Source organism: Pedobacter sp. KBW01 (assembly GCF_003852395.1).
Classification (GTDB): Bacteria; Bacteroidota; Bacteroidia; order Sphingobacteriales; family Sphingobacteriaceae; genus Pedobacter.
In genome coordinates, this window is the sequence record NZ_QAJQ01000036.1 from 1 (window position 1) to 57,671 (window position 57,671).

General features: G+C 38.5%; 51 protein-coding genes (1 of these 51 running past the window's edge). 25 read left to right on the forward strand and 26 right to left on the reverse strand.

Annotated elements, in window-relative coordinates; genetic code table 11:
* From DBR40_RS24780 to DBR40_RS24795, 4 genes are all read left to right on the forward strand, one after another.
* Positions 1-565: ComEC/Rec2 family competence protein (locus DBR40_RS24780; RefSeq protein ID WP_148090185.1), on the forward strand; the 565-nt coding region annotated here is incomplete at its 5' end.
* 548 nt (positions 566-1,113) lie between these two features.
* Positions 1,114-1,890, forward strand: coding sequence for an enoyl-CoA hydratase/isomerase family protein (locus DBR40_RS24785; protein WP_124562420.1), 777 nt, complete (start codon positions 1,114-1,116; stop codon positions 1,888-1,890).
* A 23-nt stretch (positions 1,891-1,913) separates the two neighbouring features.
* Positions 1,914-2,597: a hypothetical protein gene (locus DBR40_RS24790; RefSeq protein WP_124562421.1), complete on the forward strand. Its 684-nt coding sequence runs from the start codon at positions 1,914-1,916 to the stop codon at positions 2,595-2,597.
* A 96-nt stretch (positions 2,598-2,693) separates the two neighbouring features.
* Complete coding sequence (locus DBR40_RS24795; protein ID WP_124562422.1) at positions 2,694-4,862, forward strand: S9 family peptidase; 2,169 nt, start codon at positions 2,694-2,696, stop codon at positions 4,860-4,862.
* Positions 4,863-4,903: 41 nt separating this feature from the next.
* Here the strand turns inward: DBR40_RS24795 and DBR40_RS24800 are convergent, their stop codons facing one another.
* Positions 4,904-5,614 carry a DUF3307 domain-containing protein gene (locus tag DBR40_RS24800; RefSeq protein WP_124562423.1) on the reverse strand — a complete coding sequence of 237 codons (711 nt, stop codon included), beginning with the start codon at positions 5,612-5,614 and terminating at the stop codon, positions 4,904-4,906.
* Between the two features lie 4 nt (positions 5,615-5,618).
* The gene (locus DBR40_RS24805; protein WP_124562424.1) at positions 5,619-6,224 is read right to left on the reverse strand and encodes a transcriptional regulator; all 606 of its coding nucleotides are present in this window, start codon (positions 6,222-6,224) and stop codon (positions 5,619-5,621) included.
* 127 nt (positions 6,225-6,351) lie between these two features.
* On the opposite strand from DBR40_RS24805, the gene DBR40_RS24810 reads away from it, so the two are divergent.
* The 4 genes from DBR40_RS24810 to pdeM all read left to right on the forward strand — a co-directional run bounded on the left by DBR40_RS24810 (position 6,352) and on the right by pdeM (position 12,259).
* A complete protein-coding gene (locus DBR40_RS24810) occupies positions 6,352-7,386 on the forward strand; it encodes a ligase-associated DNA damage response exonuclease (RefSeq protein ID WP_124562425.1) in 1,035 nt (344 codons plus the stop codon).
* Positions 7,383-8,972, forward strand: a complete 1,590-nt coding sequence (locus DBR40_RS24815) for an ATP-dependent DNA ligase (protein WP_124562426.1) — start codon at positions 7,383-7,385, stop codon at positions 8,970-8,972. The genes DBR40_RS24810 and DBR40_RS24815 overlap by 4 nt, the downstream gene beginning before the upstream one ends.
* A gap of 61 nt (positions 8,973-9,033) precedes the next feature.
* Positions 9,034-11,511: a ligase-associated DNA damage response DEXH box helicase gene (locus DBR40_RS24820; protein ID WP_124562427.1), complete on the forward strand. Its 2,478-nt coding sequence runs from the start codon at positions 9,034-9,036 to the stop codon at positions 11,509-11,511.
* Positions 11,512-11,620: 109 nt separating this feature from the next.
* The gene (gene pdeM / locus DBR40_RS24825) at positions 11,621-12,259 is read left to right on the forward strand and encodes a ligase-associated DNA damage response endonuclease PdeM (protein WP_124562428.1); all 639 of its coding nucleotides are present in this window, start codon (positions 11,621-11,623) and stop codon (positions 12,257-12,259) included.
* On the opposite strand, the gene trxA is transcribed toward pdeM, so the two are convergent.
* From trxA to DBR40_RS24850, 5 genes are all read right to left on the reverse strand, one after another.
* Positions 12,260-12,556 carry a thioredoxin gene (gene trxA / locus DBR40_RS24830; protein WP_090763274.1) on the reverse strand — a complete coding sequence of 99 codons (297 nt, stop codon included), beginning with the start codon at positions 12,554-12,556 and terminating at the stop codon, positions 12,260-12,262. It lies immediately after the preceding gene.
* Between the two features lie 115 nt (positions 12,557-12,671).
* The gene (locus DBR40_RS24835; protein ID WP_124562429.1) at positions 12,672-13,286 is read right to left on the reverse strand and encodes a hypothetical protein; all 615 of its coding nucleotides are present in this window, start codon (positions 13,284-13,286) and stop codon (positions 12,672-12,674) included.
* Between the two features lie 75 nt (positions 13,287-13,361).
* Positions 13,362-14,723 carry a dihydrolipoamide acetyltransferase family protein gene (locus tag DBR40_RS24840; protein WP_124562430.1) on the reverse strand — a complete coding sequence of 454 codons (1,362 nt, stop codon included), beginning with the start codon at positions 14,721-14,723 and terminating at the stop codon, positions 13,362-13,364.
* 56 nt (positions 14,724-14,779) lie between these two features.
* Positions 14,780-16,024, reverse strand: a complete 1,245-nt coding sequence (locus tag DBR40_RS24845; protein WP_124562431.1) for a competence/damage-inducible protein A — start codon at positions 16,022-16,024, stop codon at positions 14,780-14,782.
* Between the two features lie 4 nt (positions 16,025-16,028).
* Positions 16,029-18,689 carry a putative LPS assembly protein LptD gene (locus DBR40_RS24850; RefSeq protein WP_124562432.1) on the reverse strand — a complete coding sequence of 887 codons (2,661 nt, stop codon included), beginning with the start codon at positions 18,687-18,689 and terminating at the stop codon, positions 16,029-16,031.
* 74 nt (positions 18,690-18,763) lie between these two features.
* On the opposite strand from DBR40_RS24850, the gene DBR40_RS24855 reads away from it, so the two are divergent.
* From DBR40_RS24855 to DBR40_RS24865, 3 genes are all read left to right on the forward strand, one after another.
* Entirely contained in the window at positions 18,764-19,627 is an 864-nt protein-coding gene (locus DBR40_RS24855) for an N-acetylmuramoyl-L-alanine amidase (protein ID WP_124562433.1), read from the forward strand.
* 14 nt (positions 19,628-19,641) lie between these two features.
* Positions 19,642-20,418, forward strand: coding sequence for an N-acetylmuramoyl-L-alanine amidase (locus tag DBR40_RS24860; RefSeq protein WP_124562434.1), 777 nt, complete (start codon positions 19,642-19,644; stop codon positions 20,416-20,418).
* 163 nt (positions 20,419-20,581) lie between these two features.
* Positions 20,582-21,535, forward strand: coding sequence for an MlaD family protein (locus tag DBR40_RS24865; RefSeq protein ID WP_124562435.1), 954 nt, complete (start codon positions 20,582-20,584; stop codon positions 21,533-21,535).
* 171 nt (positions 21,536-21,706) lie between these two features.
* Here the strand turns inward: DBR40_RS24865 and DBR40_RS24870 are convergent, their stop codons facing one another.
* From DBR40_RS24870 to DBR40_RS24890, 5 genes are all read right to left on the reverse strand, one after another.
* Entirely contained in the window at positions 21,707-22,612 is a 906-nt protein-coding gene (locus tag DBR40_RS24870) for a ribonuclease Z (RefSeq protein WP_124562436.1), read from the reverse strand.
* 71 nt (positions 22,613-22,683) lie between these two features.
* A complete protein-coding gene (locus tag DBR40_RS24875; protein WP_124562437.1) occupies positions 22,684-23,061 on the reverse strand; it encodes an STAS domain-containing protein in 378 nt (125 codons plus the stop codon).
* A 44-nt stretch (positions 23,062-23,105) separates the two neighbouring features.
* On the reverse strand, positions 23,106-24,050 hold the full coding sequence (locus tag DBR40_RS24880) for a phosphoribosylaminoimidazolesuccinocarboxamide synthase (RefSeq protein ID WP_124562438.1): 945 nt from the start codon (positions 24,048-24,050) through the stop codon (positions 23,106-23,108).
* Between the two features lie 106 nt (positions 24,051-24,156).
* Positions 24,157-24,435 (reverse strand): hypothetical protein, encoded by a 279-nt coding sequence (locus DBR40_RS24885; protein ID WP_124562439.1) that lies wholly within the window; start codon positions 24,433-24,435, stop codon positions 24,157-24,159.
* A gap of 100 nt (positions 24,436-24,535) precedes the next feature.
* Positions 24,536-25,495, reverse strand: a complete 960-nt coding sequence (locus tag DBR40_RS24890) for a PhoH family protein (RefSeq protein WP_124562440.1) — start codon at positions 25,493-25,495, stop codon at positions 24,536-24,538.
* Between the two features lie 103 nt (positions 25,496-25,598).
* On the opposite strand from DBR40_RS24890, the gene DBR40_RS24895 reads away from it, so the two are divergent.
* Both DBR40_RS24895 and DBR40_RS24900 read left to right on the forward strand, forming a co-directional pair.
* On the forward strand, positions 25,599-26,387 hold the full coding sequence (locus DBR40_RS24895; RefSeq protein WP_124562441.1) for an S-adenosyl-l-methionine hydroxide adenosyltransferase family protein: 789 nt from the start codon (positions 25,599-25,601) through the stop codon (positions 26,385-26,387).
* Positions 26,388-26,518: 131 nt separating this feature from the next.
* On the forward strand, positions 26,519-27,049 hold the full coding sequence (locus DBR40_RS24900) for a hypothetical protein (protein WP_124562442.1): 531 nt from the start codon (positions 26,519-26,521) through the stop codon (positions 27,047-27,049).
* Positions 27,050-27,222: 173 nt separating this feature from the next.
* Here the strand turns inward: DBR40_RS24900 and DBR40_RS24905 are convergent, their stop codons facing one another.
* From DBR40_RS24905 to rpsO, 7 genes are all read right to left on the reverse strand, one after another.
* A complete protein-coding gene (locus tag DBR40_RS24905; RefSeq protein WP_124562443.1) occupies positions 27,223-28,173 on the reverse strand; it encodes a D-2-hydroxyacid dehydrogenase in 951 nt (316 codons plus the stop codon).
* Between the two features lie 69 nt (positions 28,174-28,242).
* The gene (gene serC / locus DBR40_RS24910) at positions 28,243-29,316 is read right to left on the reverse strand and encodes a 3-phosphoserine/phosphohydroxythreonine transaminase (protein WP_124562444.1); all 1,074 of its coding nucleotides are present in this window, start codon (positions 29,314-29,316) and stop codon (positions 28,243-28,245) included.
* 259 nt (positions 29,317-29,575) lie between these two features.
* Positions 29,576-31,999 carry a TonB-dependent receptor gene (locus tag DBR40_RS24915; RefSeq protein ID WP_124562445.1) on the reverse strand — a complete coding sequence of 808 codons (2,424 nt, stop codon included), beginning with the start codon at positions 31,997-31,999 and terminating at the stop codon, positions 29,576-29,578.
* 99 nt (positions 32,000-32,098) lie between these two features.
* Positions 32,099-32,770 carry a ribulose-phosphate 3-epimerase gene (rpe, locus tag DBR40_RS24920; RefSeq protein ID WP_124562446.1) on the reverse strand — a complete coding sequence of 224 codons (672 nt, stop codon included), beginning with the start codon at positions 32,768-32,770 and terminating at the stop codon, positions 32,099-32,101.
* Between the two features lie 273 nt (positions 32,771-33,043).
* The gene (locus DBR40_RS24925; protein WP_124562447.1) at positions 33,044-34,123 is read right to left on the reverse strand and encodes a hypothetical protein; all 1,080 of its coding nucleotides are present in this window, start codon (positions 34,121-34,123) and stop codon (positions 33,044-33,046) included.
* Between the two features lie 130 nt (positions 34,124-34,253).
* Complete coding sequence (pnp, locus tag DBR40_RS24930) at positions 34,254-36,389, reverse strand: polyribonucleotide nucleotidyltransferase (protein ID WP_124562448.1); 2,136 nt, start codon at positions 36,387-36,389, stop codon at positions 34,254-34,256.
* Positions 36,390-36,564: 175 nt separating this feature from the next.
* The gene (gene rpsO / locus DBR40_RS24935) at positions 36,565-36,849 is read right to left on the reverse strand and encodes a 30S ribosomal protein S15 (protein ID WP_047797868.1); all 285 of its coding nucleotides are present in this window, start codon (positions 36,847-36,849) and stop codon (positions 36,565-36,567) included.
* A 355-nt stretch (positions 36,850-37,204) separates the two neighbouring features.
* Here rpsO and DBR40_RS24940 point away from each other — a divergent pair, with 355 nt between their 5' ends.
* From DBR40_RS24940 to DBR40_RS24960, 5 genes are all read left to right on the forward strand, one after another.
* Positions 37,205-37,603, forward strand: a complete 399-nt coding sequence (locus DBR40_RS24940) for a hypothetical protein (protein WP_124562449.1) — start codon at positions 37,205-37,207, stop codon at positions 37,601-37,603.
* 82 nt (positions 37,604-37,685) lie between these two features.
* Positions 37,686-38,105, forward strand: a complete 420-nt coding sequence (locus tag DBR40_RS24945; protein WP_124562450.1) for an acyl-CoA thioesterase — start codon at positions 37,686-37,688, stop codon at positions 38,103-38,105.
* Between the two features lie 268 nt (positions 38,106-38,373).
* Complete coding sequence (locus DBR40_RS24950; protein WP_124562451.1) at positions 38,374-39,798, forward strand: MATE family efflux transporter; 1,425 nt, start codon at positions 38,374-38,376, stop codon at positions 39,796-39,798.
* A gap of 214 nt (positions 39,799-40,012) precedes the next feature.
* The gene (gene lepA / locus DBR40_RS24955; protein WP_124562452.1) at positions 40,013-41,800 is read left to right on the forward strand and encodes a translation elongation factor 4; all 1,788 of its coding nucleotides are present in this window, start codon (positions 40,013-40,015) and stop codon (positions 41,798-41,800) included.
* Between the two features lie 80 nt (positions 41,801-41,880).
* Positions 41,881-42,762, forward strand: a complete 882-nt coding sequence (locus DBR40_RS24960; RefSeq protein WP_124562453.1) for a bifunctional 5,10-methylenetetrahydrofolate dehydrogenase/5,10-methenyltetrahydrofolate cyclohydrolase — start codon at positions 41,881-41,883, stop codon at positions 42,760-42,762.
* A 401-nt stretch (positions 42,763-43,163) separates the two neighbouring features.
* On the opposite strand, the gene DBR40_RS24965 is transcribed toward DBR40_RS24960, so the two are convergent.
* Entirely contained in the window at positions 43,164-43,499 is a 336-nt protein-coding gene (locus DBR40_RS24965) for a Rieske (2Fe-2S) protein (RefSeq protein ID WP_124562454.1), read from the reverse strand.
* Positions 43,500-43,606: 107 nt separating this feature from the next.
* Here DBR40_RS24965 and DBR40_RS24970 point away from each other — a divergent pair, with 107 nt between their 5' ends.
* Positions 43,607-44,230, forward strand: a complete 624-nt coding sequence (locus DBR40_RS24970) for a 7-carboxy-7-deazaguanine synthase QueE (RefSeq protein ID WP_124562455.1) — start codon at positions 43,607-43,609, stop codon at positions 44,228-44,230.
* A 36-nt stretch (positions 44,231-44,266) separates the two neighbouring features.
* A complete protein-coding gene (locus DBR40_RS24975; RefSeq protein ID WP_124562456.1) occupies positions 44,267-46,153 on the forward strand; it encodes an OmpA family protein in 1,887 nt (628 codons plus the stop codon).
* Positions 46,154-46,387: 234 nt separating this feature from the next.
* On the opposite strand, the gene DBR40_RS27330 is transcribed toward DBR40_RS24975, so the two are convergent.
* The 3 genes from DBR40_RS27330 to recQ form a co-directional block, all read right to left on the reverse strand.
* Positions 46,388-46,522, reverse strand: coding sequence for a DUF2071 domain-containing protein (locus DBR40_RS27330; RefSeq protein WP_199748423.1), 135 nt, complete (start codon positions 46,520-46,522; stop codon positions 46,388-46,390).
* A gap of 76 nt (positions 46,523-46,598) precedes the next feature.
* Entirely contained in the window at positions 46,599-47,411 is an 813-nt protein-coding gene (gene kdsA, locus DBR40_RS24985; RefSeq protein WP_124562457.1) for a 3-deoxy-8-phosphooctulonate synthase, read from the reverse strand.
* Between the two features lie 101 nt (positions 47,412-47,512).
* Positions 47,513-49,702 carry a DNA helicase RecQ gene (gene recQ, locus DBR40_RS24990; RefSeq protein WP_124562472.1) on the reverse strand — a complete coding sequence of 730 codons (2,190 nt, stop codon included), beginning with the start codon at positions 49,700-49,702 and terminating at the stop codon, positions 47,513-47,515.
* A gap of 91 nt (positions 49,703-49,793) precedes the next feature.
* Here recQ and DBR40_RS24995 point away from each other — a divergent pair, with 91 nt between their 5' ends.
* The gene (locus DBR40_RS24995; protein WP_124562458.1) at positions 49,794-50,762 is read left to right on the forward strand and encodes an SIS domain-containing protein; all 969 of its coding nucleotides are present in this window, start codon (positions 49,794-49,796) and stop codon (positions 50,760-50,762) included.
* Between the two features lie 14 nt (positions 50,763-50,776).
* Positions 50,777-51,868, forward strand: coding sequence for a mannose-1-phosphate guanylyltransferase (locus DBR40_RS25000; protein WP_124562459.1), 1,092 nt, complete (start codon positions 50,777-50,779; stop codon positions 51,866-51,868).
* A gap of 87 nt (positions 51,869-51,955) precedes the next feature.
* On the opposite strand, the gene rlmB is transcribed toward DBR40_RS25000, so the two are convergent.
* The gene (gene rlmB / locus DBR40_RS25005; protein WP_124562460.1) at positions 51,956-52,723 is read right to left on the reverse strand and encodes a 23S rRNA (guanosine(2251)-2'-O)-methyltransferase RlmB; all 768 of its coding nucleotides are present in this window, start codon (positions 52,721-52,723) and stop codon (positions 51,956-51,958) included.
* A 201-nt stretch (positions 52,724-52,924) separates the two neighbouring features.
* Between rlmB and dnaB the strand changes: the two genes are divergently transcribed.
* Positions 52,925-54,487 (forward strand): replicative DNA helicase, encoded by a 1,563-nt coding sequence (dnaB, locus tag DBR40_RS25010; RefSeq protein WP_124562461.1) that lies wholly within the window; start codon positions 52,925-52,927, stop codon positions 54,485-54,487.
* Positions 54,488-54,800: 313 nt separating this feature from the next.
* Here dnaB and chrA read toward each other — a convergent pair whose 3' ends face one another.
* Both chrA and DBR40_RS25020 read right to left on the reverse strand, forming a co-directional pair.
* A complete protein-coding gene (gene chrA / locus DBR40_RS25015; RefSeq protein ID WP_124562462.1) occupies positions 54,801-56,018 on the reverse strand; it encodes a chromate efflux transporter in 1,218 nt (405 codons plus the stop codon).
* A 37-nt stretch (positions 56,019-56,055) separates the two neighbouring features.
* A complete protein-coding gene (locus tag DBR40_RS25020) occupies positions 56,056-56,391 on the reverse strand; it encodes a tetratricopeptide repeat protein (RefSeq protein ID WP_124562463.1) in 336 nt (111 codons plus the stop codon).
* 62 nt (positions 56,392-56,453) lie between these two features.
* On the opposite strand from DBR40_RS25020, the gene DBR40_RS25025 reads away from it, so the two are divergent.
* Both DBR40_RS25025 and DBR40_RS25030 read left to right on the forward strand, forming a co-directional pair.
* Positions 56,454-57,191, forward strand: a complete 738-nt coding sequence (locus tag DBR40_RS25025) for an electron transfer flavoprotein subunit beta/FixA family protein (protein WP_124562464.1) — start codon at positions 56,454-56,456, stop codon at positions 57,189-57,191.
* 89 nt (positions 57,192-57,280) lie between these two features.
* Positions 57,281-57,671, forward strand: partial view of an electron transfer flavoprotein subunit alpha/FixB family protein gene (locus DBR40_RS25030; RefSeq protein WP_124562465.1) — the 5' portion only. It continues 578 nt past the right edge of the window; 391 of the gene's 969 nt are visible here — the first part of the coding sequence; its start codon is at positions 57,281-57,283; the stop codon falls past the right edge of the window.

The following is a 57,671-nucleotide window of genomic DNA, read 5'->3' on the forward strand; positions in this document are numbered from 1 at the left end:
TTTTGGGGGCAGTGCAAACCTGGGGCTTTTTTATAATTATACCTTCAAAAACATGTATTGGTATAATGAAGTCGGCAAAGCTTTAAATGGAGGTGTAGTGGCAATAAGTGGCGTACTAATCAGTTTATCGTCTTCGGTTTCTGCGGCGGTAACCTACCGTAACTACAGCAAAAATCAGGGAGTGCCCGAATCAACCGAGGCGGTAAATGAAAGAGTCTTTTTTTCGGCCTTTTGCCAGCTCATCTATAATCCTTTCTCCATTTGGGACGTTGGCTTTCAACTTTCTTATTTAGCTGTTTTCGGGCTATTCTATTTACAGCCAAAAATTTATAACCTGTTTTATATCGAAAATAAATGGCTAGATAAATTATGGAATTTTATAGCGATGTCGTTGGCGGCACAAATTGCTACTTTCTCTTTAAGCATCTATTACTTTCACCAGTTTCCACTCTATTTTCTCATTGGTAATCTTTTCATTACACTACCCCTGGTATTAATGATGTATTTAGAGGTTGCCGTATTAATTCCAGGGCTTAGTTTTTGGCTCCTGCTTTCGAATGGCTAATCAAGCTCACCAACACAGTTTTAAAATGGATAACCAATCTGCCTTTTGCAACCTTTTCTTCTATCTACATTACTTTAACCGAATTTATATTGTTGAGCTTTAGCCTGGGTTTATTTTTTTACGGTCTCGCCAGGCTCAATAAAAGGTTCATCTTTTCATCATTATCTCTTTTTGCCTGTTATCAGTTACTCATCGCTTACGGTAGCCTCAGGGCCTCATAACAACATAACATCGTCTTCTTTTCGTTAAGAAAAAACTATGCTGCTGCTTTTACGCGGGGAAAAAAAACCGTTCTGGTTACCGATTTTTATTGATAGACAATTCATTAAATTATAAGCAATTACAAGGATCAGGTTCCTTTTCTTCCATGTGGATTACTGCAAACAGTAGGTTCGATTTAAACAGCATTCCTCCAGATATCAGGTTTCAAACCTTATTAATCGATTCCACTAATAAAGATTATCGTATCAAACAATTACAGGAAAACACAAAAAGTGCTTACGTTTTAAAGAAAAATAAAGCATATTTGATACAACTAACCCAATAAGATGGAAAATCTGGTTTTGTACCATGTTGCAGAAAGAATTGCAACAATAACAATCAACAGGCCTGAAAAAAGGAATGCATTAGACCCTCAGCTCATTGCCAAACTTACAGCAGCATTTATAAAAGCATCGGAAGATGATTTGGTTAAAGTGGTAATTTTAAATGCAAACGGAAGTTCGTTCAGTGCAGGTGCGGATTTAGAATATCTGCAACAACTACAGCAGAATTCCTTTGAAGAGAATGTAGCCGATTCTAATAACCTGAAAAAGCTTTTCACCACCATTTATTATTTACCTAAAGTGGTTATAGCACAGGTTGAAGGGCACGCCATTGCCGGAGGCTGTGGTTTGGCTACCATCTGTGATATTGTTTTTGCAACTCCAGAAAGCAATTTTGGTTACACCGAAGTTAAAATTGGCTTTGTGCCGGCTATTGTTTCGTGCTTTTTAAAACAGAAGGTCAGTGAAACAGTTTCCAAAGAAATTCTGCTCACCGGAAATACCTTCTCTGCTGAGCAGGCACAGAAATATAATTTAATCAACTTTGTAACAAATTCGAATGAAATTCATCAAAAAGTACAAGATTTTGCATTAAGTTTGTGTAACGAAAGCTCTGGAAATTCATTAATGATTACCAAACAGCTTATTAACCAGACGAATAATCCATTACTGGAAAAAAGCCTGGAAACTGCTGTTCAAATCAATGCCCGGGTTAGAGAAAGTGAAGATTTTAAAAAAGGAATCGCTTCATTTCTGAAAAAAGAAAAAATTAATTGGTAAAAAAACTAAACTGAAATAAAAACATGTTCAAATCAATCAAAACAAGCGTTGTAGCTTTAATCTTAGTGGCTAGTGCAGTAATTGCTCATGCGCAAAAGAAAATGACCGAAGGTACTCTTACTTACGGTTTAGTATACAAATTAACGGAGGAGCAAAAAGCTGCTATGGGCGGACAAGAGCCACCTGCAGAACTGAAAGTTAAATTCAATAACGGTTTAACTAAAATTGAAATGGAGCAAGGTCCGGCTTTAATTGGCATTGTATCAGACAATAATGACAAAACAGGTTTACTTTTAATCGATGTGCCAATTGCCCAAAAACAATTCGCGGTTAAACAATCAAAAGAAGATATTGAAAAAGCAATGGGTGCATTGCCTAAGTTTTCTGATTTCAAAGCTACAGGCGAAAAACAAACTGTTGGTGGCTTTAACGCAGAAAAATATACTTTTAAAGATGACAAAGGTGGTACGCACGAACTTTGGGCAACTAAAGATGTGGAATTACCAAATGTAGGTGCTCAAAACTATTTCCCTGGTTTAGCAGCTTTCCCGGTAAAATACACTTTGGTACAGAGAGGTATCGAAACTACTACTACCTTAAAATCGATAGCAGAAGGTAAAGTTGGCCCAATTTCGAAAGAAGTTCCAACCGGATACGAAGTAGTTACGATGGAAGATTTAGCAAAAATGCAAGGTGGTGGTGAATAATTAACCATTTACAGCTAATTAATAGCTTTTTAACTGACGGCTTTTTATTTAAATTAGCCCAAAAGTTAAAAAGCTTTTTTTATGACCTAACTTTATATGATTAAAAAACTATTACTCAGATTATCAGTTACCTGCATTGCAATATGTGCTGTAATTGATGTAAATGCCCAAAACATTAACTGGGCAAAGGATGGTAACTCCTACTATCAAATTGCTGGCGGAGAAATTATTTCAATAACACTTCCTAAAAGCGACAGAAAAACAATTATTTCAAGAGCATTATTAACACCTGCAGGTAATAACGATGCTATTGCCGTAAGAAGCTTTCAGTTATCGAACGATGGCACAAAAGCATTAATTTATACCAATAGCAAAAAAGTTTGGCGCTACGATACACGTGGCGATTACTGGTTGGCCGATTTAACTGCAAACAAGATTGTACAGATTGGAAAGGACAGACCAGCATCTTCTTTAATGTTTGCCAAATTATCGCCCGATGGTAGTAAAGTAGCCTACGTTAGTAAACACAATTTGTATGTAGAAAACATTGATGGAACCGGTGCGAAAGCTTTAACTACAGATGGTACCGATCGCATGATTAACGGTACTTTTGATTGGGTTTACGAAGAAGAATTCGATTGTCGTGATGGTTTCAGGTGGAGTTCGGATGGGAAATCGATTGCTTACTGGCAGATCGATGCTACTAAAATCAAAAACTTTTTGATGATCAACAATACGGATTCGATTTATCCTTATACCATTCCGGTTGAATATCCTAAAGTTGGAGAAAATCCTTCAGCCTGTAAAGTTGGAGTAGTTGATATTAATACCGCCAAAACCAACTGGTTAAATGTACCGGGCGATAATGTTCAGCACTATATTCCACGTATGCAATGGGTGCCAAATAGCAATAACATCATTTTACAACAACTTAACCGCGAGCAGAACGAAAGTATAGTATTTATCTGTGAGGCCTCTTCTGGTGCTGCAAAAGCCGTTTATACCGAAAAAGCCAAAGCCTGGATTGATGCACAGGATGAATGGAAATGGTTAAACGACAATAAAGAGTTTACCATCGTATCTGATAAAGACGGTTGGAACCATCTGTACAGAATTAGTTTAGATGGCAAAAAAGAAACCCTGATTACCAAAGGAAATTATGATGTGATTGATGTTAAATTAATTGACGTTAAAAACAACATGGTTTATTTCCTGGCCTCTCCAACAAATGCCACGCAGAAATACCTTTTCAAAACCAAATTAGATGGAAAAGGAAAATTAGAGCAGGTTACCCCTTCAGTTTTACCTGGTACACACAATTACGATATTTCTCCAAATGCAGCATTTGCCCGTCATTCATACAACAGTGCTATTGTTAGGCCAATTACCGAGTGGATGAATTTTACAACTGGTAATCCGTTTACCATGGATGGCAGCATCACTACACAGCTTTCAAAACAAGAGGCAACAAAAAATAAAGTAGAGTTTTTTAAAGTAACTACCGAAGATGGTGTAGAAATGGATGGTTGGATGAAAAAACCTGATAATTTTAACCCATCTAAAAAATACCCTGTTGTGTTTTATGTGTATGGCGAACCCGCTTCGGCAACTGCACTTGATACCTACGGCGCAGGAAGAAACTTTTTGTATGCCGGCGATATGGCGAAAGATGGCTACATCTACATTTCAATGGATAACAGAGGGGCACCAGTACCAAAAGGGAGTACATGGCACAAAGGTATTTATAAAAATATTGGGGTAATAAATATCCGGGACCAAGCCATGGCAGCGAAGAAATTACTTTCCACCAATGCCTTTATGGATAAAGACCGTGTGGCTGTTTGGGGATGGAGCGGCGGTGGTTCGTCTACCCTGAACCTGATGTTCCAATATCCTGAAATTTACAAAACAGGTATTGCTATTGCAGCAGTGGGCAACCAGTTAACTTACGATAATATTTATCAGGAACGTTATATGGGAACGCCTTTTCCAAGCAAAGAAGCTTATGTTAAAGGATCGCCAGTTACACATGCAAAAAACCTGAAGGGTAACTTATTATATATTCATGGTACGGGCGATGATAACGTACACTACCAGAATGCTGAAATGCTGATCAATGAGTTAATTAAAAACAGAAAGGTTTTTCAATTAATGAGCTATCCAAACCGTACACACAGTATCTCTGAAGGCGATGGAACCAGCGAGCATTTATCGTTAACCTACACCAAGTTTTTAAAGGAAAACTGCCCTCCGGGAGCAAGATAATAGATAATCACACTTAAAAAGCAGCCCGAAAGCTGCTTTTTTTATATCACAAACATTTGGGTTAGCATAGCCGTTACAATGGCAATTCCAAAACTCAGCAGGGTTCCGATTAATACATATTCCGTTAATTTAAGGTCGTGGGCTTCTTTTAAGTCGCCAAACCTGAATATAGATTTTGCCGCAAGCAAAAAGCCAACTGCTTCAAAATGTTTGGTCAATATAAATACAAATATCAATACCCTTTCCAGTATACCAATGTATTTACCGGCATTCTGCAATGATTTTGGGCTGTCTGGCTGATTATCCGGAATCCAGCGGGCAATAATAACCCGCATGATAATGGAGGTAGGCATGGTTAAAAACAAAGCTCCCGAAATGATTATCCAGGTTTTGGTTTCGTTCAGGTAACTGATATCCAGACTTCCTTTATAAAACAGATGCCATACTGCTACAATAGATGTTAAATGCAATACCTGATCGATAAAAAACAGCAAGCGGGCATTTTTTTTCGTTTGAAACAATAATTTCAATGCATCAATTGTGAAATGGATTACTCCTACAAGTAAGGCCACTTTCCATACCGCAAAACTTAAAAATATCAGGAATATCAACGCAATATGTATGGCTACATGCAGGTAAAGTTTGGCTGATTTTAGTTTCTTTATCTCTTTTTCTTCAACCCAAGAGGCTGGTTGCAAAAAGAAATCCCCAATTAAATGGGCAATAATAAGTTTGATGAGGTAGATATCCATTATTTTAAAACATTTGGTTCAATTTTTTACGGTACAACCTATCCATATCCATTATTTCGGCAAAATGAGCACGCTTTAGGGCTTCACTAACCGATGATTGTGTTCTGCCCGAAATAGCAGCCAATTTGCTTTGCAATATATTTTCATACTCCAGCGCCAGTTTAACCATTTCGGCAGCTACAATGCCCCAACTATCCATTGCAATAAGCGCAAGCTTAATTAAGGTATTTATTTCTTCATCAAAATCAGCAGAACTGGTTTTAATGGCCAGGTTCAACTTGATTTGTTTTAAGCTATCAAAGGCAGCACCAGAGTACACAAAAGCATCGCCACTATCTTCTGTCAGTTTCTTTCTTTTGCCTCGCACTTCACCAATCCCCAATCCCATTCTCACATCTGCAGCCCTATTCAACCTAATACAAGCCTTTAAATATATAGCTGTTTTCAATGCTTCTGCTGCACTTACTTCTACCTGAAAACTATCGCCCCGAAAAATCTCCCACCTGTTATGCTTGCCCGAAACAACTTTTAGCGCCCCTTTTAAGCTTGCTAACCAGGTATCTTTTATTTTACGTGAGCCAATAATATCGCCTGTTATAATGCAAATCATAACACCAATATCGATAAAATAATTAGAAACAACAAATAATATCGGGTAATTACCCGATAAATAGAAATATCGGGTAATTACCCGATATTAAACTAAAACCAATTGAGATATTGATTGTTAAATAGTCATGGCATTAATCGAATTTACCAAAAGAGGCATTTATTGCAATCAGGGAGATTTTTACGTAGACCCCTGGTGGCCTGTAGATTATGCCGTAACCACGCATGGCCATAGCGACCATGTTCGGTTTGGCAACAAATATTACCTCTGCCATACGCTTACCAAGCCTATAATTCAACGCAGAATTAGTGAAGATTTAAACGTAGAAACGCTCGAATACGGCGAAAGTATTACCCGCAATGGCGTAAATATTTCATTCTTCCCGGCAGGGCATATCATTGGATCGGCACAGGTTAGATTGGCTTATAAAGGTGAAATATGTGTAATATCGGGCGATTATAAAATTGAAGATGATGGTATTACTACACCTTTCGAGCCCGTAAAATGCCACTCATTTGTTTCTGAAAGTACTTTTGGCTTACCGGTTTACAAGTGGCAAAAACAAGAAGTGGTTTTTAACGGCATTCAAAACTGGGTAAACGATAATATCAGTCAGCAACGTACAAGTGTATTAATTGCCTATAGTTTAGGCAAGGCACAGCGGCTGATTAAAAATCTGGCGGGCAACGTTGCGATATATGTGCATAGCAGTATTGCGAACCTGAACGAGGTAATTGTAAATGCAGGCGTAAATTTACCCGAAACCATCAGGATAGTACCCGAAACCACTAAAGAAGCCTTGCAAAAAGGAATTGTGATAGTTCCGCCTGCAATGCGTGATAGCCGCTGGATCAAAAATTTAGCCCATCCGGCTACAGGCATCTGTTCCGGATGGATGCAGGTTAGGGCACATCGTCGCTGGCAGAGTGCGGATGCAGGTTTTGCATTGAGCGACCACGCCGATTGGAACGGCCTTATGGAAGCCATTACCGCAACAGGAGCCGAAAAGGTTTATGTAACCCATGGTTTTACAGCTGCATTTAGCCGCTTTTTAAATGAGAAAGGTATTGAAGCCAGTGAAGTATTGACCAAATTCGGACAGGAAGATGATGAGGACAACAAAGTTGATTTAGCCGAGCAAAACGAAAGTAAATTACCATGAAACATTTCGCACAACTGATTCAGCAGCTCGAGCTCAGCAACAAAACCAATGATAAAATAGCGGCTTTGGTTCATTATTTCAACTCTGCTAATGATAAAGATAAAGTTTGGGTAATTGCTTTATTTACCGGAAAAAAGCCAAAAAGACCCATCAAATCAGCTCTGCTTAAATATTGGGCAATCGAAATTACCCAAACGCCAGAATGGTTATTTTCGGAAAGCTACGCCAATGTGGGCGATTTAAGCGAAACTATTGCTCTTCTTCTTCCACCTGCAGAAAACACTTCCGATTTGCAGCTTTACCAATGGATTGAAGACCTGCATTGCCTGGAAGGCAAGGATGATGATACCAAAAAGGCTTTTATTTTTAATGCCTGGAACCATTTGGAAACACAGGAGCGCTTTATTTTTAACAAACTGATTTCCGGAAATTTCAGAATAGGCGTTTCAAACAAAATGCTCGTTAATGCTTTGGCTAAACAAAGCAGTTTAGATAGTGCACAGATTATGCACAGTATTATGGGTAAATGGAATCCTTACGAAATTACTTTCCATGAGCTTGTTAATGGGATCCATGTAAATACCGATAATTCCTGGCCCTACCCTTTTTGCCTCGCTTATGCTTTGGAACAGGAGCCCGAAAACCTGGGAGATATTACGGAATGGCAGGCAGAATGGAAATGGGACGGCATACGTGGACAAATTATAAAACGAAATGGCGAACTTTTTATCTGGAGCCGTGGAGAAGAACTGGTAACCGAACAATTCCCTGAATTGCATTTCCTGGTTGATGCACTGCCTGATGGTATCGTTTTAGATGGAGAAATACTTGCCATACAAGATAAAAAAGTATTGTCATTCAACACATTGCAACAGCGTCTGAACCGCAAAACAATTAATAAAAAACAGTTAGAAGATGCCCCTATTGGGTTTTTCGTTTACGATCTACTGGAATACGAAGCACAGGATTATAGAACACAACCACTAAGCGAAAGAAGACAAATTTTAAACGGTATTATTGGCAATTTAGGCGAAAGCGTGGTAATCCTCTCCCTGGTTATAAATTGTAACAGCTGGGAAGAACTCACTGCGTTAAGACAAACTTCGCGAGCTATAAACAGCGAAGGCATTATGCTCAAAAAGCTTAATTCGTTATACCATAGCGGCCGTAAGCGAGGTGATTGGTGGAAATGGAAAATCAATCCATATACCGTTGATGCTGTAATGATTTATGCGCAGAAAGGAAGCGGCCGCAGGGCAAATTTCTTTACCGATTATACTTTTGCTGTTCGCGATGGCGAAAACCTGGTCACCATAGCCAAAGCATATTCGGGCTTAACCGATAAAGAAATTAAAGAAGTAAATAGTTTTGTAACCCGTAATGCCATCGAAAAATTTGGCCCTGTGCGCACCGTTAAACCCGAACTGGTTTTCGAAATTGCATTTGAAGGTATTGCCGAAAGCAAACGGCATAAAGCAGGACTAGCCTTGCGTTTTCCACGTATATTGAGGTGGAGAAAAGATAAAAAAGCAGCAGAAATTAATACATTGGAAGATTTAAGGCGGTTGCTACAGTCTACTTTGTAATACAATCGCTTAAACCTCACAGGTTTTAAAAACATGCAAAGTTTGTATAAAAAATTAAACAATGAACCAAACCAAAACCAAAGGTTATAAAAAGATAAAACAATGGCTTAAAACCCATAAGCGCAGGCCGTTTCAGTTTCAGGAAGAGGCCTGGCAGTATTATCTTAATGGTTATAGTGGTCTGGTAAATGCCCCTACTGGTTTCGGCAAAACCTTTTCTTTATTTCTGGCAGTTGTAATTGAGGCCATGAACGCCTCCGAAAGCAGCAATAAAAAAGCAAAAGACCGGTTGCAATTGATCTGGATTACGCCTTTACGCTCTCTGGCTAAAGATATTGCCCGGGCGATGCGCGAAACTTTACTGGAACTGGAACTCGACTGGCATGTAGGTGTAAGAAACGGCGATACTAGCCAGGCGGAAAAAGTTCAGCAAAAAAAATCGATGCCAGAAATCCTGCTGATTACCCCCGAAAGCCTGCATTTGCTTTTGGCTCAAAAAGGATCATCAACTTTATTTAAAAACCTGAAATGCATTGTGGCCGACGAATGGCATGAGCTATTAGGCAGTAAACGTGGCGTATTGGTTGAATTGGCTGTTTCTCGCATTAAAGGCTTGCAAAAGCAGGAAAAACAACAATTTTTAAGGGTTTGGGGGATATCTGCTACCATTGGAAATATCGATGAAGCACTGGATGTTTTAGAACCTGATATCAACACCAAACGCATTATTGTTAAAGCTGACCTGGAAAAGAAAATCCTGATTAAATCTATCCTGCCCGATGATATTGAAACACTCCCATGGGCAGGGCATTTAGGACTAAAGCTAGCTTACAAACTATTGCCGATTATAGAAAAAAGCAAAACAACCCTAATTTTCATTAATACCCGCGGCCAATCGGAAATGTGGTACCAGCATTTGCTCAATATTGAACCCGAACTGGCCGGGCGCATTGCCATACACCACGGTTCAATAGATTTCGAACTTCGCAACTGGATTGAGGATGCTTTGCATACGGGTCAGTTGAAAGCTGTTATTGCCACTTCATCTTTAGATTTAGGAGTAGATTTTAAACCTGTTGATACGGTAGTACAGGTAGGCTCGCCTAAAGGTGTAGCCCGTTTTTTACAGCGTGCCGGCCGGTCGGGCCACTCTCCTCACGAAACCTCTAAAATATATTTCCTCCCCACTCATGCTCTGGAACTCGTAGAGGCTGCCGCAATAAAAGAAGCAGCCATAACCAACAATATCGAAAGCAGAGAACCCTTTATTATGGTTTTCGATATGCTGGTACAATACCTGGTTACCCTGGCTATTGGCGATGGCTTTGACGACCGGGTGATTTATAACGAGATTAAAAACACCCATGCTTTTAAAATGATCGTCCCTGAGGAATGGAGTTGGGTGATGCAGTTTATTACCTCGGGCGGTGATAGTTTAAGTGCCTATAACGAATTTAAGAAAGTAACTAAAGATGAAGACGGACTTTGGAAAGTAAAGAGCCGCCAACTGGCCATGCGCCATCGCCTGCACATCGGAACCATTGTTAGTGATGCCATGCTGAAGGTAAAATTCCTCTCAGGAGGCTACATTGGCATGGTAGAAGAATATTTTGTAACCCGGCTAAAGGCAGGCGATAACTTCAGACTGGCTGGTCGCGTGCTCGAATTTATCCATGTAAAGGATATGACGGTAATTGTGCGCAACAGCAAACAAAAAAATGCGATATCGCCGAGCTGGAATGGCGGCAGGTTGCCCTTGTCGTCAAATTTAGGCTCGGTTTTGCGTAAGAAATACAATGAAGCGCTGGATAAAACCCATCAGGATGAAGAGTTGGATTCGGTTTACCCCCTGTTCTTATTGCAGGAAAAACGCTCGCATGTGCCGCGTAACGATGAATTATTAATCGAACTGATTAACAACAAAGAAGGTTTCCATTTATTTGCCTACCCCTTTGAAGGAAGGCTGGTACACGAAGTGCTTGCTGCGCTTGTAGCTTATCGCCTGAGCAAATTGCTGCCCATCAGTTTCTCTATTGCCATGAACGATTACGGATTTGAACTGCTTAGCGAAACAGAAATACCCATGGACGAATCAATTGCTTACGAAGTTTTTTCGCCCAAAAATTTAACGGAAGACATTACCCTGAGCATCAATTCAACAGAAATGGCGCGGAGGAAATTTCGTGATATTGCCTGCATTTCGGGTTTGGTTTTTCAGGGTTACCCCGGAAAATATGTGGCTAATAAACACCTACAGTCATCGGCAGGTTTATTTTTTAATGTTTTTAGTGATTATGACCAACATAATTTACTTTTACGGCAAGCATACGATGAAGTGTTTTATCAGCAACTGGAAGAACCGCGACTGGCCGCTGCATTGGAAAGAATTCAGTATGGTGCAATTGTAATTACTCACCCGAAAAGCTTTACCCCGCTTTCTTTTCCAATTAAGGTAGATAGTTTGCGGGAAAACATGAGCTCGGAAGAACTAGAGCAGCGAATTGCAAGGATGAAAGCAGAATCAGAAAAAATTAAGTAATACTTTTAACTATATAGGGCATTTGAGAAAATATAAGTTCTAAGTTTTGGGCGATATGCCTTATAAGTTATTATATTTCTTAAATGGTAACACTATCACATATTTATTAATGACCATTACAAGCCACGGAGAAGAACTGATTTTAGATAAAGAGCGGGCTTTATTTCTACCTAAACATCAACTTTTGGCCATAAGCGATCTGCATTTGGGTAAATCGGCTCATTTTCGTCAAGCCGGAGTGCAGGTGCCTGCTACCATTGCCCAGAGTGATTTGCAACGGTTAAGTGGCTTAATTGAAAAATATCAACCCCAAACCCTACTCATTACCGGCGACATGTTTCATCATGGTTTAAACACAGATATTGATGATTTTTCGACGTGGAGAGCACAATATGCTGATTTGAAATTACTGCTCGTAAAGGGGAATCACGATAAACTGGCCCATGCAGATTATGCGAAAATGGGAATTGAAATACACGATCTCAGTTATTGCTTAGGGCCTTTTTGTTTTATTCACGATGCACCCAAAAATGATGCAGCAGAACTTTACCCTATTAGCGGGCACATCCATCCGGGTGTAACCATTGTGGGCAAGGCCAAACAACGGCTCAAATTTCCTTGTTTTTACTTTGGCAGAAGTTATGCTGTTTTACCTGCTTTTAGTCTCTTTACGGGCTTGTATACCGTTTACCCTAAAAATAATGAAAGGATATTCGCTGTAACCCCCAAAACCGTTGTAGAGGTTTAATTAAGCGTGCTGATCTATAACCTGCTTCAACTGTGCAGCCTGTACCACACCGCTCTGGCGCCAAACAGGTTTCCCATTTTTAAACAAAATTAGCGTAGGCACACTCTGTACATTAAAGGCCGCTGCAGCAGGCTGGTTTTTATCGATATCTACTTTGATAATCGCTGCAGAATCTCCTACCTGTGACTTTAACTGATCCAAAACGGGTTTCATCATTTTGCAGGGTCCGCACCATTCGGCAAAAAAATCAACCAAAACAGGCTTTTCGCCATTGATTAAATCGGAGAATTTAGACATGCTACTTGTTTTTAGTTAGAAACAAAGGTAAATGGGATTGGTTTTAACGAGAGCAGTCAAGTTCTTTTAAAACTTGACTGCTCAGAATTATAATTTTGCAACAATGCAATATAAATTAAGCATTTACCGGCAGTTCTACATTTAAAGCAGTTACCCAGCTATCAAACAGGTCTTTCTCTATTTTAATTACTTCAGCGGCGTGATTTTCCCAGTCAGGTGAAAAGTTAACCAGCTGATTAATCATTTCTTCTAAATGGCCTTCTTCTTCTAAAATAATCGACTTAACGTTTACCTTACTTTTCGCCTCATCTAAAACCGCCTGGTAAATTGGATAAAGCTCATCGGCACGCACCTCTATTGCGTAAGTAACAAAAAGGTAAGCTGCAAACTTTAAATCGTAACCAGAAAGATTAAATACTGCTTTCAAGTAACGGCAAACCGCAATATCTAAAGCATGTAAATAATATTTGGTGTTATTTGGAGATAACAACTCTGCGTTGGTATAGGTCTTACAAGAGGTTTCATCAACCTTTGCAATCTGCTTTTTCAGGTAATAGGCATGGCGATGTTCTTCGGCAGCATGTTTAAGAATAATGAGATTAACATTTTCCTTATGTTCTGATGCCGAAATCTTTTTAGCACCTGCATTTTCCATGTAAGACAATGTATTTAACCATTTGGCATGCAACACATTATCGGAAACTATCTTTTTTAAAATTGAATCTAACATTCTTTAATGGTTAAACTGGTAAAAGGTTTAGATTGTTGGCATTATGCCAGCTGAAAACTTTTAACTGTAAACTTGTTATATCTCCCTGTTCAAATCCCAGGCCTCTAAATAATCGGCAACCCTGCGTACAAACATACCACCCAACGAACCATCAACTACCCTATGATCGTATGATAATGAAAGGAACATCATGTGGCGTATAGCAATTACATCACCGTGTTCGGTTTCTAATACCGCAGGCTTCTTTTTAATAGCACCTACAGCCAAAATAGCAACCTGAGGCTGGTTAATAATTGGTGTGCCCATTACATTACCAAAACTACCTACATTGGTTAAGGTAAAGGTTCCACCCTGGGTTTCGTCGGGTTTTAATTTAGAGTTTCTGGCACGCGTGGCCAAATCATTTACAGCTTTGGTTAAACCTACAATATTTAACTGATCGGCGTTTCTGATTACCGGAACAATTAGGTTTCCGCTTGGTAATGCTGCTGCCATACCAATATTTATATCCGCTTTTTTGATAATCTGTGTTCCGTTAACCGAAACATTAATCATCGGGAAGTCTTTAATTGCTTTTGCAACTGCTTCTACAAAGATCGGTGTAAAGGTAATTTTCTCGTTTTCGCGTTTTTCGAAGCTGTTTTTCACTTTATTACGCCATAAAACCATATTGGTTACATCGGCTTCAACAAATGAAGTAACATGTGGCGAAGTACTTTTGCTCATCACCATGTGATCGGCAATCAGCTTACGCATCCTGTCCATCTCAATAATCTCATCGCCACCGCTTACTGATGTGGTAGATGGCTTACTTGCGCCAGAAGGTTGTGCTACTGGCTGAATATTTGGCTTGCTCTCGCTTGCTTTTTCAACCGGAGGTGGTGGAGCCAAAATAACAGTTTGCGTTTTAATTACATTTCCGCCATTTCTGTTGGCGATATAGTTTAATAAATCGTCTTTATTTAAGCGGCCATCGGCACCAGAGCCTTTAATTGCATCAAGCTCTGCAAGCGAAATATTTTCCTGTGCGGCAATACTTTTAACTAAAGGTGAGTAAAAACGCTCAGCAGCACTAAAATCAGCTTGCTGGCTTGTATTTTGTTCCGGCAATTGTTCAATCCCCGGAATCGTTTCAGTTTTCTCTTCTGTTACCGGAGCAGCAACAGCAATTTCTTCTACCTGAGGGGCAGATCCACCTTCGGTTTCTATAATCGCAATTATATCACCAACCTGGGCAACTTCGTCTTCCTTAAATAATTGTTTAACCAATTTACCCGCAACCGGCGAAGGAACTTCTGAATCTACCTTATCGGTAGCGATTTCCAGAATGGTATCATCTAAATCAATAGTATCACCCGGTTGCTTTACCCATTTAATCACCGTTGCTTCTGCAACACTTTCACCCATTTTTGGTAACAATAGTTCGTATTGAGCCATATTAAATTACAGTATTTTATATTGGTAACGCCACAAAAATACAGTTTTTATTCCTTCTAAACTGTTTCTTTAAGTAGATTTAATAACATGGTTAATGCTGCAGTTGCCGAACGCTCGATGTTTTGAATACGTTTGTTACTGAAATTAAACAGTTTAGCTACAGTTTTATCTTTCGAAGAAATTGAAATCCATACGGTGCCAACTGGTTTGTCTGCTGTTCCGCCATCTGGTCCTGCTATTCCGCTTACTGCAATAGCATAATCGGTTTTAAAGTGTTTAATAGCGCCTTCTGCCATTTCTTTTACCGTTTCTTCACTAACTGCACCGAAGGTAGCCAATGTAGCTGCCTTTACGCCAAGCACCGATTCTTTAAGTTCGTAAGCATAGGTAACCGCTCCGCCCCAATATACTGAAGAACAGCCCGGGTGTTGGGTAATTAAATGGGCTATATATCCACCGGTACAACTTTCGGATGTAGATAGGGTAAGACCGCGGACATGCATGATGTTTAGAATCGCCTTTTCCAAAGGAATATCTTCATCAATCACCACAAATTTATCCACCTTTGCCATAATTTGCTTGGCAAAAACCTCCACCTCAGTTTTTAATTTGACTTCATCATCGCCTATGGCAGATAAACGCAAACGCACCTGCCCTAGTTTGGGCAAATAGGCAAGTTTAATATGTGCCGGTAATGCATCTTCAATTTCTTCTATTTCTTTGGCCAGAAATGATTCGCCGATGTTTGCTGTAAGAATGGTTTTATGTACAATGGCCGGAAGTTCAAACCTGCGTTTTAAGCGGGGAAGAATTTCATCCCCCATGAGGTACATCATTTCGAATGGAACACCAGGCATAGAAACAAAAATCTTATTGTTCCTTTCAAACCACATACAGGGCGCTGTACCGTTTTTATTTACAATTACCTCGCAGCCATCCGGTACATCGGCCTGCTGAATATTAACATCAATTAGAGGGCGTTTAAATTTTTCAAAAATCTGACGCACCATTTCTAAAGCACCTTCATCGCGCCTAAAGCCCATGTTAAAATACCTGGCCAGTGTTTTTTTGGTGATATCATCTTTAGTTGGTCCTAAACCGCCCGTAATAAGAATAATATCAGCTCTTTGTTCGGCCTGGGCTAAAGCATCCAGAATGTGTTGTTCGTCGTCAGATATCGAAGTGATTTGTTTTACAGAAATTCCGGTCAGGTTTAGCTGTTGGGCCATCCATGCAGAATTAGTATCTACAATTTGTCCGATTAGAATTTCATCACCAATGGTAATAATTTCGGCTAGCATAAATTTATTGGTATGTGCTGTAAAAACCTTGTCTTTTGCTCAATTTTAAATCCTGTAGTATCGATGCTTTTACTTTAATCGTTACAGAATAACTTTTGTAAGCACCGTAGGGTACCCAGTTTACACTCATATCCCAGCAATGTAAATCGCGATAAATGGCCAAGTTCATAGGTGTTAAGCCTCTGTTTTTAAAATCGTAACCAGAGTTAAAGGTAACTTTCCATTTAGGCGTTAAATTAACATCGCCATTAAAATTCAGTGTATTAGAAATGGTTGTACGATTTCCATCATTCGAATACTGAAAACTATAAGAGAACGAAAAATTCCAAGGAATATTGAAATCAACAAAAGCATTCGGATCACGGCTAATGGCGGCCAATTGTTCCGACTGAATATCGGTCAGGCCTTTTTTATTCGCAGCTTCTCCTAATTTATCGTTAGCCTCGTTCTTGCGTTTTAAAGCTTCAGGGTTTAAGCTGTAATCGAACGAGAAACCAAGGTTTGCCAAACGTGGCAATATTTTTCCGCTCTGCCAGAAATAACGGTCCTGCCTGATCAACAAGTTGGAGCCAGGAATGGTATCGGGTCTAAGTGAATAAGGGTCCAAGGTACCATTATAGTTGATTCCCAGCTTATCTGTAAACTGAGATCGACCACTAAAACCAATGGTAGATAATTTGTAAGACTTAGCTAAAAAGTTGTAGGAGCCACTAAAACTCAAGCCCTGTATAATGGGGATTTTTTTTGACCCTGTGCCTGTAGTATCGTTCTTATTCCTCACCTTCAACTCTACCGTATTATCAACCCCGAAACCAATTGATGCATTAGGCCCACCGAAAGATCCCTGCTGCGCCATACCATCAAAAATAGAATATTTTAAGGGCTGGCCTCCAGTTAAAATTTCCTTACCGTTTTGATCGATAGCAGGTCTGTAAGGCCCTGCTCCTGCTTTAGTAAAATCGGGCGAATAAGAGAAAGAAACGTTTGGAGTCATTACATGCCTTAAGGCCTGAATCTTTCCTTGTGGGTTAAAATCTCTTCTTCCATAAATCTTCGTCGACATACTGGTAGAAAGGCTATAGCTCCCTGCCCTTTTAAAACCGCTAAGAGTATCTTCTCTAAAGGTATAGGTGTTATCGGCAAACTGGGTGTAACGTCTGTTTACGCTCTGAAAATTCCAGACTTCATTATACGTTCCTCCTAAACTAAAGTTTAAATATTTTAAGGCTGTGAACGACATATTAACCGGAATGCTGTGTGCAATACCACTTCTTAAACGCTTTAAACCATCGTTATCAAAAAGTAAACTATCAAAAGTATCAATACTATTTGTTCCCTGAAGACTATAACCAACCGTTATTTTTTGATACCACTTCTGTTCTCCAACAGCATTTTTTTTACTGAAAGGGTTAAATGTAGGTACGTTAAATGTTACTTCTGGCAACCTAAGTGATATGGCCCTTGTACTTAAAGTCTGATCACTTCTAGCAGCCAAAGACAAGTTCATGTTGTTTGAAAATGTTTTGGCATAACTGACACTACTACTTGTAGAATTGGTAGAAATTGCATTAATATCGTACGAAGTACCTGCTGCCGTATTTCTATAATATCCCCTTTTACCACTCGACACCAACCTTACACTGGCACTGAAAGTCGTACCAGGCTTAGCATTGGCATTTTGGCTATGACTCCAGTTAATACTAAAGTTTTTGGTTGGGTTTCTAAAAGCCTCAGTTCCTTCCAAACCATCTTTAAAGCTGGAGTAAGACAGGTTAATGTTACCGTTAAATTTATACCGCTTGGTGTAATTACTTAATAAACTGGTTTCGTAAGAACCATTGGTATAAATAGAGCCCATTATTTTGGCATCCCAGTAATCGTTTAAGCCAAGATAGTAACCCCCATTCTGCAAGAAAAATCCACGGGTTGCATCCTCACCCGGTGTAGGTAATATTACACCAGATGTACGTTTATTCGGCTTTGGAAAAAATGCGAAAGGCAGACCAAAAAAGGTTGGAATATCTTCAATAACCATGTAAACCGGGCCGGTGATAATCTGCTTTTCGGTTACAACGCCTTTAGAAATCATTAAACCAAAGTGTGGATGCGGCAAATTACAGGTACTGTACATCACATTTTTGATATGCAGTTCATCATCTATCTGTTTTTTACTTTGTCCGCCAGAAAAGAACCCACCTTCCTGTTCAGAGAAAACGCCATAAACCTTGGCCCGTGTAGTTTCCGAATTATAAAAAATAGAATCGGCTATTGCTGTACCGTCAGCACCCGATTTAAAAATTGGCCTACCAGTATATCTTCCCGATTTCGGATCTTTTACTCCTGTGGCAAAAATCGTATTTTGCTTTTTGTCGTATTTGATATATCCCGCATCAAGTTCAAAATCGCCATAAACTACTCTGGCATTTCCGTACAGGTAAACAATGTTTTTATCGGCACTCATCTTCACAGAGTCATCGGCCTTGTATTCGACTTTCTGATCGATACTACTGTTATTTTTGCCCTTTTTAAGGGTTGTATCCTTTTTAGTTGTGTCTTGCTTAATGATTTGCTGCAATGAAAAATGAGAAAATGCGTTAGCTTTACTAACAGCAAGTGTTAATAAAATGACAGAAATTAGTAAAATAGAGCTCTTAAGAAGTTTCAAATTCGTATTTGAATGTTATTTTTGCACAAATGTTTAATCAAAAACGTTCAAAATTAGTGAAAAATATACCATTGATGTATCTTAAATCCATTTTAACATTTATTATTTGCTTTACGCTATCAAACTCATTTGATAATCAGGCTTTTGCGCAGGAATATAAAATTAAAACAATTGTAATTGATGCCGGCCATGGCGGTAAAGACGGCGCTACACATGGCGTTTATTCGAAGGAAAAAGACGTGGCCCTAAAAACAGCTTTAAACCTTGGCCGGGCGCTTCAGGATAGCCTGAAAGATATCAAAGTGATCTACACCAGAGAATCGGATGTGTTTATTCCGCTTTATGAGCGTATTAATATTGCAAACAACTCAAAAGCCGATCTTTTTATCTCCATTCACTTAAACGATATGCCGGTTCGCGTTTCGCGGGTTGTTGATTATTATAAAAAAGTTCGGGGCAGAAAAGTTCCGGTTTATAGAACCGTTACTTCCAAAAGCACTTCTACCCGTGGCACTGAAACATTTGTATCGGGAACAGGACGTTTGGGCGAACAGGACGAAGTAATTAAACGGGAGAACGCATCTATGTTTCTGGAGGATAACTACCAGAAAAACTACGAAGGCTTTATTGCCAATACCCCCGAAAACGATATTATGTTATCTTTAATGAAACAAACCAACAGAGACAGGAGTTTAAAGTTTGCTTCTATGCTTCAACAAGAGTATGTTAACGCAGGACGCATTAACCGTGGCGTACAGGAAAAGAGCTTAGCTGTACTTGCAAGGGCAGCAATGCCGGCGGTTTTAACCGAAATTGGTTTTGTTAGTAATCCAGATGAAGAAGATTATATGAACTCGCCAGAAGGGCAGAAAGAGATAGTTGATGGTATTATTAAGGCAATTAAAAATTACAGGCGTATAGCTGAAACATCATTTTAACAAACACATTTTAAATGAAGATTAAACTTCTGGTTAGCCTATTTTTTCTTTCGGTAATAGCTGTTACACATACATTTGCACAGGGATACAAAATTAAAACCATTGTGATCGACCCTGGTCATGGTGGCCGAAAGCCAGGTGCATCGGGCAGTTTCTCAAAAGAAAAGGATATTTCATTAAAAGTTGCGCTAAAATTAGGCGATATATTAAAGGAAGAACTGCCGGGTATTAAAATCATTTACACTCGAAAAACCGACATTGATGTTGACTTATACAGACGGGCAGAAATAGCCAACGAGGCCAACGCCGATTTGTTTATTTCGATTCATTGCAATTCTATGCCGCCAGGCAACAAACACATTAAAGGTGTAGAAACATTGGTTGCCGGCTCCCACCGCTTAAAGGAACAGGATGCTGCCATCCGCGAAAACGCCGATATCAAACTTGAAAAAAACTATAAAACCAAGTACGATGGCTATGACCCAAACAATCCGAGTAGCTTTATACTGCTATCTTTACTAAAAAACACATTTCGTGATAAAAGCATTAAATTTGCCAAACTAATCCAAAACAGCTACATCAGCAGGGATGAAAGATTAAGCCGTGGTGTTAAAGAACAAGGCGTGCTGGTATTACAACGTTGTGGTATGCCTGCTGTATTAACTGAGGTTGGTTTTATTTCAAATTCTGACGAAGAGAAGTATATTAATTCTGCAAAAGGTCAGAGTGAAATTGCCAATTCTATTTTAGATGCAATAAAAACATATAAAAAAAATATCGAAGTTAAATAAGTGGCATTATAAATGATAGTTATTTTAACTTTGCAGAAAATATAGAACATATACCAAACAATTAATGCTGGCTTTGTGTATTTATAAAGTTTAGCTTAAAAAATAAATTACGCTCTACAAGTTTAGATTGATAACAAAACTTGTAGCCATTAAAGAAACACTCATGAAGATTAAGAACGAAACCAAAGTAGGTATTTTAGCTGCATTTGCCATTGCTTTATTAATAATTGGATATAATTTTTTAAAAGGGAATTCTATCTTCTCAAACGAAACTACTTTATTTGCCAAATACACCAGAGTAGATGGTTTAACGGTATCTAAACCCATACTGATTAATGGTTACCAAATTGGCCGGGTGGCAAAACTCGAACTTCAAACCGATGGAACTATTATTGCCACTTTAAGTATAAACAGCAAATATGAAATTCCTGAAAACAGTATTGCACGTTTAGAAGGTACAGATTTATTGGGTAGCAAAGCAATTGTAATGTCGTTAGGTAATTCTAAAAAAATGGCCGAAGATGGTTACACTTTAAATGCAAATGTAGAAAAAGGACTAATGGAGCAGGTTCAGCCGGTACAAAAGAAAGCTGAATTGATTATTGGTAAAATGGATTCTATTTTAAGCAGTGTAAACTCAATCCTGAATCCTAACTTCCAAAAAAATGTTGACAAAAGCTTTAACAGTATTGCCGGTACTTTAGCTTCGTTAGAAACCACATCGAAAAAAGTAGATGGTTTAGTAGGATCTGAAAGTGCACGTATTGAAGCTATTTTTAAAAATGTTGAAGGTATTACAGCTAACCTGAACAACAATAACAAAAAGATTAGCGATATCTTAACTAACATTAACACCGTTACCGATAAATTTGCAGCAGCTAATTTTAAACAAACATTAGATAACGCCAACAATGCTATTGCCGATTTACAAAGTGTAATTTCAGGTATTAAAGATGGTAAAGGAAGTTTAGGTTTATTATTGAACGACAATAAAATGTACGAAAACTTAAACAACGCTTCTAAAAACCTGGATGCATTAATGATCGACTTAAAAGCCAATCCAAAGCGTTATGTTCACTTCTCTGTATTTGGAGGTGGTAACAAAAAAGACAAGTAATTATTTTTAATAAATTCGGAAGCCCTGGAGAAATTCAGGGCTTTTTTTGTGCTCAATTGGCGGAGAAATTTATGTTAACCATATAAGCATATAAGGCGATGTAAACTCAAATGTTTCTGACATGAATTATATGGTTAAATAATAGCAAATAGGTTAACACAGAATACCTTTTTAAAGCTGAAAAGTCCTCCCCTCTACTGCCAGCTCGGTATTATCAAAACCAGCCTGAGCCTCTTCGAAAAGCATTTGTAAAGTTTTGTAGCGTGATGAGAAATGGCCGATCAACAATTTCTTTGCGCCTATGGTTTTAGCAACCTCAGCAGCTTGTAGTGCAGTAGTATGATGTGTTTCTCTGGCCCTATCCAACAAATCGTGCATAAAGGTTGCCTCATGGTAAAGCGTATCGCAGCCCATTATTGTCGGAAAATAACTTTCATCAAATAAAGTATCCGAACAATAAGCGTATGCTCTGGGTGGATCGGCAGCTACAGTATAATCGGCACTGCGTAAAATTTCTCCGTTAGGCAGCTCAACATCCATTCCTTTCTTGAGGGAGGTATAATAAGCCATCGGAACGTTTTCTGCCTTATCCTTAATCAGTTTACGCTGCCTTTTCTTTTGCTGAAAAAGGAAACCTGTGGTAGGAATACGGTGATTTAAAACAATGGTTTTTACAATCAGATCGCTGTTTTCGAAAATCTGTTTCGGTTCATCTGCCTCAATCGGAAAAAACTCTATCGGATAGCGCAAAACCGTATCGGAATATTTAAACTGGATTTCGAGAATTTCGAGCAGTGGCTTTGGACCGAAAATTTGTATGGGCTTTATCCTGCCGTTTAAATGCAGACTGGAAAGCAAACCAATCAGCCCAAAGTAATGATCGCCATGTAAGTGGCTGATAAATATATAATCGATGCGGGCGGCTTTTAAATTAAATTTAGCCAGTTGTTGCTGGGTCCCTTCGCCACAATCAATTAAATAGCATTTTTCGTTACAATTTAAAAGCTGTGCCGATGGATTCCGGTTAAAAACAGGAGTTGCCGAACTGCTTCCTAAAATGGTAACTTCAAATTTCATAATGATGAGATATAAAAAGCCTCGTAGATTTTGAAAAACTACGAGGCTATAATATTATTGGATAATATAGATTATTTAGCGCCTCTGAATTCTTTTTCCAGTTCATCCATAAAGATGAAATCGGTTGCCTCTTCTAATGTATTAACAAACGTAACAGACTGAAATATGTTTGATAATTCTATAATTGTAGCAAGCTCATCGCTAATTCCAGTTACGATAAACAATCCTCCAGCTGCTTTGCAAAGCCTGTCGCCAACCAGTAAACAGCTCAAATCCTGTGCATCATTGCATTCAGTAACGTGGCTAAGATCAACAATTATATTTTTAAACCCTTCTGCATTAAGCAAATACAGTTCAGATTTTAAACCGGGGGCATTATCGTTTGTAAACCTGGTTTCTTCCAACCTTAAGCTTACATATTTATCGTGTTTATCTACTGAAAATTTCATCTCTCTAATCTTTATTGCACTAATGTATAAATTTCTTTCGGAAATTAAAGTGTTTCAAGTGCCTTTAAAACATTAGTTTCGATGCGGCTCGAAATGGCATCTGCATCTGCTTTCATAAAGGTCTCACCTACAATCTTTTCGTAAAGCTCGATATAACGCTCCGAAATGGAATTTACAATTTCCGGAGTCATTTCTGGTACCACCTGCCCATCTTTACCCTGAAAGCCGTTTTCGATTAACCATTTACGCACAAATTCTTTCGAAAGTTGCTTTTGTACTTCATTATTATCCTGACGTGCCTGGTATCCTTCTGCATAAAAATAACGTGATGAATCAGGTGTGTGGATTTCATCAATCAGATAAATTACGCCATCCGCCTTACCAAATTCATATTTCGTATCTACTAAAATTAATCCGCTTTTTGCAGCAATCTCAGTTCCACGCTTGTAAAGTGCATAAGTATATTGTTCTAATTTCTCGTAATCAGTTAAAGAAACAATTCCTTTGGCTAAAATATCTTCTTTCGAAATGTCTTCATCGTGACCAACAGCTGCTTTAGTAGTTGGGGTGATAATTGGTTGAGGCAATTTATCGTTCTCTTTTAAACCATCAGGTAAAGAAACACCACAAACTGAACGTTTACCTGCACTGTATTCGCGCCATGCGTGACCAGCTAAATAACCCCTGATTACCATTTCTACCTTAAAAGGCTCGCAAATACGACCAATGGTTACCATCGGATCTGGCACAGCTAAAACCCAGTTGGGCACAATATCCTGTGTGGCTGCTAAAAACTTAGCTGCGATCTGATTTAACACCTGTCCTTTGAATGGAATAGCCTCTGGCAAGACAACATCAAATGCAGAAATGCGATCTGACACCACCATTACCATAAACTGATCGGCTATAGTATACACATCGCGAACTTTACCTTTGTAAAAATTGCTCTGATTGGGGAAATTAAAATGGGTTTCTTTAAGTGCTTTCATGAGGCGGTAAAAATAGGAAAAAAGTCGGAAAGTCCGAAGACTGGGATCAGAAGTCCGAAGATATAATTTACTAAAAAAACAGCAGTTAATAAGCTACGGGTTTAGTTCATTTCAGCTTATTTAAAACCTCAATAAAGGTCTTTGTCAAAATGGTGCTGATATTTTCACTTTTCACTTGAAGCGTGATATGATTATTAATTTTAATCAACTGAAGCCTTCCTTTAAAAATGTGTGCCTCATCAATATTAACAAATTCGAACAGCTTTCTAAGCGTTTCCTTTTTACAAACCCATTCTTCATTGTTTTTCGAAATGATTAGACGAATGGTATGCGGCAGTTTCTCAAAAGAAAGTTTTAGGTTATTTTCTAAAAAGATACTTTCCATAATAATAATATTAGATGGATAATGTAAGACGGATAATGGTTTTTGAAGGCTTTAACATTTTCCATGCTACATTTTACATCATCCACCTTACATCACCCATTTACTGAATATCACCATAAGCTTTAAGAATATCTTTAACCAGTTTATGGCGAACTACATCTTCTCCGCTTAAATAAATAATATCAATACCTTTAATGTCTTCTAATATCCTTAAACCGTTAAACAAACCCGACATCTGTTTCTTTGGTAAATCTACCTGCGTAACATCACCGGTAACAATAAACTTAGCTGTTGGCCCCATACGGGTTAAAAACATTTTTAACTGCATATCGGTGGCGTTTTGAGCCTCATCCAATATTACAAAGCAATTATCTAAGGTACGGCCACGCATAAATGCTAAAGGAGCGATTTCTATCGTACGGTTTTCAATATAAAACTTCAGCTTTTCAGCAGGGATCATATCGTCCAACGCATCGTAAAGCGGACGTAAATACGGATCGATCTTTTCTTTTAAATCACCTGGAAGGAAGCCGAGGTTCTCTCCTGCTTCTACAGCCGGCCTGGTTAAAATGATACGCTTAATTTCTTTATTTTTCAGTGCCCTTACTGCTAAAGCAACTGCTGTATAGGTTTTTCCTGTTCCGGCAGGACCAATGGCAAATAAAATATCATTTTTAGCAATACTGCTCACCATTTTACGCTGATTAGCCGTTCTGGCTTTAACCAATAAGCCATTTGTACCGAAAACAATAACTTCTCCGCCTCCACCAGTTGGCTGTTCGACATCTTTTTTTGCCAGGTTTGTTGCTTTCGCTCCCAGTATCGATTCTACATCGTTATTGGTTAGCGAACTATATTTTTCGAGGTGAGCGACCAGCTGGTTAAACTTCTCCTCAAAAGACTTAAGTTCCTGTTCATCACCGAGAACCTTAATATCACTTCCCCTCGCCACAAGTTTCAACTTCGCGAAAGCACCTTTAATCATTTCGTAATTCTCATTATTCGGCCCCCAAAAGTGAGCAGGATTTACGGTATCCAGAGTTAATTTTAATTCGTTCAAACTGTAGTATTTTAAAAAGTTATCGGGGTATATTAATTAAAATTTGAATATTTGCAGACGCTTAGGCCTGTACACAAGAATAAGCAATAATAATGAATTTTTAATGGGGATAATTACTTTAACAACAGATTTAGGTTCAAAAGATTTTTACCAGAGTGCACTAAAAGGTAGTCTGCTGAGTCTTATGCCTAATGTTAATTTAATTGATATTACCCACGATGTTCCTTCGTTCAATATTTCGTACGCAGCTTTCGTTTTAAAGAACGCTTATCCCTATTTCCCAAAAAATACGGTACACTTAATCGGCATCGATTCTGTGTATAGCGAAAACACTAAATACATTGCAGTAAAGCACCGTGATCATTATTTTGTAGGCGCCGATAATGGTATTTTCTCCCTCCTTTTTGATGAGCATCCGGAAGATGTGGTAGAGCTGAATATCATGCAGGATTTGAAGTATCTGCACTTTCCATTGGTTGATATTTTTGTAAAAGCTGCTACACACCTGGCTAAAGGGGGTAAGCTAAAAGATATCGGTTTACCTGTAGCAGAGATTGAGCAAAAGATGCTTTTACATCCTGTTATTGAGAAAGATGTGATTCGCGGAAGTGTAGTTTACATCGACACTTTTTGCAACGTAATTACCAATATTACAAAAGATCTTTTTACCCGTATACAGCAAAACCGCGATTTTACCCTGCATTTTAGAAAGAGCGAAACCATTACCCAATTGAGCTGGCATTACAATGAAGTACAGGAAGGCGAAAAACTTTGCCTATTTGGTATTAGTAACCACCTCGAAATTGCCATTAATAAAGGTAAAGCCAGTGGTTTGTTAGGCTTACACCTGGGCGACATTGTTAGAGTGGAGTTTCATTCGAAGGCTGGTTAAAAGGAGAAAGACCAAAGCCGAAAGCTTGATTAAGAATAAATGACGATCGCTATTAGTTGCAGATTGTGACGTTATTCATCTTCTCTTTTAGGAAAATAAAACAAGTTCACTCTTTTTCACGTTTATAGCACATGAAGAAATATTTTTACCTACTCTTTGCCCTCTTATTTAATCTTCAGCTTTTCGCTCAACAAGATACCACAGCTTATGCTGCCCAGCGCGCCAAAATAAATTCACTATTGGTCGAACGAAGTGCCAAATTTGGTCAGTACGACGAAAGCCTGAACCAGCGTACCGGGATTTTTGGCTGGCAAACCAAGCGTGATATTAAAAATTCCAACGAAATCCTGCGTCAGGTTGTACTAACAGATAATAATATTTTTACCGAGCTTAAGATATTGATGGACTACAAAGATCTTCAGAATCAACAGAAAATAGCTGTTTCTGATCATTCGGAAGAACGCATACAACGCTATATGCAAACCATTAAAAAATTACAGGATCAGAATGAGCAATTAAAGGTAGCTGCCGACAAAAGGGATAAAAGTAAAAACCTGGTTAATTACCTCGTGGTGTTTTTAATTTTGGTAATGGCCGGTGGTTTTTATTTTTTCAACAAAAAACTACAGCAATATAAAAAGTATGAAAAAAGCGCTATTTAAAGTCCTGGTTAAAATTAACAAGGTCATTTTGCCTAGTTTGTATAAGAAAGATCCTAATAAGCTAAACACATGGCAAAAAGCGATTTTAGGTTATCGTTATTGGGTATTAAAGAAGGCGTTAGATTAGATATCAGACCTTACAGATTTTTTAAACCTGCAAGGTCTGGTATTATTTATTTTTTAAAATGCTCGATAATCAATGTAGCCAATTCCGAACCAATACGCTCCTGAGCTTCATTTGTTGATGCACCAATGTGTGGTGTTAACGAGATTTTAGGGTGTGTTAAAATTTCAGCCAATGGTGTAGGCTCATTATCGAAAACATCTAAACCTGCAAAAGATACTTTACCAGAGTTTAATGCTTCAATTAAAGCAGGCTCATCTATTGTTCCACCACGTGAGCAGTTTACAATACCAACGCCTTTTTTCACTTTAGCAAATTCTTCAGCACCTAAAATCGGCTTATCAGCAAATGGTGTATGCAAGCTTAAGAAATCACTTCCGGTAATTACTTCATCCAAAGAAACGGTTTTAATTGGAATACTTACCGATTGACCGCCCTGAAAATCTAAAGTAATTTCAGTTTCGGTTGGATATAAATCGTAAGCTAAAACATTCATACCTAAACCTAAAGCAACTTTAGCAGTAGCACGGCCAATACGACCAAAACCGATAATACCAATGGTTTTCCCACTTAGTTCAGTTCCTTTTGCATAAGCTTTTTTAAGGTTATTGAACTGACTTGAACCTTCAACAGGCATTTTACGGTTAGCATCCTGTAAAAACCTGATACCGGTAAATAAGTGAGAAAATACCAGTTCGGCTACCGATAAAGAAGAAGCTGCAGGAGTATTTACAACTGCAATACCCTGACTACGTGCATATTCCACATCTATATTATCCATACCTACACCACCTCTACCAATTAATTTAATATTTGGTACAGCATCAATCAGCTCTTTTCTAACTTTTGTAGCACTACGAACTGTAATCGCATCATACTTTTTTAAAGCTTCAGCCAGTTGATCTTGTGCAATAGTTTCGGTATCAACCTGGAAACCTGCTTTTTCTAATAATTCTTTTCCGATCGGATCAATTCCGTCGTTTGCTAATATTTTAAACATTGTTACTTATGATTGCACCGATTAATAGTTTACATTGATAAATCTATTAATCGGTGGTTATAATTTATATTAATTCACCTTTGCCTGTTGTTCCTCAAATGCCTGCATGGCATCAATTAAAGCGTGTACGCTTGTAATTGGCAAAGCATTGTACATCGAAGCACGGAAACCACCAACACTTCTGTGGCCTTTAATACCAACAATACCTTGTTCTTCTGCATATTTCAGAAATGGTTTTTCCAGTTCGGCATTTTCCATTACGAAACAAATATTCATTTTAGAACGATCTTCAAGTGCACAAGTACCTTTGAATAAAGGATTACGATCAATCTCTCTGTAAAGTGCTTCGGCTTTTTGCTTGTTTTCTCTCTCGATTTCAGCAACACCGCCTTTTGATTTTAACCAACGCAGGTTTAATAAAGCAACGTAGATAGAGAAAACCGGTGGAGTATTGTACATCGAACCATTATCGATATGCGACTGATAGTTCAGCATTGATGGAATTTTACGGTCGATCTTGTTTAGAATCTCGTCCTTAACAATCACAATGGTTAATCCGGCCGGGCCCACATTTTTTTGTGCACCTGCATAAATTAAATCGAACTGAGAAACATCAATCACACGGCTCATGATATCAGACGACATGTCGCATACTACCGGAACAGTGGTTTTAGGTGTTTCGAAAAGCTCAGTACCGTAAATAGTATTGTTCGAAGTGTAGTGGAAATAAGCACTATCAGCCGGAATCTCGAAATCTTTCGGAATAAAGGTATAATTAGCATCTTTAGAAGAAGCCACTACATTTACATTGCCTACCAGTTTAGCTTCCTTTAAAGCCTTACTAGCCCAAACGCCAGAATCTAAATAGCTTGCAGTTTGTCCATCGCCCAACAAATTCATCGGCACCATTGCGAACTGTAAACTTGCACCACCCTGTAAAAATAAAACGGAATATCCCGATGGCACATTTAATAATTCCTTTACCAATTTATCAGCTTCTGCAACAACTGCCTCAAACTCGGTTGTTCTGTGCGAAATCTCTAAAATTGATAATCCATCGTTAAAATCTAAAACAGCCTGAGCTGCTTGTTTAAACACTTCTTGAGGTAAAATACAAGGGCCTGCGCCAAAATTATGCTTCATCTTATTATATAATGTTTTATGGGCGTAAATGTAAAATTTTTATAGCAGTTATGCCTATAAAATCGTACCATAAAAAATTAAATTTTGTTAAAAAAAAGACTAAAAATGATGTTTTTCTTGCAGTTTTTGCAATGAGGCTTCCAAGTAGTCAAATATGTTGAATTGATATGGGATGAAAGCTGTTTTTCTGATAGAAATGGCTCCACTTTTTAATCGGAAATACTTCTACTGCAACTTTTAGGGCAATGTAACCGACTGCTTAATTATTTTTCAATTTAACAATCAGTTTTAAATTAAATTGCCTCCCGGTTAAATAATTTGGAATGGCGTACTGAACATTATCTACATCCTTTAACCATAAATAAGAAACTGTATTATCGATATTGAGCAGGTTAAAAACTTCAAAAAACAGAATCACGGAACTGAAATTACGGTCTAAGAATTTTGGTTTATGCAAAGCAGTATCGTCCAGGAAATCTTTAGAAAAACCGATATCTACCCTTTTATAAGATGGAACAAAAAACTGATCCAAATATCTAGGTGTTTGTGTAGGGCCAATGGGCAGGCGTGAGCCATAGAGCGCATTTAAATGCACCTTATATGTAGGACTGTTCAACAACCGATCCTGAAAGAAAATAGAGAAATTTAACCGCTGATCTGTTGGCCGTTTTAGATAACCCGGATAAATGGTGGTTCCGTTTTGCACATAACTATCACCGATAATATCTTCATTGGCATGCATCACCGACATCCTGAAATACGAAACCAGGTCTTTCACAAACTCCCCTCCTATACTAAAATCGGCACCATAGGCATAGCCTTTTGATATTTCATTTGCGAGGTATTTTATCCTTAAATTATCAATTTTGTAAGGAATTAACCGGTCGGAATATTTAAAATAAGCTTCAGAAGTAAATTTTAAGCGTGTGCCGAAGGCATCAAAAGCGTATTCATAACCCAAAGAGGTATTGTAAGAACTTTGTGCTTTCTGATCGACATTTAAAACGCCCGAGAAATTGCGGATGGTACGGTATGATGGCGGTTGTTTGTAAACGCCAGCCGTAAACCTTAAAATTTTATTGTTAGAGTTAGGCCGGTAAGCAATCAGCATCCTCGGACTGATTAACAGTTGTTTACTTAAAGAACCGTAGGTCGCGCGTGCCCCCAACTGTAGCTCGGCCGAGCTGGAAAGCGAATAACTATCCTGAATATAGGCGCTGTAGTTTTTGATATCGAGGTTATTCTTAACGTTAATTACATTCTGCATTACAACATTTTTACCATTATTGGGCAAAATAAAACCTGCAGAATCGGTATAGTTATATTCATTCAATTTATCGTTATATGTAGATTGATCGAATTTAAATCCCCATGAAAAAACATGACTGTTAAAATTCTGATCAACCTTTATTTCTGATGCAAAAACCTGGGTATTTAAACTGTTTCGCCCATAATTATAATAACTTCCTATTCCTTTATTTTTACTAACAGGGCCAAAATTTTCGCCCGAAAAGTTATTGTCTACTTCCGCAAAAACGTAGCTTCCGTTAATATCGAAACGCTCACGCTCAATCGTATTAAAATAACTGTTTATAAATTTAACCACTAAATTTGGTCTCGGCGAATAAGCAGCAGTAACAGCACTACCAAAAGTCTGATAATCGTCTATCTCCTGCCCAGTATAATCTACATTTAACTTAAGTGTAGTGCTTAATGTTCCAAACTGCGTTTCGCGGTTGGTAGGTACCAGTTTAAATTGACCAATATTAAAATTACTCAAAAAACTGATGTTAAATTTAGGCGAAAAATCATACTGGTACAGCACTTGTGCATCAGCGTAATTGGGACTGTAACTCCCTTTTTCGTCCTGCTTAATTAGCACACTCGTATTATTCTTGTAACGTAAGCCAGCCAGTAAAAAACTGTGCTTAAATACTTGCTTTGTGCTTAAAGAAGTATTTAACAAACTGGTACTCAATATGGTCTGGTTACTATCGGGTTTATCGTATCTGATATCCAGAATAGATGAAAGCTTATCGCCATATTTGGCTTCAAAGCCACCAGCCGAGAACTTTGCTTTGCTGACCAGATCGGAATTGATAAAACTAAGTCCCTCCTGCTGCCCGTTGCGGATAAGTACAGGCCGGTTAATTTCTACATCATTGATGTAGATTAAATTTTCGTCAAAATTACCCCCACGAACGCTGTACTGTGCACTTAATTCATTATTGGTAGATACCCCAGGCAAGGTTTTGAGCATTGTTTCAAAATTACCCGAAACCAAAGGCATAGCGCCAATATCGGTAACATTTATGGTGGTGGCATTACTGAGCTGGTTTTGCTTATTGGTAATATTTACCTGCTCCAGTTCATTAATATTGGCTATTAAATTAACTTTTTGCAATATTCGCGCACCAGAACGTTCGTTAAATTTGATGGTTTGAGGCTGATAGCCCAAGAGGGAATATTTAATACTAAAGGATTTGGATTTTGAATAAATGGTATACACACCAAATTCATCGGTTACAGTTGATTGTGCCTGACCTAATACAATAACGGTAACTTGTGCCAGCGGCAGCTTTTCTTCATTTTGCACAATCCCCGAAACCCTAACCAGAGGTTGGGCGACAGCTAAACCGCAACCGGCAATTAAAAGAAGAAAGAGGAGCCGTAATTTGAGCATTTTTAGTATCAACAGGTATTTGCCAGGCAATAAAAAGTATTAGCATTTAAGTGCTAAAAAATTACTTATTATCATCAGAACAATTTAGCAATAAAACAATTAAATACTCACACTATTATGGGTTAATTGTTTCATCTCAGAAATAGTTACTGTAGGGCTTTCAGTCGCAAAAATTGCATTACCCGCTACAAAAGCATTCGCACCCGCCGATATCAGTGTAGCTATATTCTGCAAACCTACACCACCATCTACCTCAATAATTAAATCGTCGTTAATTCCTTTAATCAACGCTTTCAGATCCTGTATTTTTTTATAGGTATTGTGAATAAAAGCCTGACCGCCAAAACCGGGGTTAACAGACATAATCAGCACCAGATCCAGATCTTCAATTACATCCTGCAATAAAGTAACAGGTGTATGTGGGTTTAAGGCCACCCCGGCTTTACAGCCTGATGCCTTTATTAATTGAATACTACGGTGCAAGTGTGTACAGGCTTCGTAATGAACGGTAATGCGGTCTGCCCCTGCCTGAGCAAAATCCTGAATGTATTTATCAGGTTCCACAATCATTAAATGAACATCCAAAGGTTTTGTTGCATGTTTTTTAACAGCACCCATAACCGGAAAGCCAAAAGATATATTGGGTACAAAAACGCCATCCATCACATCAACATGGAACCAATCGGCTTCACTGTTGTTAATCATTTCAATATCACGCTGCAAATTGCCAAAATCGGCAGAAAGTATGGATGGGGCTATAATGTATTTCATATTTTGGTATTAATCCTTTCAATAATGCGAATAAATCGCTTTTATATTGTATCTGCAAAGTCTAAAAGCAATCGTCACCCTGAATTTATTTCAGGGTCTTAATAACAGGTAAGATGCTGAAATAAATTCAGCATGACGAATTGGTAAGAATTTCCTTTTTCATAGCAATACTGCAAGTTACAAAAGAACCATGAAAGTTTTTAGTGAGAAACATTCAAGTTCTCATTTCATATGAAAGAAAAATTTCTATTTGTCAGCTTAAAAATATATTATTTACTTAGAATCCCTGTCCCTTTCGTGTTTTTTAACTGTATTTAAATAAGTTAGAATTAATTTTCTTTTTTCATTATCTCTCATCTTGTTCTTTAACAGATCATAAAAAACGTTTATGTATAGCAGTTCATTATCCTCAACATAATAAGTTAAAATTTGTGGTTTTGTAATCTTTGAATTTTCGTAAGCTCCTTTTAGTGTTTTACTCTTTTCATCCCAGCTATACTTTACAATGGTAGAATCGTTTAACAAATAATTTAAGTCCGGGTAATCATTGTTCTTCCATTCATTAAAGCCATGGGAGTAAACCATTTTTAACATCAAAGGATTGGTCTTCAGCTTGATTGACTCCAGCCATTTTTGACGCGATCCCAAAGCACCTGTGGTATTCCCATTAGACAATTCATTCAATACAGGGATGAAACGGTTATTATAATATTTGTAGAAATACAAATTATTCCACCAAATCCCCGAGCCGGTGATATAATCTTCCCTGTAATAAATTATGGTTTTGCCATCTGCATCTTTATAATGATTAAGCTCAAGGCCATAATAATTATATATCGCTTTTTTTGCTAATAACGAATCGCCATTAAAGAAATAAAGATTAGTTCTTCCCCGGACCCGATCTTCATTAAAAGAAATTGCAAACTCCTTTTTATTTCTACTCCCTTTACCAAAAGCATAAAATTTAACCGGAATATTTTTTTCACCCAGATAAATACTGTCGAGTTCTATTTTACCAAAGATTTTTTCAGCTTGATCAATCTTTATTGATCTCTGTTTAATAGCTGTTTTTAATGTACTATATTCTAATTTATTTAACTTCCGGTTAATTTGTTGAATAGCTAAAAACACAGAATCGGCATAAAAAGAAGTTTTTTTTACCAATGAATCAGTTGAAAGCCTTCCAACACTATCCATAAAGGCAATCAAGCTTTTTTCGCTGAAATTAGCTGATTTGTTTTCTAAGGTTCTCGATGTATTTTTTTTATTGGTGTTGCCTTTTGATTTATGCTCTTGTTGGTTGCAAGCCATAATCAAAACTGAAAATAACAAAAGTAGTGCGGTATTCTTCATAATAGAGAAGCGATTTAGAACTCAATAAATCTAAGAAAAACGTTTCACATAAAACAAAAAACCCTTTCAGCTAACTGAAAGGGTTTTCGTTATTGAGATGCTGAAACAAGTTCAGCATTACGTTCACCTATTAAGCTTTTGGTGCAGCTGGTTTTTCAGGTCTTGGTAATAAAACCTTACGGGAAAGTTTCATTTTACCTTGTTTATCGATGTCTAACAATTTAACCTCGATTTTATCACCTTCTTTTAACACACCATCCATGGTTTCTAAACGTTCCCACGAAATTTCAGAGATGTGTAATAAACCATCTTTACCTGGCATTACTTCAACAAATGCTCCGAAAGGCATAATTGATTTTACTTTACCTTGGTAAATTTCGCCAATTTCTGGTTTAGCTACAATGTTACGGATACGGGTAACTGCTGCATCAATTGATGCTTTATTATCAGCAAATACCTCAACAATACCTTTTCCATCAACTTCTTCGATAGAGATTGATGCACCGGTTTCGCGTTGCATTTCCTGAATAATTTTACCTCCAGGGCCGATAATTGCACCAATAAATTCTTTATCGATAGTTAAAGAAACAATACGTGGAGCATGTGGTTTGTAATCCTCATTCGGCTGGCTGATGGTTTTCTTCATCTCGTTTAAGATGTGTAAACGACCATCTTTAGCCTGCAATAAAGCTTTTGTTAAAACCTCGTACGATAAACCATTGATTTTTAAGTCCATTTGACAAGCAACGATACCATTTTCAGTACCAGTTACTTTAAAGTCCATATCACCTAAATGATCTTCGTCACCTAAAATATCAGAAAGGATTGCATATTTACCAGTTTTCTCATCGGTAATTAAACCCATTGCAATACCCGAAACCGGAGATTTGATTTTAATACCAGCATCCATTAGCGCTAATGTACCAGCACACACAGTTGCCATTGATGATGAACCGTTTGATTCTAAAATATCAGATACAACACGGATGGTATAAGGATTTGCCTCACCTTGTGGCAATACTTTTTTCAAAGAGCGTTGTGCTAATGCACCGTGACCAATTTCGCGGCGACCTGCACCTCTGTTTGGTCTTACCTCACCAGTTGAAAAACCAGGGAAGTTATAGTGCAATAAGAATTTTTGGTAACCATTAAAGAAAGCACCATCAATCATTTGCTCATCATCTTTGCTACCTAAAGTAACTGAAGTTAAAGATTGAGTCTCGCCACGTGTAAATACAGCCGAACCGTGAGCAGCAGGTAAATAACCAACTTCACTCCAGATAGGACGAATTTCAGTAGTTTTACGACCGTCTAAACGAATACCTTCATCTAACAATAAATTTCTAATCGCATCGTACTGTACATCATGATAGTAATGTTTTGCCATTGCTTTAGTTAAATCAGCAGTATCTTCTGGCATTGCTTCGAAGAATTCGTTAATAATTGCTGTGAAACCAACTTTACGCTCATCTTTGTTCGAGCCAGATTTAGCTAATGCATAAACTTTATCGTAAGTATCGGCGTAAACTTTTGCTTTTAAATCAGCATCGTGATCTTCGTGGCTATATTCGCGTTTTACAGTTTTACCTGTAGCCTCTGTTAATTCAACCTGGATAGCACATTGTTTTTTAATTGCATCGTGTGCAAATTTCAATGCTTCAACCATTTCATCTTCCTGAATTTCATCGCACTCACCCTCAACCATACCGATATCGTTAGCCGAACCAGCAACCATAAACTCTAAAGTTGCACGCTCTAAATCACTGGCATATGGATTGATTACCAATTTACCATCGATTTTAGCAACACGTACTTCAGAAATCGGACCATTGAAAGGAATATCTGAAACTGATAATGCAGCCGATGCAGCTAAACCAGCTAAGCAATCAGGCATAATATTTTTATCAGCAGAAATTAATGAAATCATCACTTGAGTATCAGAGTGATAATCTGAAGGGAACATTGGACGCAAAGCCCTGTCAACCAAACGAGAGATTAAAACCTCGTAATCAGATAATCTTGCCTCACGACGTAAAAAGCCTCCTGGGATACGGCCTGTTGCTGCATATTTCTCCTGATAATCAACCGATAAAGGTAAAAAATCAGTACCTGGTTTAGCGCCCACTGTTGATACTACTGTTGCTAACAACATGGTATCGCCCATTTTTACTACAACCGAACCGTCAGCCTGTTTAGCCAGTTTACCAGTTTCAATTTCTACAATTCTGCCATCGCCCAAGTCGAACGATTTTTTTATTACATTCATTTAAATAGAATTATGGTGTGTTTTCCTCTTTCTACACACCGTTGTTTATATATGTTTTTGTTTTTGCAAACGAAGATAGAATTAAAAAATCTATCTATGATAATCCCCGTCATTTTTTTTTGAGGTAAAGTAAAAAGCCATTCCCTAAAGAATGGCTTTTCTGATAAACTTGCGCTTATTTTTGTTTAATGATATCACGCAACTGAAGAGTTTTGATGATAGCACGATAGCGCTCAATATCTTTTTTGTATAGGTAAGCCAAAATACCGCGGCGTTTACCTACCAATTTTTGAAGTGACAACTGTGTAGAGAAATCTTTACGATTTTTCTTTAAGTGTTCTGTTAAGTGCGCAATACGGTATGTGAATAACGCTACCTGACCTTCTGCAGAACCAGTGTTGGTTTCTACTTCGCCGTGTTGTTTAAAGATTTCGGCTTTCTTTTCTGGACTTAAATACATTTCTTGAATAATATTAAAGCAATAAAAATTAATTAATTGTGGCGCAAAGATAAAGTTATTTTTGGTTAAAAGCAAATGACAGTATGGATACTTTTTCAGCCCTTAATACCTTGATTATTAGCTTAAATATTTAATAGTTAATAAGAATGAATCCTAGAGTTTTTCTATTTTAGAACTTAGATACCATTAATACCAAGAGATGCGGAAACCGAAAGTTAGCAAAGAACCCAAATTATCATTAAACACCATTGTTGGAGTGTGCGCAGTTGTAACAAGTATTTGCGCAATAATTATAACACTATACCAAACCAGATTACAACGAATTCAGCAATATGCATCAGTAAAACCGCTGTTAATGAGCTATTCCAATAGCTTTTCTGATAAAATAAACACTAACGATCAATCTTATCATTACGAACTTCTGATTGCAAATCAAGGTTTAGGGCCGGCAATTGTATCTGATTATGCATTTTATTATAAGTCAAAACCCTATCAAAACATAGCCGATATTCTTAAACAAATAAAAACCGACCACAAACTGGATTCAACAAAAGCTGTACTGCTTACTAATTTATGGAAAAATGAAGTGCTACCAGTTGGAGAAAAATTAAGTTTAATCAAAATAGATGATGAACGTCTGGGGCCATTGGTCGAAAAGTCTGATATTAAAATAATGGTTCAATATGAATCGCTTTATGGGCAACAGTGGAGGTTTATGAGTAATGATAAATCCGGGCCGAAAGAAGTTGAATAACTTTTTCTTTTGAAAAGCTGTAACAAAAACTTTAAAAACGGCTTTAAAGTAAATACCTTACTTTTGCAGAAAACATTTACCCTTGGAAAAGAATCAATACAGCATCTTCGAAAGCGAATTACGTGTCCGTCCGGATGATATAGACATGTTCAACCACGTGCACAACAGTAAATATTTAGATTATGTGCTGGCTGCCCGTTACGAACAGATGGAAAGGTTTTACGGAATGCCTTGGGAACATTTTACCAAACTAGGGTTAGGCTGGGTGGTAAGCCGTGTTGATATCAATTTTAAACGCCCTCTATTGATGAACGACTTGATGCTGATCCGTACCGGAATTTTAACCATGCACGAAAAAGGTTGCTCGGTGCAGTTCGAAATCATCAATAAAAAAACTGGCAAGGTAGCTTCGGATGGCATTTTTGACTACGTATTGATTGACCTGAATACCAACAGAGGCTCTAAGGTTACTGAAGAGATGATCAAAGCTTACAGTATTTAAGGGCGATTACACAGATAAGAGTACTGAAAAAATAATCCGTGAGTTCCGTGCCTCCGTGGCAAATTAACCATCAACTAAAATAATCGTCCTCAAAATTTGACGTTTAGAATTTTTATTTATCTTTGATCTATCAAAAAGACCAGAGCCATGATAGTATCTGCAATCCGTTTGAGGTTCTAAACACCGAGGATTCCCTCCGATTTTAATTTTAGGTATATACGCGTAATGCGTATCATTTGGTTTATTCATTACATTTTAACTTTATTATATGTCACAGTCCATAAAGACAAAGGGCAAACTATCTTCTTTTTTCGAGCTGCTCGTGCAAGCTATAAAAGGTCACGAGGTCGATTTAACAGCTATCAGTATAAAAAGGGCCATTATTTTACTGGCCATCCCTATGATGCTGGAAATGGCTATGGAATCTGTTTTCGCGCTGGTTGATTTATATTTTGTTGGCCATTTGGAAAATAGTAGTAACGCTATACAAACCGTTGGCTTAACAGAATCTGTTTTAACTATTATTTATTCGCTCGCTATTGGTTTAAGTATGGCTGCCACAGCAGTTGTAGCCCGCAGAATAGGTGAGAAAAATCCTGAAGCTGCTTCAAAAGCAGGTATGCAAACTATTTTAATTGCCGTAAGCGTTAATCTCATTATCAGTATTTTAGGCTTAATTTATGCCCGCGATATTTTATTACTGATGGGCGCAAGTACGGTAACCGCCGATCATGGTACTCCTTTCGTACGCATTATGATGGGTGGTAGTCTTATTATTGTATTGCTGTTCTTAATTAATGGTATTTTCAGAGGTGCCGGAAATGCCGCCATTGCCATGCGAAGTTTATGGATCGCAAACATTGCAAATATTATCCTCTGCCCTATTTTCATCAACGGTTTTGGCCCGATACCTGCATTTGGTTTAACCGGCGCAGCCATTGCAACAACCATTGGCCGAGGTTTGGGTGTAACTTACCAGGTTTACAATCTTTTTAATGGTAAGAATGCATTAAAAATTATCATTAGTAATTTTATTCCCGATTGGGAGCAGATTAAGGCTATTGTAAAAATTGCCGTTCCTGGTATTTTGCAGTTTAGTATAGGTTCATGCAGTTATATTTTTCTTACAAGATTAGTTGCAACAACCGGAGGGCCAGATGGTTCGGCAGGATTTCAAACAGCTTTGAGATTAATGATGTTTTCTATATTGCCTGCATGGGGGCTTAGCAATGCTTCTGCGGCTCTTGTTGGGCAGAATCTAGGTGCTGGTCATTTAGATAGAGCTGAGAAATCAGTCTTTATAACAATGAAGTATATGGTCGGTTTTATGGCAATAATAAGTATACTTTCTCTGACATGCGGAAATTTATTTGCAGCGTTTTTTACATCAGATAAAAAGGTAATTGAAATCGCAAGTTATGCATTAAAAACACTAAGTATTGGCTTCATCATTTATGGATTGGGAATGGTACTTACTAGTGCATTTAATGGTGCCGGCGATACCTGGACACCTACAAAAATAAACGTTTTTGCCTTTTGGCTGTTTCAGATTCCCTTCGCTTACTTTTTGACCAGGTTTTTAGAGCTGGGCCCAACCGGAGTATTTATAGCTATACCAACCGCCGAAGCAGGAATTGCTGTAGCCGCTTACATCCTGTTTAAAAAAGGTAAATGGAAGAAAACGGTTGTTTAAACACTATAAGAAATTAAGAAGAGGCTATATCATAAATTAAATATAAATTATCAATCCAGAGTCTGTCGGAAAACCATGAATAAATGCCTTCCATAGTATTTTGATGTGTTTAACCAGATAAAATTGAAGTAATTTTATAACTAATGATACAGCCTCTCCTATCTTCCATTTTCCCCCTTACAATTTCCATTAAAAAGCATATCTTTGCGCAAAGATGAAGCATATACGTAATTTTTGCATTATTGCACATATCGACCATGGTAAAAGTACCCTGGCTGATAGGTTATTAGAATATACAGCGACGATTTCGCAGCGTGAAGCGCAGGCGCAATTGCTCGATAATATGGATTTAGAGCGTGAGAGAGGCATCACCATTAAAAGTCATGCCATACAAATGAACTATAAAGTTGGTGATATTGAATATAATTTCAACCTAATCGATACACCCGGACACGTAGATTTTTCATACGAAGTTTCGCGTTCTATTGCTGCCTGCGAAGGTGCGCTACTTATTGTAGATGCATCGCAAGGTATACAGGCCCAAACCATTTCTAACTTATATCTTGCTTTAGAGCACGATCTGGAAATTATTCCGATTTTAAATAAAATGGATTTACCGGGCGCAATGCCAGAAGAGGTAAAAGACCAGATTATTGATCTGATTGGCTGTAAACGTGAAGATATTATTCCTGCATCGGGTAAAACCGGAATGGGGATTCCTGATATTATCCAGGCAATTGTTGATCGTGTTCCAGCACCAGTTGGCGATCCGGAAGCACCTTTGCAAGCTTTAATCTTCGACTCCGTTTTCAACTCATTCAGGGGAATTATTGCTTACTACAAAGTAGTAAACGGAGAAATTAAAAAAGGTGATAAAGTAAAGTTCATCAATACTGGCAAAGAATACTTAGCTGACGAAGTTGGTATTTTAAAGTTAGATATGGCGCCACGTAATGTGGTTAAAACCGGAGATGTAGGCTACATTATTTCAGGAATTAAAGAAGCAAGAGAAGTAAAAGTTGGGGATACGATTACGACTACTGCAAGACCATCATTAGATGCCATTCAAGGATTTGAAGAGGTAAAACCAATGGTTTTTGCCGGTATTTATCCTGTTGATACCGATGAATTTGAAGAACTTCGTGAGGCCATGCACAAATTGCAGCTTAACGATGCCTCAATCGTTTTCGAACCTGAAAGCTCTGCAGCTTTGGGCTTTGGTTTCCGTTGCGGTTTCTTAGGCATGCTGCATATGGAGATTATCCAGGAACGTTTGGAGCGTGAATTCGATATGACGGTAATAACAACCGTTCCCAACGTATCTTACGTTGCGCACACTACCAAAGGCGACGAAATTTTTGTAAATAATCCATCTGATCTACCTGACCCAAGTAAATTGGATTCGGTTGAAGAACCTTATATCAAAGCCAATATCATTACTAAAGCTGATTTTGTTGGCCCTGTGATGTCACTTTGTATTCAGAAAAGAGGAACAATTGTAAATCAATCATACTTAACATCGGATCGTGTAGAATTGGTTTTCGAAATGCCAATGGGCGAAATTGTATTCGATTTTTATGATAAACTGAAAACAATTTCTAAAGGTTATGCATCCTTCGATTATCATCAGGTTGGTTACCGCAAATCTGATTTGGTTCGTTTAGATATGTTAATTAATGATGAACCTGTTGATGCTTTATCATCATTGATCCACCGTAGCAATGCTTACGATTTCGGAAAAAAAATCTGCGAGAAATTAAAGGAACTGATCCCACGTCAGCAGTTTGAAATTAAAATTCAGGCTTCTATCGGTGCCAAAGTTATTGCCCGTGAAACATTAAGTGCTTTGCGTAAAGATGTAACCGCCAAGTGTTATGGTGGTGATATTTCCCGTAAACGTAAGTTATTGGAGAAACAGAAAAAAGGTAAAAAACGTATGCGTCAGGTGGGTAACGTAGAGATTCCGCAAACGGCATTTATGGCAGTTTTGAAATTAGACTAAAAATAGAATCAAGTGTAAAGTATCAAGTTGCAAGCAACTGAAATCTTGATACTTTATACTTGCTACCCCGATATTTAAACATGAAACTATTAGACGGTAAATACGTATCAGAAAAAGTTAAAGTTCAGATTGCCGAAGAAGCAGCTGAGTTTTTGAATAAAACAGGGCGCAAGCCACATTTAGTTGCTATTTTAGTAGGTAACGATGGTGGCAGCGAAACTTATGTAGCGAGCAAGATGAAAAATTGTGAGAAGGTAGGTTTTAAATCTTCACTTCACCGTTATGATAACTCGGTTACAGAAGCAGAATTGCTGGCTAAAATTGAGGAAATTAACCAGGATGAAGATGTAGATGGCTTAATTGTACAATTGCCATTGCCAAAACACATCGACCCTGAAAAAGTTACTGAAAAGATCGATCACCGCAAAGATGTAGATGGTTTCCATCCGGTAAACCTGGGCAGAATGATGCGTAATTTACCATGCTTTATTCCGGCAACGCCTTACGGTATTTTGCTAATGTTACAGGAATACAATATCGATACAACCGGTAAACATTGTGTTGTGGTTGGCCGCAGTAATATTGTGGGCAGTCCTATGAGTATTTTAATGGCCCGAAATGCAAATCCTGGAAACTGTACTGTAACACTTACCCACTCGCGCACCAAAGATCTAAAAGAACAGGTTTTACAGGCCGATATCGTAATAGCTGCTATTGGTAAAAAGAACTTTGTTACAGCCGATATGGTTAAGCCGGGCGCCATTATTATCGATGTGGGCATTAACCGAGAAAATTCTTCGGAAACTAAATCAGGCTTTAAACTATATGGTGATGTTGACTTTGATAATGTTGCACCAATATCATCGTACATTACCCCGGTACCAGGCGGCGTAGGCTTAATGACCATTGTGGGTTTATTGAAAAATACTCTGGCATCAGCAAGGAAAGAGATTTATTCTTAAAGGTAGAAGGTTATAAGGTGGAGGACTCAACGTCCAAAAAATATAGAAAAGCGGTTCATTGTTGGATCGCTTTTTTTGTTTAGCGATATGCGATTGGTGATTAGCGTTTGATGATTACTTCCCCATTTGTACTGTACTCTAATAGAAAGGCGACCTGATTAAAATGTTATTCTCACATAAAAGATCCTGAAACAAGTTCAGAATGACGTATCTCACTGGTTCGTTATTGCGATAATGAATGAACTTATGGTTAGTAAACTATTGATAAATTGAGCATAAGCGGCCGCTAGGAACAATTAACCCATAAAACAGGGAGTTGGGTGTTGTGAGTTTGGAGTTTGGAGTCAGTTAACCTATTTAAACAATTAACCAGTTAACCTACTAATGAACAAGTGAACCAATTAACCCCACAACTTGCTCCACCAGCTTTCTTCAAAGCCAATGTACAAGCCATCCTCCCGCAATTCGGTTGGATAGATGCGAATGTAATCTCCCTGCCCTTCTGCTCCTCTTCCGGTTTCGAGGCTGTACTCATAACGGTGAATGGGACAAATTAAATGCCCGTTTTTACACCAGCCCCCGCTAAAATGTCCGCCTGCATGTGGACAATGTGATTGGGTAGCGATAAGCTTGTCTTCATTATTGATTACACAGATCTGTTTGCCACCAATCGAAATGGTTTTAATGTCGTCGGCTGGTGGAATCTGATTGTTATTTAAGGCTTTAAACCACTTCATACAGCTAAAATACGGCAAATAAATATCAGTATTATTTCATCTTTCTATTAAATTTCGAAATAGGAACTGCTTCCCCATATTTTTTTAAGATATTTGCATCCTCAAAAATGAAACAAGACATTCCAGAAGACGGCACATTACTTCCTTTAATGGAAGAATTTTACACCATACAGGGCGAAGGATTTAACACTGGCAAAGCGGCATATTTTATCCGTTTGGGCGGTTGCGATGTGGGTTGCCACTGGTGCGATGTTAAAGAAAGCTGGGATGCCGAAATGCACCCGCTAACCGCTTCGGATGTTATTGTAGAAAATGCCGACCGCTTTCCGGGTAAAGCCGTTGTAATTACCGGTGGTGAGCCTTTAATTTACAACCTCGATTACCTGACCAATAAGCTGAAAGAAAGAGGCATACTAACCTTTATTGAAACCTCTGGTGCCTACCCGCTATCTGGCAACTGGGACTGGATCTGTTTATCGCCCAAAAAATTTAAAGCACCAAGGCCAGACATTACCCCTTTTGCCAACGAGCTGAAAGTAATCGTTTTCAATAAAAGCGATTTTAAATGGGCAGAAGAATATGCCGCAATGGTATCGCCGGGCTGTAAGCTTTATCTCCAGCCCGAATGGTCAAAATCCAAGGAAATTACACCAATGATTATCGACTATGTGATGGCCAATCCGAAGTGGGAAATTTCTTTACAAACACACAAATTTTTAAATATTCCTTAAAAACGATACATTAGCTTTATAACCAAATGTTAATGTATGAGGTTTTGTCTGTTCCTATGTTTTAGTTTTTTGAGCTTTTGTGCATTTGCGCAAGGCTCGGGCAATAAAAAAGCACAAAATTCTTTTGAGAACGCAGGTGCCGCAATCCAAAAGCAGGATTTCGCAGGTGCTGAACAGTTACTGAAAAATGCCGTTGAAAGCGATCCGCTATTCCAGAATGCCTATATTGTTCTGGCTGGGGTTTACAAAATCCAACGGAAATATCTCGAAGCTAAAGGCGCTTATCAAAAAGCCATACTTGTTAATAAAAGCGTAAAACCTGAGGTTATTTTTGGCCTGGCAGAAACTGAGTTTGCTACACAGGATTATACTAAGGCAAAACAAGATTTCGACACCTTTTTGGCTCTCGATGCTTCATCTGAACGTGCTAAAAAAGCAAAGAAATACTTACTGGATTGCGATTTCGCTATTTCAGCAGTTAAAAAACCGGTAAAATATATACCAACCAATCTCGGTGAAGGGGTGAATACAACAGATGCCGAGTATTTCCCTGCGTTGACTGCAGATGGCGAAACCTTAATATTTACCCGACAGGTTAATGGCAACGAAGATTTCTGGACTTCACAATTCAAAAATAATACCTGGACTAAAGCTACGCCCTTATCGGCCAAAATAAATACCGAACGCTATAACGAAGGTGCACAAACCATTTCACCTGATGGCAAATACCTTTTTTTTACGGGCTGTAACCGCCCTGACGGATTGGGCAGATGCGACATTTATGTTTCGCACCGTGAAGGCAAAGACTGGGGCGAGCCTTACAATGTAGGTAAGCCTGTAAACTCCGAATATTGGGAGTCGCAACCTGCCATTAGCCCTGATGGTAGAACCTTGTATTTCATCAGCAACCGACCTGGTGGTTCTGGTGGTTACGATATATGGAAAAGCACCATTACTGATGACGCTAAGTGGGGGCCTGCAGTGAACCTTGGTCCGGATATTAATACCGCATATGATGAAAATACACCTTTCTTACATGTAGATGGAAAAACCCTCTATTTTTCATCAGACGGATGGCCGGGTTTTGGCAACAAGGATATTTACTACAGCCGCATGGATGACAGCGGAAAATGGCAGAAACCATTTAATATTGGCTACCCCATTAATTCGTTCGATGATGAGAGTGGTTTAGTTGTAAGTGCCGACGGAAACTTTGGTTTGTTTTCGTCGAATTTAAAGAACGGCTTTGGTGCGCAAGACATTTACAGTTTTGGGATTCCGGAGCAAGCCAGGCCGGCAAAAATTACCTATGTTAAAGGCGTAGTAAGAGATAAGGACACTAAAAAAACCATTGAAAGTAACGTTCAGGTAATCGATCTTAAAACCAATAAGACCGTTTTTGATGACTACACCGATCCTGAAACGGGCGAATTTCTCGCGGTAATGCCCATAGGGAGCGACTATTTGTTTAACGTAAACGCTGAAGGTTACCTGTTTTATTCAGAAAATTTCGAACTAAAAGCAGCTGATATTAGCAAACCCTACCAGATAGCGGTAGAGATTGAAAAAATAAAACAGGGCGGTAACGTAACCCTTCGCAATATATTTTTCGACACCAATAAATTTAACCTGCTGCCTGCTTCTATCCGCGAGCTCGATTTATTAATTGAGTTCCTGCATCAAAATGAATCGGTTAACATCGAAATTCAAGGACATACTGATAATGTTGGCGATGATAAGCTGAATGAGAAATTATCGTTTAATCGGGCAAATGCAGTGTACGATTACCTGATTAAAAACCAGATTGATACCAAAAGGCTTACTTTTAAAGGCTTGGGTGCAAGCAAGCCAATTGCTGATAATAAAACTGAACTGGGCAGAAAAAATAACAGGAGAACCTCTTTCGTGATTACGAAGGTTTAATATTTTAAGTTGTGATTCTGAATGTAGTGAAGAATCTCCCTCAAATGAAAACACATCCACAAAAGATGCTTCATTGCATTCAGCATATAAAAATCGCGAAATCACATCGCTATAGCTTTAAGACCCCACCTGCACGGGAATGACTGTCTAAATTCGCTAGAGGTGGGTGTCTCTTTAATAAATACCACGCCACGTTTCCAGTCATCTCCCGCTTTAAACCTCAGGTTTACTTCTTCAAAAAGTACTATGAAAAAGTACATTGAAGCCAAGCAGCTTTACGTCGACAAACATAAATCCAACCAGGCTTACATAATATTTCCCCTCCCAACTATCAAATTCAGTATTAGGCGGTAAATACTTTAAAAGAATTTCCTTATCTACAGCATACTGTGCAAGTGCAAGCTTACTCCCTCTGCAGTTAAGAAAACTCCTTTGTTTGAAACCATTACAAAACCGCTTGTCTGATACGGATCAGTTTGGTTAAAGTTTCTTCAAGCAAATCTAAATGCAGCATATTGGCTCCATCAGATTTGGCATTAGCCGGATCGGGATGTGTTTCGATGAACAGGCCATCGGCACCAACGGCAATGGCTGCTTTAGCAATGGTCGAAATTAATTCGGGTTTACCACCAGTAACACCGCTGCTTTGGTTGGGTTGCTGCAAGCTATGGGTACAATCCATCACCACGGGTACGCCAAAACTTTGCATTTCGGGTAAACCGCGATAATCAACTATTAAATCCTGATAACCAAAGGTATTTCCTCTGTCGGTTAAAATCACTCTATCATTACCGGCTTCTTTAATTTTCTCCACTGCAAATTTCATCGAACCAGCTGATAAAAACTGGCCTTTTTTTACGTTAACTACTTTGCCAGTTTGGGCTGCTGCAATTAACAAATCGGTTTGGCGACATAAAAATGCCGGAATCTGCAATACATCTACATAAGCTGCTGCCATAGCCGCTTCATCACTTTCGTGAATATCGGTTACTGTAGGCACACCAAATTCGCGGCCAACCCTTTCCAAAATCCTTAAAGCCTTTTCATCGCCAATGCCTGTAAATGAACTGCCTTTGCTCCTGTTAGCTTTGCGGTAAGAACCTTTAAAAATATAAGGAATTTTAAGTTTATCGGTTATGGTAATAATCTTCTCTGCAATGCGCATGGCAATTTCTTCGCCTTCAATAGCACATGGACCAGCCATTAAAAAGAAATTCCCTGAATCTGTATTTTTTATTTTATCTAAATAGTTAAGCATGTAAAATGGATGATGTGTGATGGAAGATGTAAAATGGATAATAGACAAGAAGATGGGAAAAATAACTGGATACATGATCCATATTACCTTTCCCATCTTCATTAATTCCCTAGTTCTGACATGAATTTAATGCGCATCAATTGAATTTCTTCGCGCGTGTAGTCTGTTTCGCCTAGCTCGTTTAAGGCTTCATCAATAGAATCGCTTTCTGCAGCCCTGAAATAATCAAAAACTTCATCCTGTCTGTCGTCATCAATTACTTCATCAATGAAATAATTCAGGTTGAGCTTTGTTCCGGAGTTTACAATCGATTCTACTTCTTTAAGGATTTCCTCGTAGGTAATACCTTTTGAATCGGCAATATCTTCGAGGCCAATCTGCCGATCTATATTCTGGATGATGGAAACTTTCATTTGCGATTTATTGGCCTGGGTTTTAATAATCAGGTCAATCGGGCGCTCAATGTCGTTATCCTCTACATATTTTTTAATCAGTTCAATAAACGGCGTTCCGAATTTCATTGCCTTTCCTGAACCTACACCAGAAATCTGACGAAGTTCATCCATAGCGATGGGATAATGCGTACACATTTCCTCCAGCGAAGGATCCTGGAATACCACGAACGGTGGAACGTTTTTCTGCTTAGCGATTTTTTTACGTAAATCTTTCAGCAACGATAAGAGGTGCGTATCTAAAGCACTTGTGCCTTGCTTAACATCATCATCATCATCGTCGGCACCACTTTCAATCGGCTCGTTTAAAATAAACTTCAGGCTGTAAGGGTTAACAATAAAATCTTTTCCCTGCCTGGTTAATTTTAATAAACCATAATTATCGATATCCTTAAAAAGGAAATTATTTAACACTGCCTGGCGTACAATCGATTTCCACATCAGTTCGCCATCTTCTTTACCGATACCGAACTCAGGTACTTTGCTATGCTCATAAGCAATGGTCTGGGCAGTTTCTAAACCTAAGAAAACATTCAATAAATGGGCATCATCAAACTTCTCGCCTGTTTTCTCTATGAATTTTAAAAGGGTAGACAATTGATTTTCAGCATCAAATTGCTTTTTAGGCTTCTTGCAGTTATCGCACATGCAATTACAGCCTGTTTCGTTAAAGTTTTCGCCAAAATAATGCAAAATCTGTTTACGGCGACAAACGCCCGATTCGGCATAATCAATTACTTCTTTTAATATCTGTGTACCAATTTCCCTTTCAGAAACCGGTTTATCTTTCATAAACTTAGCAAGCTTATCTACATCTTTTTGCGAGTAGAAAGCAATACAAACCCCTTCGCCGCCATCACGTCCGGCCCTACCTGTTTCCTGGTAATAGCCTTCCATGCTTTTAGGCACATCGTGGTGAATTACAAAACGTACATCCGGTTTATCGATCCCCATACCAAAGGCAATAGTGGCTACAATCACCTCGGCATCTTCCATTAAAAATTTATCCTGTGTTTCTGCCCTCACCTTAGGGTCTAAACCTGCGTGGTATGGCAAAGCACTAATGCCGTTTAAGTTTAAAGCTTCGGCAACTTCCTCTACTTTTTTACGGCTTAAACAGTAAATAATCCCAGATTTACCGGGATTGGATTTAATGTACTTGATAATCTCTTTGGTAATATCGCGCTTGGGGCGGATTTCGTAAAACAGGTTCGGCCTGTTAAATGATGATTTAAACAGGGTAGCTTCTGTCATCCCCAGGTTCTTCATAATATCCTGCTGCACTTTTGGTGTAGCGGTAGCCGTTAAAGCTATAATTGGAATATTATTGCCCAAACCAGCGATAACCTGTTTTATTTTACGGTATTCAGGCCTGAAATCGTGCCCCCATTCAGAGATACAGTGTGCTTCATCTACCGCAACGAAAGAGATTTTAATCAGATTTAGAAATTCAATATTATCTTGCTTTGCTAGCGATTCAGGTGCAACATACAATAATTTGGTCTGACCGCTTAAGAGATCAGATTTAACTTGCGTAATTTCAGATTTATTGAGAGATGAATTCAGAAAATGAGCGATACTGTCATTTCCACCAAAAGCCCGCAATTGGTCTACCTGGTTTTTCATTAATGCAATTAACGGAGAAATAACAATTGCCGTCCCTTCGCTCATTAAAGCTGGTAACTGATAGCAAATCGACTTTCCTCCGCCTGTTGGCATAATAACAAATGTGTTATTGCCTTCTAAAATATTTGTTATGATCGACTCCTGATCACCCTTGAAATTGTCAAACCCGAAGAAATTTTGTAGGTTATCAAATAACGACTTTTTCACGTCCATTTTGTGTAATAAAATATGCGATGCTATTTTTCTATCCAAAATAACATAATTTTACAAGAATTTCAAGTATTAACAGACAATTATTTTCTCTTTGAAAAGTAAAAAATCAATTATACAATCGGCTGTAAGCACTTTAGAGCTCGAAGCAGCAGCAATATTAAACGTTGCCAGAAATATTAATGACGATTTTGAAAAAGTCGTAACCAGCATTTTACACTGCAAAGGCCGGGTGATTGTAACCGGAATTGGCAAAAGTGCAATTATTGCCCAAAAAATTGTGGCCACCTTTAATTCAACCGGTACACCAGCTATATTTATGCATGCTGCCGATGCCATTCACGGCGATTTGGGCATGATCCAGATAGACGATGTAATTATCTGCCTTTCAAAAAGCGGCAACACGCCCGAAATTAAAGTACTTGTTCCCTTACTCAAAACTTCGGGTAACCTTTTAATTGGTATGGTAGGTGAATTAGGCTCTTTCCTGGCCGAACAGGCAGATCTGATTCTGAACACTGCTTTCGAAAAAGAGGCTTGTCCGCATAATCTGGCTCCCACTACCAGTACCACTGCACAACTTGCCCTGGGTGATGCCCTGGCTATTTGCCTGCTCGAATGCCGTGAGTTTAATGAAGCAGATTTTGCGAAATACCACCCTGGTGGATCCTTAGGTAAAAAGCTGTATCTAAAAGCGAGAGACCTGGCCCTATCCAACGAAAAACCATCTATTTCACCCACAGCATCGGTAAAAGATGTACTGATCGAAATTAGTAAAAACCGTTTAGGCGCCGTAGCTGTTGTAGATAACAACAACCATATACTTGGGGTAATTACCGACGGCGATATTAGGAGGATGTTGGAAAACAACAATACAATTGAAAATTTAAAAGCCGAAGATATTATGGGCAAAACACCCAAAAGCATCCAACATGATGCTTTGGCAGTGGATGCCCTGGAGATTATCAAACAAAATAACATAACACAGTTGTTAGTTCTGGAACAAAACACTTACTTTGGCATCATCCATTTGCACGACCTCTTAAACGAGGGGATTGTGTAATTTTAAAACATAAAATGAATAAAGATTATTATGCCTTAATTATGGCCGGCGGCGTAGGAAGCCGTTTTTGGCCGGTAAGCAGAACAGAATATCCAAAACAATTTATTGATTTCTTTGGCATTGGTAAAACACTGATACAAAGTACTTATGACAGATTTTTAAAAATCTGCCTACCTGAGAATATTTTTATTGTTACCAACGAGATTTATGTAGATCTGGTAAAAGAACAACTGCCGCAGTTAAGCGAAAACCAAATATTAGCAGAGCCATTACTTAGAAATACGGCACCATGCATTGCCTACGGAAGTTTTAAAATTGCTGAGTTAAACCCCAATTCTACCATTGTAGTTGCTCCTTCCGATCATACCATTGGCAATATGGACGAGTTTATAAAATCGATAGAACAATCTTTAGATGCAGCATCGAAAAATGATTGCTTGATTACTTTAGGCATTAAGCCAAATCGTCCAGATACGGGATACGGATACATACAACACACTGATTATGTGCTAAATACCGATACAGATTTACACAAGGTTAAAACATTTACAGAAAAACCCAACCTCGAACTGGCCAAATCATTTATTCAAAGTGGCGATTTTTTATGGAATGCGGGAATTTTCATATGGTCATCAAAAGCCATTCTGAAAGCTTTTGAGAAACACTTGCCCGATATGTATGAAATATTCAATCTGGGCAGGGCTGACATGAACACAGCAGGTGAAAAAGAGTTTATCAACAATGCTTATTTTCAGTGTACTAACATCTCTATAGATTTTGGCATTATGGAAAAAGCCGAAAATGTATATGTGCTTCCCTCCGATTTTGGCTGGTCTGACTTAGGTACCTGGGCTTCGATTTACGAAATGGCCGAAAAAGATTACGTTGGAAATGCAGTTATCCCGTCAGAACAGGTTATTATGTTCGATTCTTCGAACTGTATGGTAAATGTACCAAAAGATAAGCTGGTGATTATGCAGGGTTTGCACGATTATATTGTAGTAGAAAACAACAATATGCTAATGATTTGCCCAAGAAACGAAGAACAACGTGTTAAAGAATTCGTTGCAGAAGTAAAATCGCGTTTTGGCAATAAATTCATTTAAAGATGTAACATGGACGATGTAAGATGGATGATGTAGCATAGTTCCGCATCCCCCATCTTACATTTTCCATCATACATCCATCTTACATTAAATGCTTCTTTGTCTGATCGCTTCGTATATAATTACGCCTGCCGATACAGAAACATTCAAAGATTCGATTTTGCCGGCCATTGGTATTTTAGCCAGATGATCTGCAACCCTTAACAAATCGTTCGAAATCCCTTCATCTTCCGAGCCCATTACAATTGCTGTTGGCATGGTATAATCAGGCGCATATATTAAATCGTTTGTTTTTTCTGTACAGGCTACAATCTGTAAGCCACTCTCTTGTAAAAACAAGCAGGTTTTGTGCAAGTTGGCATGGCGGCAGATGGGAATGCTGAACAGGGCTCCGGCCGATGTTTTAATGGCATCAGCATTAATCTGTGCAGCATTTTTTAATGGCACCACGATGGCATGAACACCCGCACAGGATGCCGTCCGTGCAATAGCGCCCATATTGCGTACATCAGTTACGCTATCTAAAATCAAAATTAAAGGTACCTCTCCTTTTTCAAAAATGGCAGGTACAATGTCTTCAATATTTTGATAGGTAATTGGCGAAATTACCGCAATAATGCCCTGGTGGTTTTTCTGCGACATCCGGTTCAGTTTCTCAATAGGAACTGAATTTAAAGGGATTAAGGTATCTTTTAAAAGTGCTTTCAACTCCAGAAATAATTCGCCCCCAAGGCCACGTTGCTGATAAATGGTTTCAATATCCCTTCCAGCTTTAACAGCTTCTATAACAGCCCTGATACCAAATACAAACTCATTATTCTCTTTTGCGCGTTGCGGTCTTCTAAAATTATCCATGTTCTAAAATTGTTAGGCAAAAGTATTCAAATAAAATGTTTTAGCCCTCATCTATGTTATTCTTATTCACATTTAATTGTTCAAAAAAAAAAATGTTTCCTAAAACCCATAAAAAAATCAATATGATTATGCTTCAATTTGTTAACAAAGAGCTAGTAACTTATTCAAACAAGCCCATCAAAATTTAACTACTTTTGTGGAATGAGTAACGATAATGAACAAGGCGGAAAAAATAGCTTCGCTGCCCGAAAGAGCAGACTGAGCAATACAGTAAGTTCGATGGGAAAAATCCCACCACAGGCATTAGACTTGGAAGAGGCAGTTTTGGGAGCACTCATGCTCGAAAAAGATGCCCTATCAGCTGTAATTGATGTTTTAAAACCGGATGTTTTTTACAATATCGCCCATCAAAAGATTTTTGAGGCCATCCACGTTTTGTTCCAAAAATCGAAACCAGTAGATATTTTAACCGTTACTTCAGAATTGCGTACCATGGGTGCGTTAGAAATTGTGGGTGGTGCATATTATATTACCAGTTTAACTAACCGGGTTGCTTCGGCCGCAAACATCGAATTTCATGCCCGTATCATTTCTCAGAAATATATTCAGCGTGAGCTCATCAGAATATCGACTGAAATTATTACCAATGCCTACGAAGATACTACTGATATTTTCGATTTACTGGACCAGGCAGAAAAAGGACTTTTTGAAATTGCCCAGAATAACCTGCGAAGAGATACGCAGAAAATGGAGGATATCATTAAGCAGTCGTTAGCATCGCTTGAAGAATTAAGAACAAAAACAGATGGTTTAACTGGTGTTCCAACTGGTTTTACCGGATTAGACAGAATTACCGGGGGCTGGCAAAAACAGGATCTGGTAATTATTGCTGCGCGTCCGGCGATGGGAAAAACCGCATTCGTACTTACCTGCGCACGCAATGCAACGGTTGATTTTGCCAAACCATGTGTGGTGTTCTCGCTTGAGATGTCGTCTGTTCAGTTGGTTAATCGTCTTATTTCAGGAGAAGCCGAAATTGAGCAGGAAAAAATCAGAAAGGGAAATTTACAGGAGTGGGAATGGCAACAGCTGCACAGCAAAATTGGCCGCTTAACCGAAGCTCCCCTATTAATTGATGATACACCTGCACTGAATATTTTTGAGTTCAGGGCTAAATGTCGGAGGCTAAAATCGCAGTACGATATTCAATTGGTAATTGTCGATTACTTGCAGTTAATGCACGGTAAAGGCGAAGGTAAAGGTGGCGGTAACCGTGAGCAGGAAATCGGTAGTATTTCAAGGGCACTAAAATCTGTTGCTAAAGAGCTAGATGTACCGGTACTGGCACTATCACAGTTAAGTCGTGCGGTAGAGAGTAGACCTGGTTTACAGGGAAAAAGGCCAATGTTATCCGATTTACGTGAATCGGGTTCAATTGAGCAGGATGCGGATATGGTATTGTTCTTATACCGTCCTGAATATTACGGTATCACCGAAGATGAGCAAGGAAGATCGCAAGCAGGTATTGGTGAGGTAATTATTGCCAAGCACCGTAACGGTGAAACCGGTATTGTACCACTTAAATTCGTAGGTAAGTTTGTTAAGTTCCAGGATCTGGAAGATGATTTTAACGCACCGCCGAGTTCTTTTGCAGCTGATCCGTCAGCCGGAATGTATCCATCTCAAGATTTTGAAAAACAAAGCAACGTAATCATCCGTCCTTCAAAAATGGATGATTACAGTGATGATGATCCACCGTTTTAATAATCAGTTGTCATCCTCAGCCTCCCGATGAATCGGGATAGGTAGTCGAAAGAGCCGGTTAACTAAATCAAACTATGATCCTTGTAATCAGGATCACACTATAAATATAAAGGCCTCTATTCTTATAGAATACAGGCCTTTATCGTTTTTAACCATACACTTAATTACCACTAAATCCTGATAATCTCTGTGAAATAACGAATGGGCGGTGGGGACACCGCTCACCTGATAGATCATTATAAGCTCAGAACATATATCGATTAAACAAAAGCCTATAATTATAGGCTTAAAGCATATATCATTTAGCTAAACACTAAAACAAATAGGCCAATAGTATACCGGCTAAGACGATAATTGGCGGGCTCACTTTGGTAAAGTTGAGCAAAAGAAACGTAATCAGCATAATGCCTAAAAATAACCAGTTAAAACCCATTGGAATTAACAGGAGAATAAAAGCGGCAATAATAAAGCCTACACTTACAGCATTAATGCCTGAAAGACTGTGCTTAATTCGCGAGATTTTTTTAAGGTCATCCCAAAAAGGTACGATAAACAAAACGAGGATTAAGCCTGGTAAATTAATACCGATTACACCAATTAAACCTCCTAAAATCTGTCCCCAAAGGCCATAACCAAAATTTTTCATGCTTAGTGCCCCCAGGTAGCTGGTAAAAGAGAAGGTTGGTCCGGGTAAGGCTTGTTGTAGTGCAAAGCCCGATAAAAATCCAGAGGCGTGCAAATAATGCTTCATCTCTACAAACTCGGTAAACATTAAAGGTACCAACACCTGTCCGCCTCCAAAAACCAGTATTCCATTACGGTAAAAATTCTCCAATAAACGAATAGGCAAACTAAAAGGCGATGTGCGGTTAATGATAGCGCCCACTAATGCGAAAAGCAACAAAGCACCCAAAAAATAGATTAGTTTTCGGGGGTTAACATTCGAAAATAGTTTAACCCTGAGTTCGGCTTCTTCTTTAGGGGTTTCAATGGCTGATGAGATCATCCCTCCGATTAAAATAGACAAGGGAAAAACATAGGCATTCCGTAGCACCAGCGTGGCAATAACCGAAGCAATGGCCAGAAATATGGATACCTGAGAAGAAAGCACTTTTTTACCCAGCTGCCATGCGCCATAAGCCACAATACCAAGCGCAATGGGCTGAATATATTCTAAAACCGCATTAAATTTTTGCTTCTGATCGAGCATGGCATAACTGATTGCAGCAAAAGTCATAATGCTGGCTGTGGGTAAAATCCAGATCAAAAAAGTAATAATAGCCAGTTTCAGCTTCCCTACTTTCCAGGCTATACCTACTAATGTTTGCGTGGAGGCCGGCCCGGGTAATACCTGCGCCAGTGCATTTAACTCCAAAAGCTCTTCTTCGGAGATAAATTTAGTACTCTGTACAAAATATTTAAGCAATAAAGCCAGATGCGCCTGCGCCCCACCAAAAGAGGTGAAGGTAAAAAAAATAACATTCCGGATAAACAGCCACTGCTTTTTGGCAGCAATAGGTTTGGTTTGCATCAATTAAAACTGATAACTGTTAACTAACAAGACTAAACTAGTCATCTTCATAATCTAATCCTGCTGCCGAATTGTAAGCGCCCTGCAATTCGGAAAAAGCATGCATATCGCGTTTATTGCGCGCCACTTGCATTCCCTTTTGATAAATTTCGATTGCTTTTTCTTTCTGTCCGTCTCTTTCAAATAATTTACCCAAATGGTAATAAGTGCCAACATAATCGGGATGCTTATCAGTTAACTGAAGGTAAAAAGAATAGGCTTTTTCTTTATCATTTTGCACGTTATACTCTGTGGCTAAGGCATATAGTATAAACGGATCGTTGGGATCACTTTCTAAAAAATCTAATAACTTACTTAAACGGGTACTTGACATTTTTATTCCTTGCTTTTTTAATTAAATTTGCAGAAAGACCTTATATAATAAACATATAACATATGAAAATATTAGTTTGTATCAGTAATGTGCCAGACACAACGACAAAAATAACTTTTACCAACGATAATACCGAATTCAATACCGCAGGAGTACAATATATTGTTAACCCTTACGACGAAATTGCACTGGCAAGGGCAATTGAGCTAACTGAAGGTGGTAAAGGAACAGTAACCGTAATCAATGTGGGCGAAGCCGCCAACGATCCAACCATTAGAAAAGCACTTGCAATTGGTGCCGACGATGCAGTTAGGGTAAATGCAGCTCCAAGAGATGCATATTTTGTGGCTAAGCAAATTGCAGAATACGCTAAAGACAAAGATTTCAATGTTATTTTAACCGGTCGCGAATCTATCGATTACAATGGCAATCAGGTTGCAGCCATGGTTGGCGAATTTTTAGATATCCCTTCGGTATCGATTATCAAAAAACTGGATATAGACGGCGATACAGCAACTATCGAAAGAGAAATTGAAGGCGGGAAAGAAGTATTAACCGTTTCGGGTAAATTTGTAGCCAGCTGTGCTGAAGGTGTAGCCGAGCCTAAAATCCCTAACATGCGTGGTATCATGAGCGCAAGAACAAAACCTTTAGCAGTTGTAGAGGCTGTTGCCATCGACGAGGTAACCAAGGTAACCAAATACGAAACCCCTGCCCCTCGCGGAACAGTTAAATTAATTCCTGCCGATCAAACCGAGCAGTTAATTAGCTTGTTACACAGCGAAGCTAAAGTAATCTAGTCAGTTAGCAATTCAGTTGACTGACCGAGCAGAGATAAATTAATAATAATAAATATAATACTCCCGCTAAGGGATTTAAGGATAAATATATGTCAGTATTAGTATATGTAGAACAAGCTGAAGGTAAATTTAAGAAATCTGTATTCGAAGCCGTTTCTTATGCCAAAGCCATTGCCGATCAACAATCTACCAGCTTAACCGCCATTTCAATTGGCGATGTTGCCGAAAGTGAATTAAAAGAACTGGGAAAATATGGTGCAGCTAAAGTATTAAATGTAAGTGCCGATCAGTTAAAATCTTTCGTTAATCAAGCTTATGCCAGCGTTATTGCTGCTGCTGCCGAGAAAGAAGGCGCAGCAATTGTGGTATTATCTAACTCTTTCTCAGGTAAAGGTTTAGCGCCACGTATTGCAGTAAAACTTAAAGCAGGCTTAGCCGATGGCGCTGTTGAACTACCAAGTACTGATGGTAAATTTGCCG

Coding starts and splice junctions, on each gene's coding strand:
- DBR40_RS24785 (WP_124562420.1), top strand. CDS start 1,114: ATGGAAAATCTGGTTTTGTACCATGTTGCAGAAAGAATTGCAACAATA.
- DBR40_RS24790 (WP_124562421.1), top strand. CDS start 1,914: ATGTTCAAATCAATCAAAACAAGCGTTGTAGCTTTAATCTTAGTGGCT.
- DBR40_RS24795 (WP_124562422.1), top strand. CDS start 2,694: ATGATTAAAAAACTATTACTCAGATTATCAGTTACCTGCATTGCAATA.
- DBR40_RS24800 (WP_124562423.1), bottom strand. CDS start 5,614: ATGGATATCTACCTCATCAAACTTATTATTGCCCATTTAATTGGGGAT.
- DBR40_RS24805 (WP_124562424.1), bottom strand. CDS start 6,224: ATGATTTGCATTATAACAGGCGATATTATTGGCTCACGTAAAATAAAA.
- DBR40_RS24810 (WP_124562425.1), top strand. CDS start 6,352: ATGGCATTAATCGAATTTACCAAAAGAGGCATTTATTGCAATCAGGGA.
- DBR40_RS24815 (WP_124562426.1), top strand. CDS start 7,383: ATGAAACATTTCGCACAACTGATTCAGCAGCTCGAGCTCAGCAACAAA.
- DBR40_RS24820 (WP_124562427.1), top strand. CDS start 9,034: ATGAACCAAACCAAAACCAAAGGTTATAAAAAGATAAAACAATGGCTT.
- pdeM (WP_124562428.1), top strand. CDS start 11,621: ATGACCATTACAAGCCACGGAGAAGAACTGATTTTAGATAAAGAGCGG.
- trxA (WP_090763274.1), bottom strand. CDS start 12,556: ATGTCTAAATTCTCCGATTTAATCAATGGCGAAAAGCCTGTTTTGGTT.
- DBR40_RS24835 (WP_124562429.1), bottom strand. CDS start 13,286: ATGTTAGATTCAATTTTAAAAAAGATAGTTTCCGATAATGTGTTGCAT.
- DBR40_RS24840 (WP_124562430.1), bottom strand. CDS start 14,723: ATGGCTCAATACGAACTATTGTTACCAAAAATGGGTGAAAGTGTTGCA.
- DBR40_RS24845 (WP_124562431.1), bottom strand. CDS start 16,024: ATGCTAGCCGAAATTATTACCATTGGTGATGAAATTCTAATCGGACAA.
- DBR40_RS24855 (WP_124562433.1), top strand. CDS start 18,764: ATGTATCTTAAATCCATTTTAACATTTATTATTTGCTTTACGCTATCA.
- DBR40_RS24860 (WP_124562434.1), top strand. CDS start 19,642: ATGAAGATTAAACTTCTGGTTAGCCTATTTTTTCTTTCGGTAATAGCT.
- DBR40_RS24865 (WP_124562435.1), top strand. CDS start 20,582: ATGAAGATTAAGAACGAAACCAAAGTAGGTATTTTAGCTGCATTTGCC.
- DBR40_RS24870 (WP_124562436.1), bottom strand. CDS start 22,612: ATGAAATTTGAAGTTACCATTTTAGGAAGCAGTTCGGCAACTCCTGTT.
- DBR40_RS24875 (WP_124562437.1), bottom strand. CDS start 23,061: ATGAAATTTTCAGTAGATAAACACGATAAATATGTAAGCTTAAGGTTG.
- DBR40_RS24880 (WP_124562438.1), bottom strand. CDS start 24,050: ATGAAAGCACTTAAAGAAACCCATTTTAATTTCCCCAATCAGAGCAAT.
- DBR40_RS24885 (WP_124562439.1), bottom strand. CDS start 24,435: ATGGAAAGTATCTTTTTAGAAAATAACCTAAAACTTTCTTTTGAGAAA.
- DBR40_RS24895 (WP_124562441.1), top strand. CDS start 25,599: ATGGGGATAATTACTTTAACAACAGATTTAGGTTCAAAAGATTTTTAC.
- DBR40_RS24900 (WP_124562442.1), top strand. CDS start 26,519: ATGAAGAAATATTTTTACCTACTCTTTGCCCTCTTATTTAATCTTCAG.
- DBR40_RS24905 (WP_124562443.1), bottom strand. CDS start 28,173: ATGTTTAAAATATTAGCAAACGACGGAATTGATCCGATCGGAAAAGAA.
- serC (WP_124562444.1), bottom strand. CDS start 29,316: ATGAAGCATAATTTTGGCGCAGGCCCTTGTATTTTACCTCAAGAAGTG.
- DBR40_RS24915 (WP_124562445.1), bottom strand. CDS start 31,999: ATGCTCAAATTACGGCTCCTCTTTCTTCTTTTAATTGCCGGTTGCGGT.
- rpe (WP_124562446.1), bottom strand. CDS start 32,770: ATGAAATACATTATAGCCCCATCCATACTTTCTGCCGATTTTGGCAAT.
- DBR40_RS24925 (WP_124562447.1), bottom strand. CDS start 34,123: ATGAAGAATACCGCACTACTTTTGTTATTTTCAGTTTTGATTATGGCT.
- pnp (WP_124562448.1), bottom strand. CDS start 36,389: ATGAATGTAATAAAAAAATCGTTCGACTTGGGCGATGGCAGAATTGTA.
- rpsO (WP_047797868.1), bottom strand. CDS start 36,849: ATGTATTTAAGTCCAGAAAAGAAAGCCGAAATCTTTAAACAACACGGC.
- DBR40_RS24940 (WP_124562449.1), top strand. CDS start 37,205: ATGAGCTATTCCAATAGCTTTTCTGATAAAATAAACACTAACGATCAA.
- DBR40_RS24950 (WP_124562451.1), top strand. CDS start 38,374: ATGTCACAGTCCATAAAGACAAAGGGCAAACTATCTTCTTTTTTCGAG.
- lepA (WP_124562452.1), top strand. CDS start 40,013: ATGAAGCATATACGTAATTTTTGCATTATTGCACATATCGACCATGGT.
- DBR40_RS24960 (WP_124562453.1), top strand. CDS start 41,881: ATGAAACTATTAGACGGTAAATACGTATCAGAAAAAGTTAAAGTTCAG.
- DBR40_RS24965 (WP_124562454.1), bottom strand. CDS start 43,499: ATGAAGTGGTTTAAAGCCTTAAATAACAATCAGATTCCACCAGCCGAC.
- DBR40_RS24970 (WP_124562455.1), top strand. CDS start 43,607: ATGAAACAAGACATTCCAGAAGACGGCACATTACTTCCTTTAATGGAA.
- DBR40_RS24975 (WP_124562456.1), top strand. CDS start 44,267: ATGAGGTTTTGTCTGTTCCTATGTTTTAGTTTTTTGAGCTTTTGTGCA.
- kdsA (WP_124562457.1), bottom strand. CDS start 47,411: ATGCTTAACTATTTAGATAAAATAAAAAATACAGATTCAGGGAATTTC.
- recQ (WP_124562472.1), bottom strand. CDS start 49,702: ATGGACGTGAAAAAGTCGTTATTTGATAACCTACAAAATTTCTTCGGG.
- DBR40_RS25000 (WP_124562459.1), top strand. CDS start 50,777: ATGAATAAAGATTATTATGCCTTAATTATGGCCGGCGGCGTAGGAAGC.
- rlmB (WP_124562460.1), bottom strand. CDS start 52,723: ATGGATAATTTTAGAAGACCGCAACGCGCAAAAGAGAATAATGAGTTT.
- dnaB (WP_124562461.1), top strand. CDS start 52,925: ATGAGTAACGATAATGAACAAGGCGGAAAAAATAGCTTCGCTGCCCGA.
- chrA (WP_124562462.1), bottom strand. CDS start 56,018: ATGCAAACCAAACCTATTGCTGCCAAAAAGCAGTGGCTGTTTATCCGG.
- DBR40_RS25020 (WP_124562463.1), bottom strand. CDS start 56,391: ATGTCAAGTACCCGTTTAAGTAAGTTATTAGATTTTTTAGAAAGTGAT.
- DBR40_RS25025 (WP_124562464.1), top strand. CDS start 56,454: ATGAAAATATTAGTTTGTATCAGTAATGTGCCAGACACAACGACAAAA.